Raw genomic sequence first — 56705 nt, forward strand, 5'->3', positions numbered from 1 at the left:
TTTTCCACCTGTCTTCTTGTTTTCAAACAGAAAACCTGCTCTGGCCTGATTGCCAAAGCAGGTTTTTCTACAGGCTGCCACCTTTTTAGGTGTTTTTCTGCGTTTTTAGTCTAATTGTTGCATCTATCCAGGCTGCAAATCAAAATTTCAAATGGAAAGGCTGGTCAAAAATAAGGCAGCATATTATCCCCGTCTCAAAGGGTGGCCGCACTGAAGAAACGAATCTACAGACCCTATGCTGAAAGTGCAACCGTACAAAGAGCAAGAAGATTCTTACGTAAATCATAACCCCACGTTGAACGTGGGGTTTGCAGAACGGCCCTATACCTTTCCGTTTTCCCAGCGGTAAATCTGCCCCTTGTACCACTCGTTGGAAAAGTAGACCCGGCCCAGACCATCTGTTGTAATGCCGCAATGGTATTTGGTGCTCCATCCATCTTCCGGCAGAATCCAGTTTTTCACATCCTGGCAGGTGCCCCGGTCAGTCAGTTCGATCCTTGTAGCGTTGGTGGGATCACCCACCCAGAGAGAATGGTCAGCCCAGCACAGGGTCTGCGGTGGACCGTCATATCCAACGGGGGACGGTTCGGCCCAGTTGAGCGTGCCTGGATTCTTGCTCAGTAATGCTCGGCCAATCGTCCCGCTGCCAGCGGTCCTGGACGCGGCATAGAGTCCATTTTCTGCGGAATAAGTGAGGCACCCAAGATGCGGCAAACTGTGGGCGCGGGTCACCTGGGGCGGACGCTGGCGCAGATCGGCCACACAGCCGTTTTTCCATTCTTCTGCATCCTGGTTTTTCCATTCGCCCGCCGCAAAATCACCCGCCAGGGAGTTGAAGAAATAATCGTACTCATCCTGAAGTATGTACTCCTCGCAGGGCATCAGCTTCCCAGGGTCCTGCTCCTTGGCATGGTCGCCCCATTTTCGCCCTTGCTGTTTCATCAGGTGGCAATATTGCCCCTGCTTTTTGCAGCAGCGTTCCCATTCGCTGCGTTCTTCTTCTGGGATCAAGGCAAACAGATACTCGTCCTCATCGTCCAGGTTATACAACGCCCAGCCGAAGGCAGAGAGTTCCTGCCCCAAGGCCGCCGCTCCTTTTTCATGGGGCAATTTCATATATTGGATGCCGATGGCGTCAAAGCGTTCATCCAGCAGCGCCGGGACCTGTGCGCCCCATTTCCCTCGAAGTTCCGCCAGAGTGTCCTGTACGGCTCCGTCAAATTTCAAAATGTCCAGCGCATCCTCTATGATTTGTTTGAACTCTGCCATAGGTCGTTTCCCCTTTTCCCAGTTCCTGCATCATAGCGACAGCCATGTGGTCATAGCACTGAAAAAATTACCAGTCCCGTTCCCGGATGGCCTCCTCGGTGTCAATGGGAATGTCAAACCACTCCAGAATGTAGGCAACGGTATCTCCAATACAATCCCTCGCCACCGTTTCAATCTCGCTGTCGTTTTCGTAAAATTCATCCTGAAGATCGTTGATGCCGCAGACCGCCTTATCCAGCGTGTTCTGTATCACTTCAGTGTCGGTTTCGCCGCTCTCCAGCAGGTCAATGACTTTTTGAAGTTCATCCTTTACCTTGTCTACCAGAAAAGCAGGATAATAATCATCCTGATACATCTCGTCCAGTAATTTATAATCGGGATCAAAGGTTTTCATATTGTTTCCTCCTATCGAAAAATTTCCTGATACCGCTCTCTCAGTTCCTCCGGAGCTGCTTCCACCACTTTCTGACCACCCTTGGCGCTGGCTTTGCCCCAGATCACATAGCAGACCGTTTCCCATGCGTATTGCAGCACTTCCTCCGGGCTGGCTTCTGTTTCCTCGGTGGGTTTCTCGTCATCATCGTCATCCTCGTCGGAGGAAAAACCGCTTGGAACGATCTCGGACAGGTGGCTTTTGGCCTCCAGCAGAGCGTCCAGGCTTTCTGCATTTGCCATCCACGCGGCATAGTCCTTGGAATACTTCATGTTCTGCATGGACAGCACACCCCGGACAAACACAGGGACGGTATCGGCGGTAAATCCGAACTGTTTCACATACTCCCGGAGGAATTTTTCCTGTAAGTGGGAGTGCTCATCATCACAGAGATCGAGATAATCCCAGATGAGCTGCCGCCACTCTTGCCCCAGCATTCCCAGGGCGAACACGGCAAAACTTCCGGGGAGCGCACACTGCTCATCGCTGAGATTGGTGTACTGCTCATATTGCCGCATGGCAAGCCGGGCGTACCGTTCCATCAGGAAGTGGAGACCGGGGTACTGCACGGCACAGGCAAAGAGCTGGTTTACTCCCTTTTTGGGCAGTCCTGTGATGGGAAGATAGCTCTTTTCCGGCCCTTTGAACTCCACCGCATAGCTGCGGGGAAAGTCCTCCTGCTCCAGAATCTCACACAGGTAGTTCAGCACTTCATGGCAGCATTCCTCCGTGTTGTCCCTGGCAGTAATACGGATAACGGCAAAGGCATCGTTGGCCGATGCGGTGAAGTGCTCTGTTTTCCTCTTTTGCAGAGAGAGCGGCAGCCTGCCGGTCCCGTGTTCCCGGAGCTTTTTCACCATATCAGGACGGACTTTCTCCACCAATCCAAAGAGGTAATTGGCGTCCAGATACTGAAAGTCCAAGCCATACACTTTATAGCTCACCGCCACATAGCAGGCGAAACGCAGCAGCGGCTCCGGGACCTCCTCTGCACGGATGCCTGGTTTCAGGGAATACTCCCGATCCCAGAAACGATCATCTTCATCGCCTGTTGCAACAAAATACTTCTCTTGTAGCTCCCGTTTCAGCATATCAAGTAGATGGTGGTCAATTTCACCCCAGCGGCTCTGGCGGCGCAGGTTTTCGCTGAAGGCGATGGCCTTTTCCGCATCCAGGGTCTCGGCCCGCTGTATTTCTGTCCATGCCCTAAGCAGTTGCCACACATCAAAGGGTGCACCTTGACTGCTGACCACTACCGGCGGCCAGTGGGAATCATCAAGCCGCGTGATTTTCCCGTCAATGGCATCCTGGATACACTGGTCAAAGAGCGGTTGCAGTTCTTCCTGTACCTCGGGCTTCATCCAGTAACAGCGCCCGTCCGCACTATTTCGTTTTGGTAAATTCATATCAGGCACCTCTTTCCGAACAATAAAAAATGCCCTGCGACACCCTGTCACTTGGACAGGCTGACGCAAGGCATAAAAAGGCCGCACAGACCCGAGGCCTGTTTTCCAAGGCCCCGTGCTCAATGATATTCTGCTGTCTTTCGTGTCCGTTTGGACTTAGGAATACACCGCTATACATTTGCTTTCACCTGCCGCGCATCCTCTTTTGCACGCTCCATCTCGTCCACCAGAGCCCTGACCTGAAACTCCACCATATCCTCCGCCACCTCCGGAAACAGGAAGGGCATGGTGTCCGGAATGGCCTTGTGTACCATCATCATGGCCAGAGCCAGATTACCGAACAGCCGGGGGTCAATGCCGTCTGTGGGGAGGCCAAAGATGGAGAGTAGTTTTCCATAAAAACTGACCTGATCCTGTCGGAATGCCTGAAAATTCTCCTCGGAAAGGCAACGGCGTACTTGCTGCTCCTCTTCAATGGACAAAACAGCGACTCCGCTTTTGGCTCCGTAGCAGCAGTTTTTCAGGAAGGTCTCCACGCCCGCCCGCCAACTGAGTGTCGGGTCTTCCATCAGCTGACGGGCGTAGTCCAACAGTCTGGGCTGCTGATATCGCAGGGCGTAGAGCACCAGTTCCTCCTTGGATGAGAAGAAACTGTAGAAGAAGGTCTTGGAGATCCCTACTTTTTTGCAGAGGACATCAATGCTGCTATGGATCAGGCCCCGGTCCGCGATACACTGGATCATGGTGACCATCAGGGCTTCCTTCACCTGCGCCCTCTCATCATCGGAGTACGCCTTTCTTGCCACAAGCTGTCACCTTCTCATATAAAGTATAAAATTAAAAAACAGTCTTTATTTGTATTATAGCGAAACTCTATTGAAATGCAAGACTGATCAAAAAAATAAGTCCCCCAGTGCACCGCACTGAGGGCATAGCAGGCTGTGTTCAAGTATGCCAAAAAGCAGCTATGTGACACCGCTTCCCTCAACACTGTCTCCATACCCCTTTTCCTGTGTTCACAGCGCGGCATCCTGCAAAGCGATGCTTTCGCCCCCCGGTGTTCTGTATTTTAAGTTTCAATTAAGTTTCAGGGAATATGATAATGCTGTTCTCAAGCGAACAATCCACAATGAGAAAGGAACCTTCCCATGAAAAAGCAGCTACTTGCAATGGTTACCGCCGGTGCACTTCTGCTTTCCGCAACCGCCTGCGGCAAAAGCGAAAGTGAACAAAGTGTCACGGTCAGCCTTGCAGAACAGACCTTTACCGGCACGGTCAACGCCATCAGTGCCGATGAAATTTCCTTGACCACAGAAGACTCCGGTACGGTGATCATTCCCCTTTCCCCTGACACCATATTTCAGCAAGGGCAGCCCGGCATGGGCGGTCAGGCTCCCGGTGGCTCTGCTCCCAACGGCGAAGCTCCGCCGGACGCACCGGACGGTGCAATGAGCAATGGCGAAACTCCTCCGGCTGCACCAGACGGCGCAGCCTCCGGCGAGGCGAACGCCCCTGATATCCCGGATGGTGCCGTTTCCGGAGGGGAAGAACCTCCCGCTATGCCGGAGAACGGAACAACTTCCGGGCAGACTCCTCCGGAAATGCCGGAAGGCTCGGCCCCCGCAGACATGGCGCAGCCCTCCCTGAGCTATGAGGATATTTCCCAGGGCGATACGGTAACCGTGGAAGTGGGCGATGATGGTATTGCCACATCGGTCACCCTCTCCGGCGGCGGGCCCGGCGGTGGCGGTATGGGCGGTGGTATGGGCGGCCAGTCCTCTGCACCGGACAGTTATGACGCTGCCAGTGAATATACCGAGGATTCCGAGGTTTCCAACAGCCAGCTGTCCTCCACCGGAACCGATGAAAATGCCGTTCTGCTTGCCACAGAGGGCGTGACCGCTCAGCTGAATAATGTGACCATCACCCGCCAGTCTGACGACAGCACCGGCGGCGACAGCTCCAGCTTTTACGGCGTGGGTGCTGCAGCTCTGGTGACAGACGGAACACTGGTCATCTCCGACAGTACCATCACCACCGATGCCGCAGGCGGCGCAGGCGTCTTTTCCTATGACTACGGCATCGCTTATGTATCCGACACCTCCATCACCACTGCGCAGAACACCTCCGGCGGTATCCATGTGGCTGGTGGCGGCACCCTCTACGCCTGGGATCTGAGCGTGGTGACCGAAGGCGAATCCGCCGCGGCCATTCGTTCCGACCGGGGCAGCGGCACCATGGTGGTGGATGGTGGCAGCTATACCTCCAACGGCACCGGCTCACCCGCTGTTTACAGCACAGCGGACATCACCATCCACAACGCCGCACTGTCCGCCACCGGCTCCGAAGCCATCTGTATTGAAGGACTCAATACCATCCGACTCTTTGACTGCGACCTCTCAGGAAACATGAGCGATCTGGAGCAAAATGACTGCACCTGGAACGTGATCCTCTACCAGAGCATGTCCGGCGACTCTGAGGTCGGCAACAGCACCTTTGAAATGGTGGGCGGCAGCCTTACCGCAGAAAACGGCGGTATGTTCTACACCACCAATACCGAATCCACCTTCGTCCTCTCCGGTGTGGACATCACCAACGCCGCCGACAGTGAATTTCTGCTGCGCTGCACCGGAAACGCCAACGACCGCGGCTGGGGAACCACCGGGGCCAACGGCGCAGACTGTCACTTCACCGGCATCCAACAGACACTGGAGGGTGATATCATCTGGGATTCCATCAGCTGCCTGGACTTTTATCTCACGCAGGGCAGCACGCTCACCGGCGCTGTGCTTCAGGATGAAAGCTATGCCGGCAATGGCGGCGACGGATATGCCACCCTCTATATCGATTCCGACAGCACCTGGGCAGTCACCGGTGACAGCACTCTGACGAATCTTCAGTGCGCAGGAACCATTGTGGATACCGCCGGGAATTCCGTATCAGTCGTGGGAACGGATGGCACCGTCTATGTGACCGGTACCAGTGATTTCACCATTACGGTGGAAACCTATTCCGACAGCGCGGATCTTTCCGGCGCATCCACCGCAGAAACTTGGAGCGACTACGAAGTGTCACAGTTCTGATCCCCCAAGCAGCAGCGTTGTGAACAAAAGAATACCCTGCTTGCAAAAAACTCCCTCCCCTTTCATTCCGCAGGAATGGATCGGGAGGGAGTTTTCTGTTTTGCGTCCTGTTGCTTCTTTCTTTTCTGTGCAGCTGCGTTATGGCTTCATCAACATATATCATCTTGCCTGACCGTATGAACCAAAACGCGGGCAGCATCAATCTTTTTTCAAGAGACAAATTTCAAATGACCGGTTACGAAATATCTCTGGGCAGAGCATAGCGTACGAATTGCAATTTCACCATCGATTCCCCCGCCACTGCCAACGATGAACCGAAAGCCGCCGAACGGGCTCTGAATAAGCAGGTGGCAGGCGAAGGCGCTGTACTGCTGAAACATGCCGACGGTTATCTACCCACACCCTCTTCACAATTTTGCAGCCTGCCAGTGGATGCAGGTTTTTATCCTGTTGGCAATGTATGCCCGGTCCCTTTCGGCATAGAACTTTAGCAGCTCCTCCAGTGCAGCAGTTATTTCGGCAACCGTAAAAGTCCATTGCAATTGGGGACCGTAGAGGGATCTGGCCGCCCGGACCTGTCGTGTGAATGTTGTGTTCAGCGGCTGCGCCCGCAGCAGCTTCATGTGGGAACGAGGTTCAATATCCATGGGATAGTCGCGCACATTGGAAAGAAGTCCCGCACCAAAGTCAAAAATGGGACAGTAGTCGAACTTCTCTCCTCTGCGCAGAACAGCAATATTATTCAGATGGCGATCCTCGTTGCCAAACAGCATATCCACTTCAAACAACAACGTGAGATAGTTTCCAAACTGCTCCAATTCGGTGAGGCGTATCGTTTGTTCTACCATCCAGCGAACCTTCCCGGCGAGGTTAGGCTGTCGGGCTACAACACCTTGCCAGTCTGGTCCAACGCCTTTGCGAAACAAGTCAGCAAGGGTCAGGATGCTTTCTCCGGGCATCAGAAAGTTGGAGCTGGAACAGCCATTCCGAATTCGTTGATGCACTTTCATCCGCTCCATACAGTAAGTCATATAGCGGAAGCCCAGTTCTTCTATGTTAGAGTGCTGCAACAATTGGGATGTTACGGTTTCTGCCAACCCTTCATATCCAAATAGGTCAAGTTTGTACCAACGGTCATTTTCCAGCCACTTTTCCTGATTTCCCTTGGAGGACGTTTCTGCAATGCGATTTCCGGTCACTAATCTGACTGCCATCTTACCCCTCCACAATCTTAATCCAGCAGGAATCTTCTGCCATGCGGCCGGCAGTCTTACGGATGATCTCCATCGGATCGTATTTCTCTATCCCCAGCTGTGCCAGATAGTATTTCAATCCATCCCGCTGCCGCGGAATACAGCGAGATTCCAAAAAGGTCATAAAGTCCTCCCAATTGGGTGTCTGGTTGACCCCAAACGCGGTTGAAAGAATATCGTCCGTCTCATTTTCGATAACCAACCGCCGGGAGGTCCGATCCAGGCAGATTTTGGTGCAAAGAGTCTCCCCATCATAGTAGTGAAGAATCAATAGATCGTGCTTTTTTTCTCTCGTCTCATTGATAAAGGAATGATATTCTCCCGTGCCAGCTCTGCGGATGGTAATACATTCGCCGTCAAATTGCAGAATGACATCACGGCTATTCTCCATAACACCCAGTTGTTTGGCCCATACAGGGGGCAGCACTACACGATAGCTTTTTCCTTCTGGCCCAGCTGTCCCACCAGCCTTGTTGATGAGAATTTTTGCCCGCCGTTCTTCCAGCGTCATACCAGCATCACCTCTTCGAAAACATTATACTTATTGGACACCAACAAATCAATATTTTCCACACTTGTGAGAACAGGAAACGGGAGCTCCCCCTTTTGCAGATAAAGAAAGGCGGGATGCATAACAATGATTTTGTGGTATAATGAAAAGCAGAAGGGAGGGGCCGAGATGGACTGGATTTTGCTGAACAAAGACACTCCCTTTCTGGAATTCTCTACCCAAGAGGATGAATTTGGCGATGTGATGGCTTTAGAAAGGACCTGGTTTTCGTCTTTGCGCCCCATTGGCTATAAATCTCTTCTGAGCTTTTTGGAGGGGCGGCGCGCTCCCAAGCACCGAAAGCATATCGAGCAGCTTCTGGCACAATATGGGTGCCGCACATTGGACGGTTTTCTGCAGGTCAGTCATACGCTTTCACTCAACGATACCTTTTGGGTAAAACAGGCGGATTCCCAGTTGTGCTGGCGAGATGTCTCCCTGTATCAGAATGACTTTGATGAGATCATTGCCGAGGCTGCGTTGAACGGCTCCTTCAGCGAACAAAGCCTTTCCTCCTCCCCCTCACCAGAATTTACCACGGACGGATACTATGCCAAGTGCTGGAAACGAGAATCGGACGGTATTTACCTCTATAAGGCCGGCAGCGCCACCTATGAGCTGGAGCCGCTGTCGGAATATCTGGCTGCTCAAATTTCCAGCATCCTGTGCCCCGATGCAGTTCCATATGATATGCGATTCCATCATGGAAGACTGGTATCTACTTGTCCCCTGTTCACCAGTGAATCCATCGGCCTTGCCAAAACAGCTGTCATGACCCGCGAAGAGCGGTCTTTCTCCGGCTTTCTGGAGTATTTCCGTTCCATCGGCAGCGAAGATGCCTTTCGCCGCATGATGATTCTGGACGCCATTATCCTGAATACAGACCGGCATCTGGGTAACTTTGGTGTTTTGTTTGATACGGATACCATGCAGGTGAAAACCATGGCCCCGGTGTTTGATAACAACCGCAGCTTGCTGTTTGACCTGGACGCCGACCAGTTGAGCCATGCGGAACGTTATATTACTCGGCTGACTCCACGGCTTGGATCTGACTTTATCATCGTTGCGAAAGCCTTGATGACGGATGAGATCCGTAATGACCTGAAAAATCTATATGGTTTCGCGTTTCAGGAGCATCCACAAATCCCAGTGGGGGATAATCGGCTGGAGAAGCTGAGCGGTGTTGTGAACGGACAGATACGGCAGTTGATTTGATACATTGTAAAAGAGGAGCCTGCGCAGCCAATTATGGCTCACCTATTGGCTTCAGATGATCGCTACAAGAAATGGCGGACACAACAATCAGTTTGATACATGTAAAAAAAGAGGAATCTGTGCAAAGTCGGTTATGGCTTTGCGCAGGTTCCTCTTTCGTTTATATAAGATTCTTCATCTCACAAAAAATTCCGGACCAATTCCTTTAGTTCATATTCAAATTGATTCAGAGTCATCTTCCACATATTCCATCAAATCGCCTGGTTGGCACTTTAACACTTGGCAGAGTTTATCAATAGACTTCTCTGTTAATCCGCCTTTTCCATTTTTAATTGCAGTCAACGTACTTTGCCCAAGTAATCCTTCTTTTCGAATCCGATATGTAGTGTATCCACGATCTTTTAATAGGGCAAAAAGTTTGTCATATTTTATCGACATTCGCATACACCTTCTCTCTTAATTATAAATCAAGTATATAAGCGAAACATGCACCATGTCAAGTGCACATTTACGTACAAGAGTCAATTAGCAAAAGAACCAAATGTCCAAGCCGCAATATTCACTTTATTTGGTGCATATTGCAGCTTGTTTCATGCACCGCTTTCGGTGTATAATTAAGTTGTCGGAAGGGAAACACACCCATCCCAATAAAAACAACTGTAAAGGAGGATAAATCGATGATGCTGATTCATTTCTATCATAATTGCTTCATTTATCCAGTCGACAACATCCCGGATCACCGAAGCAGGCAGTTCGGTCATTGTCCCTGCCTGCTGGCCGTGATAAAGTCCCCTGCCCTTCTAACAAAAAAGCCGTATCTGAGCGGCAACTCAGACACGGCAAACGCAAAATGAACCGTACGTCAAAACAATCCAATCTGCCCTCTCATCATAACATGCCGGCCGCAACAAAACAAGCCGGAAAAGGGCAGTGGATCAAACACATTCCTTATAAATAAGAAAGAGAGGATTCAATATGAACAACCAGAACATGAACAACATCACCGCTTGCACCAACGAGAGCCACGAAATCGCCATCAACATCACTCGCAAGGCCTTTGTCGGGCTGGCCCGTCAGGGAATGCTCTTCCATCAGGGTGTCCTCGAGGGGTGCGATGATGCTCTTGCCGCCGCACTGGCGGGCGAAAAGGCTCGGATCTGTGTGGCGCTGGCACCTGATGCGGACAAGAACTATATTCACCTGGCAGTGGCCGACTGGGGCTGTGGCATGGATCTTGCCGCACTCACCAATGCGCTTCAGCTGGGCAGTGCTCCGCTGACCAACAGCCGCCTGAATGAGCACGGATATGGTCTCAACAATGCGCTGGCCTGCCTGTCCGGAGGCACCGGTGACTGGTGCATCTACACCCGCAGCCAGCCCGGCCCTTATTACAAAGTAAGCGGTCCCTTTGACCTGAAGATGACCGTAACCGAGGAAGACGCTCTTCAGCTGCCCGAGGGCCTGAATCTTCAGTGGCCTGATCCCTCCACGGTTATCTATGTACGGGTGCCGATGGCCATTGCCCGCACCCTGCAGCGGCAGGGCAACCGAAAGCTCAGTGATCTGGCCACTCTCCGGCTGTGGCTGATCGAGCATCTGGGCGTTGCCTACCGGGGCTACCTGGAACTGGATCCGGTCACGCTGGAGCCCAGCGCCAAGATCGCGGTAACGGTAGGCCAGAGCAGCATGCTGGTTCCGCCCATCCAGGTTCCCATGATGATGGCGCGCACCGAAAAGCTGGAAGTGGAACTGGGTGGCCAGATTGTACCGGTGATTTATGTCCACGGTACCCTCGATAAATCCAAGCGGGATCATCTGGTACTGGGCGGCAAGGCCCGGTATTACTATCAGGGAACCCAGCCCACGCAGGGCATCGATATCCGGCTGGGCAAGCGGGTGATTGCCACTGCTCAGCTGGGCGAAATCTGGCACAAGGAAGACGGCACGCCCATTTCCCGACACAACAGCTACAACGATTTTGTGGGCGAGCTGATCCTGCCGGAGCTGCCCCGCGGTGTTCTTGCCACCCTGAACAACAAGACCGGTATTGACCGCAACGACCCGGACTGGGACAAGGTCTTTGAAGCGCTGGCAGAGTTCCCGCCGCAGAAAAACGCCGCCACATTCAGCGAGGATGAACTGAAAAAGAAGTGGATGAAAATTCTCAAGGCAGCAAACCCTGAGGATGAGGTGACCAGCGAGATTTGTGTCTGGCCCACCGGTACCCGCGTGGATGTGGTGGACAAAGGGGAAAACGGAAAATGCGATATCTATGAGTTGAAGACTCGGAAGGCGGAACCGAAGGATCTGTACCAGCTGCGGATGTACTGGGACGGTCTGGTGCTGGAGGGAATTCAGCCCACCCGGGGAATCCTGCTGACAAACGGCTATTCTGACAGACTGCAGGAGATGGTGCGTATTTTAAATACCCTGTCCACGCCCAGCTTCCCGGACGGACGGCCCAGTGCGCCCTACAACTTCTCCCTGGCCACCCACAGAGAGAAGCAGCTTCTGTGATAAAGGAGGGAATCCGCATGGTATTGGATGCAATCTACCGGGGAGAGTTGCTTCCCTGTGAAAATAACATGGAAGGAAACGGCCGGCACAAACAGGCAGGCAAGGAGATTGAACAGCTCCTGAAAGACCTGCGGAACAATCTGAGCGAGGAGGATATGGCGCTGGTGGACCAGATGCTGGAACAGACACTGATTATCTGCGATACAGAAAGCAGCGATGCATTTCAATACGGGTTTTCCACCGGACTGCTGCTGATGCAGGAGGTGCAGGAAATTCTCCGCAAGCGGGTTGATACAGCTGCACAGGGCATCTTCTGAAAAAATTTTAGAAGATTGATTGATATCAGCAGATGTAATTCGTATAATACAGGTAAGCAGGAATCCAACGCGAATTTTGAGTAACGAAACTACCCCCTCTAAGTGCGCCCTTTGGAGCTTGCAATATTATGATAAAAAGCCATTCTGTGATTGCGGCGGCATTGCCGGACTGTCATGGAGTGGCTTTTTTATATGACTTTTTAAAAGAAAAGGAGTAAACAATAATGGCAAACAAATGCAGTGTCTCGATGAAAGTGTCTGGTCCCAGCGAAGCGCTGAAAACATTCATTTATGCCACGCTGAAACATCGGACCAATGGACAGAAACAGTCTCAGAAGCTTTGCTTTACATTGGAAGCACTTGTGCCTTGTGATGTGGATGAAGACCCTTACGAATGCTGGGGCTGTTATGGAGATGTGCTGGACGATGTAACATTGCAGGATATGGAGTGGACAGAAGGATGCGAGTCTGTTGTATTTGAATTTCAAACCCTCAATGCCCCTCCGCTGCACTGGTTGTATAAGGTGGCCGCAATGTATCCGCGGCTCACAATTGACATGGGCGCAGTGGAATATTTGCTGGGCATCAACATGAGTGCGCATGCTGAGAATGGAAAAGTAACAGAGGATTGGGCAGATTCGCCTGAATGGGAGGATGTAGAAGCTCCTGATGAGGAAGAAGGACTGGTCTGCGAGATCCGTTCTGTTCCGGATGAGGAATTCCTGTATGAACTTGATGAAATGGATGCAATGGGCTTGTGGGATTTCGAAGCGGAAAAGGAAATGCCTGCTGAAGAAGATTCCGCTGATGCAGCGGATCTGGATTTCTTCCAGCAAGGAATCCGTGATACACCGGATAACCCGGCGCTGGATTGGCACGGTTTCGCAGATAAGCCCGCAGGTGTTTTTGTGTTCCGGAATGGTACTCCCTGCGAGCTTATTGGTTATCGAGCAGCACAGGGTCTTCCTCCTCTTTCGATGATGGAACGAGCAAAGCTTTTATGTGGTATTGGTCCGGATCAGAATCACCTTCTGATCCATGACCGTTACACATCCCTGCAGGACTTTTGGTGTACGAGTTATTGATTCAAAGAAAACACTGTTCACAAATTGAAAGGACGATGCAAGCAGCATAAAGAGGGCCAGCGGGTGTGTAACCTCGCCGGCCCTCTTTTGTTCTGAGCATACCGTTATTGTTTACTCAGAGAACTTACATGTTTGCGTTATCGTCCATGCCAGCACGTTCTATCCAACGCGAATGGTTCAGGCGTTTTTATTTCGTTTTTCCAACAGATCCTGGCGGAAATTCAGGTCTTGCTGCCGTGTTTCTTTATTCCTTAATTTGCATGGAACAGAAGCGGGCCACGATTTTTTATTCCTACTTTTACACAGCTTGAAGGGACGCATGTATCTCATGCGTCCCCCTTTGCTGTTTCTTTTAAAAATTAAGCGGAAACATAATTTTCAGCAGCGCACGCTGCGCATACTGATGGCTATCAAAATTGAAGTAACAAGGTCTTTTTTGAGCATTATACAGTTTAAACTCGGATTCAGCAAAATCAACTGTGTACCCCTGATCCTGCAATGCTGCGTGCAAAGAAAGCTCCCATTCAACACGGTCGTTCAGGTGATTCTGACAAATCAGTTGATAAACCCACTCAAATTCCGCATAATCAAACCGATCTCTCAAAAAACCTGACCACAGCGCTTTCTTCTGATGAAAATCAAGCGCCTGGACACAATCGGAATATTTCAGCTTCTCCAGTATGCCGCCATAACAGAAGCAGCAATTTTGCCAAATGGTTGGAATCTTCTCCTGTTCCAAAAACGCATGATACTCCCATTCCAGCGCTGCAATCCCATTGTTCCAATCCGTTGATTGAAACAAACTTCTTAATGTCCTGGCCTGGTCTGGCGATTCGCAGACAATTCGCAAACAAAGTGCCTGCATCATTTCCGATGCGCGGCCGGAAAGCGTTTTCTGCACACCATACAGCGCTGTGCCCTGTTTTTCCAAGGCAAGCCATACACTTTCCTGCGTTGAATCTGCATTGGTAAACGCATCAATTTTCCATCGCGGCATCAGCACCGCCAGTTCCGGGCCAAATACCTGCCAAAAATCCAGCTCTACAAATGCAACACCGCGAAACAGTGCATAAAGCACATCACTTTCTCTCTGTCCGCCAACAATGATCTGTGGGCTGGCCTTTGTCCATACGCTTATATCATACAGAAACGCAAGAAGATCTTGTGCAACGGGCTTTTCAGGCCCAACCAGAGATGGAATCTCGAGCTGTTTCGCGTTCTGGAACGCATGCATCTCCATCATAATGGGCCGCTCCTTCTTTTTACAGAGTTCCCATGGCCTGCGCGATTTCAATGTTTACCTTCAGCACATTCACCGTTTCCTCACCGAACACGCCAAGTAGTTTTCCCGCCGTATTGCGCTTCACAATTTCCTGCAGGCTTTCTTCGCTTAAACCGGAAGCCTGTGCAATGCGGGGAAGCTGAATCTGAGCGGATGCAGGAGAAATGTGCGGGTCCAGGCCGGAACCGGATGCGGTGAGAAGATCGGTCGGGATATCCTCGCGCTTGATTTCAGGATTTTTCTCAAGAAATGCCTCCATATCGGCTTCCACCCGCTCCACAAGCGCCGGATTGGAAGGCGCATAGTTGTTGGAACCGGAGGCAAGGCCGCCAAACTCTGTGCCGTCGTTATAGTATTTCCTGCCGTCTTCACTCTCGGTATAAACATTGTAGTGATAAGCAGACGGACGGCTCCACATATAGCAGTCCTGCGTGAATTCCTGGCCCACATGTTCCGCTCCAACCGCCATTCCGTTTACGGTAATCAGGCTGCCGCCCGCCTGGTGCGGGAAAATCACCGAAGACAAACCGGTGAGCAGACAGGGAAAAAGCAGACCACAGATCAGCATCAAAACAACTGTAACAAGAACCGCCTGACGCGTGCCGTGTAAAAATTCTTTCATAGGAGTTCGCATCCTTTCTTAGAGCCCAAGACCGATGGCAGTGAGCAGAGGGGCAATCAACGTATCGATGATTTTAATTCCCACAAACGGCGTAATCACGCCACCCAGGCCATAGATCAGCATGTTCCGGGCCAGCATTCTTCCGGAGGACATGGGCCGATACTTTACCCCCTTCATTGCCAAAGGAATCAAACAAGGGATAATGATTGCATTGAAGATCAGCGCAGACAGAATCGCACTGTTCGGTGTAGCCAGATTCATGATATTCAGCACCTTCAGCTGAGGGATGGAGATCATGAACATCGCAGGGATAATCGCAAAATACTTGGCAATATCGTTCGCGATCGAGAAGGTGGTCAGGCTGCCGCGGGTGATCAGCAGCTGCTTGCCGATTTCAACCACTTCCAGAATTTTGGTCGGGTCGCTGTCAAGGTCCACCATATTAGCAGCTTCCTTGGCCGCGGTTGTACCAGAATTCATGGCCAGGCCCACATTTGCCTGCGCCAGTGCGGGAGCATCGTTGGTTCCATCGCCGGTCATGGCAACAATCTTACCTTCCGCCTGCTCCTTTTTGATCACATCGATCTTATCCTCAGGTTTGCACTCGGCAATGAAACCATCAACACCTGCTTCTTTTGCAATGGTAGCCGCGGTAAGTGGATTATCGCCGGTGCACATGATGGTTTTGATACCAATCGCACGCAGCCGTTCAAAGCGCTCGACCATGCCAGGCTTTACTGTATCTTTCAGATAGATTACGCCCAGAATATAGTCATTCTCGCATACCGTCAGCGGCGTACCGCCCAGACTGGAGATCTTGTTCACCTGCTCATGCAGGTCCGAAGGAATCGTGCCGCCCAGAGCTTTCACATACTGCTCGATTGCTTCCGCCGCACCCTTGCGAACCTTCGTGCCATCCGGCAGATTAACACCGCTCATCCGTGTCTGCGCCGTAAACTCGATAAACTCCGAGCCGGCAGTCTCCTGGCTGTTATCCCCCAGGTGCCGGGCCAGCTCCAACGTGGATTTCCCTTCCGGGGTATCATCGTGCAGACTGGTCAGGGCCGCACAGCGGATCAGATCGCTGCGGTTCGCACCGCCTACCGGGAAGAAATCAGCGGCCAGACGGTTGCCATAAGTAATGGTGCCGGTTTTGTCCAGAATCATGGTGTCCACGTCGCCGCAGGCTTCCACTGCCTTGCCGGACATGGCAATCACATTGAACCGGGTAACGCGATCCATACCCGCGATGCCAATGGCGGAGAGCAAACCGCCGATCGTGGTGGGAATCAGGCAAACCGCCAGCGCGATCAGAGTAGAAGTCTGCAGCTGAACGCCGGAATAAATGCCGATGGGATAAAGCGTAACGATAACGATCAGGAAAATGATCGTCAGGGAAACCAGCAAAGTATTCAGCGCAATCTCGTTGGGGGTCTTTTTACGGGAAGCTCCTTCCACCAGTGCGATCATACGATCCAGAAAACTGTTGCCGGCATCCGAAGTGATGCGGATTTTCAGCCAGTCCGACACAATGGTCGTGCCGCCGGTCACCGAGCAGAAGTCGCCGCCAGACTCACGAACCACCGGAGCGGACTCGCCGGTAATGGCGGATTCGTCCACAGACGCAATGCCTTCGATCACTTCGCCATCGCCGGGAATCACTTCACCGGCGCAGACCATGACCACATCACCCTTTTTCAGCTCGCTGGACAGCACCTCTTTTTCGGTGCCGTCCGGCATCAGCAGTCGGGCCTTTGTATCCTTCTGGGTTTTCTTCAGGCTTGCAGCCTGTGCCTTTCCCCGCCCTTCGGCAACAGACTCGGCAAAATTTGCAAACAGAACCGTGATAAACAGCACCACGCAAACGATGATATTATACAGCCGCAGGTTTGTGCCAGTGCTTACATCTCCGAACAGCCCCGGGAAGAAGGACAGCAGCAGCGTGATGAAGCAGCCCACCTCTACCACAAACATGACCGGATTTTTCATCATGTATACGGGATTCAGTTTTGCAAAGGAGCCGATCAGCGCCTGCCGGAATATATCCGGCGTGACCAGCTTCTGATTTTTCTTGCTCATAGGGGTTCCTCCTTATGCCCAAAGGGTCAGATGCTCCGCGATGGGGCCAAGTGCAAGCACCGGGAAAAATGTAAGTGCTGCAAAGATATAGACCACAAACACCAGAATCACTGCAAAGCTCATCGTATCCGTGTGCAGCGTACCGACGGATTCATTGACAAACCGCTTTTTCATCAGAGAGCCTGCGATCGCCAACTGGATCACGATGGACAGATAGCGCCCAAAGAACATTGCCAGACCGGTCGTGATATTCCAGAACAGGGTGTTATCCGCCAGACCTTCAAAACCGGAGCCGTTGTTTGCGGCAGAGGAAGCGTATTCGTACAGCACCTGAGAGAGTCCATGGAAGCCAGGGTTCGTGATTCCCGCCTGACCAGCCTGTGTTCCCACAGCCAGTGCAGAGAACGCAAGAATCAGCAGCGGATGAATGATGATGCACAGAGCGGTAAGTTTCATCTCACGGCCCTCGATCTTTTTGCCCAGATATTCCGGAGTCCGGCCGATCATCAGCCCACAGATAAACACGGCCAGAATCGCGTACAGGATCATGTTCATCAGTCCTACGCCCTTGCCGCCAAATACCACATTCAGCATCATGTGCAGCATCGGGATCATGCCGCCCAGAGGGGTGAGCGTATCATGCATGTTGTTTACCGTGCCGGTGGTGAACGACGTGGTCGTCGTGGTAAACAAGGCGGACTGCGCAATGCCAAAGCGCACTTCTTTGCCCTCCATACTTCCCATGGACTGGCTCAAGCCCGCATCTGCCAGAGCGGGGTTGCCCTGTGATTCCGCCCAGAAGCATACACTCAGACCAATCACAAAAAGGATTCCCATGGCGGCAAAGATGCTGCGGCCTTCCCGTCCATACATCCAAACACTCAGGCTCTTATGTACAGTCTTTTCCGGTTGTTCCTTCAGCTTCTTGCGGTCACGAACCATTTTGCCGAAGGTGATCACACAGGCGCCGGGAAGCAGCATCATCGAATACAGTTCAATCAGGTTGGAAAGGATTGTCGGGTTCTCAATGGGTGTACTGGAGTTGGCGCCCAGGAAACCACCGCCATTGGTTCCCAAATGCTTGATGATCTCCAAGGCAGCAACGGGGCCCATGGCAATGACCTGTTTGGTTTCTTCAATGGTATCCACGACAACATTGCCGGAGAAATTCTGAGGAACGCCCTGCCATACCAGCAAAAGTCCTCCAACGATGGAAAACGGCAGCAGCACACGGGTGATGATTCGCACCAGGTCCACAAAAAAGTTTCCCACATTGTCCTTGGATTTCCCAGCCAGACCACGGATGAACGCGATGCAGGCCGCGTAACCGGTGGCAGCGGAAACAAACATCATGAAGATGATCACCAGCATCTGCGACAGGTACGACAAACCGGATTCACCGGAATAGTGCTGCAGGTTGGTATTGGTCATAAAGCTGATGATGGTATTGAACGAAAGCGACTCCTCCATTCCCCCGATTCCATTGGGGTTGAACAGCGGAATACTCTGAATGCGGAGAACAATATATCCCAGAAGGATCATCACAGCATTGGTTCCCACCAGTGCTGCCGCATAGCGTTTCCAGTTCATCCCGCTGGCGGGATCTACGCCGCTAATTTTGAAGATAACGCCGTCCACACGGTCAAACACCGGATCGGCAAAGGTGTGTTTCCCGGCTGCAATATGATAGACATAAGTACCCACCGGAACTACCATTATCAAATAAAGGATAATGGTCAAGATGATTTGCAGCATACTCAATTCCTCCTGCAAGTATTAAAAATTTTCCGGGTGTACCAGAGCATAGACCAAATAGCAACCCAGGAACACAACAACTACACCAAGAACAATCATGGCTTCACTCCTCCTTACTCGCTCCGGTCTACCTGCTTCTGGCACCAGCCAATCAGCAAATAAATGAGACCCACAGAGCCCGCTAAAACCGCGATCATAATAAGATCCATCATAACGGTATCCTCCTGTTTTCGTTTTTGCAAAATCATTTTACCAACTTCTTTGTGAAATTGGTCTTAGCGTTTCATGCACCGTATAAAGGTTCTGTTAAGACGATCCCGCCGCTTTGTAAAAGCGCTCTCCAGGCCTTTTGAAACAAAAAGGCAACTCTGAAACCAGAGCTGCCTTAAATCAATTTTTTACGATATCATTGCCGGATCATTCGATATCCAACGCCAATATGAGTCTGAATGTATTTGGGATCGGATGGATTTTTCTCAATCTTCTTGCGCAGGGTTGCCATGAACACACGAAGCGAAGGGGTATCGGAAGCCAGCACACTCCCCCACACCTCTTTCAAAATGTAGTTGTGTGTAAGCACTTTTCCCGTATTTTTCGCAAGTACGCACAATAGCTTATATTCAATGGGAGTAAGATGGACTTCGTTTCCTTCCATATATACGCAGCCGGCCGCATAATCGATCACAATTCCGCCATTGCGATATATGCCGCTCTGCGTCTGGGATGCACCTTCCTCTGCACGGCTGCGTCGCAATGCCACCCGCAATCGAGCAAGCAGTTCATCGATGCTGAACGGTTTGGTCAGATAATCGTCCGCCCCGGCATCCAGCGCCTCCACCTTATCCTGGTCCTCACTCCGGGCGCTTACCACGATAATCGGAACCATACTCCAGCCACGCACCTTATGGATGATTTCCACACCATCCATATCCGGCAGACCCAAATCCAGTATGATCACATCCGGATTATAAGAAACCGCATCCAGCAATGCTTCTGCGCCATTTTTCGCTGTATGATATTGATATTCCTGGGTATCCAGAGTGGTTCGAATCAGATTGGTAATGGCTGGATCATCCTCCACTACCAGAATTTTCGGCTTATACACGATCTAAATTCACTTCCTCTAAAGGCAATGTAAAGGAGAATACTGCTCCGTGCGGCTCATTATTCTCCACAAAGATCTCACCACCATGCGCCTCCACAATGGACTGGCACAGGCTGAGCCCCAGGCCCAACCCTCTCCGGCTGTCGGCTTTTCCAATCCCGGCGGTATAGAACATGTCGAACAGATGCACCTTTGCCTCGTCCGAAATGCCCGGTCCATCGTCTGCAATGTGGATGCATACCATTCTGTCTTCTTTTTCAGCGGAAATGCAGATGTGAGACCCCTCCGGAGTATACTTGATGGCGTTATTCACAATGTTGATGATTACCTGAACAATCAGCCGGGCATCCATTTTTGCCATCAGCAAATCATCTTCCAGGTTCACCCGAATGTGATGTCTGGCAGCCTGACGATCAACATGCGCAATTGCTTCCCGCAGTACGTCGTCAATCAGCTCCGCATTCATCTGCAGATGCATCGTGCCGTTTTCTATCCTTGTAATGGACAGGAGATTTTCCGTCAGGTCCACCAGCCACATGGAATCATCGTAAATCGACGCGTAGATTTCCTGCTTTTTCTCTTCCGTCAGCGCGATGCTCTTTTCCATCAAAACGCCTGCGTTTCCGCTGATGCTGGTAAGCGGTGTGCGCAGATCATGGGAAATCGCTCGCAGCAGGTTGGACCGCAGCCTTTCCCGCTGCGTCTCCAGCGCGATTTTCTGTTTTTCATCCCGCAATCTCCTGCGTTCCAGAATAAGGCCGCATTCGTTCAGGATCGAAATCATCAGGTTTTTCTCGAAAACCTCCAGCGGCGGATAATACTTTGCCGGAACGCCAATCACGCCCATTACTTCCTGGTTTCCCCGGACAGAGAGATACAGATTATGCGCGTGCGAGAGCGTATTGGTGGTCGCGCCCGCATGCTTGTTATTCTTTATTACCCAGTCTGCAACCCCTTTTTCTTCCGGCGTCATTGCACTGAGTTGTTTGTTTGCTTCGCTTTGCGGCGATACCTGAAAAGAAAGCTCCTGTCCTTTCATCGCCAAAGCGTAGAGCACCGGCCGATCCAGGAGTGCACTCACCTGCTCTGCCGCAATCTGAATGATTTCCTGCTCATCACGCCCCTGCTGAAGCTTTTGATTGCTGTTGATCAGCAATTCCATATAATATGCCTTCTGGGCAGACTGGCGCGCCTGCTTTTTAACCCGTGTGGCCAGTGTACTGGAAATCACACTGGCCACCAGCATGATCAAAAACGTGACCGGGTAATCCGGATCATTTGCTGCCAATGTGAAGCGTGGTACCGTAAAGAAGAAGTTGAACGAGATAACACTGAGCAGCGATGCCAGCGCGCCATAGAGATGCCCGTTTGTCCAGATGGCCGTCAGCAGAACGCCCAAGATGTATACCGTAATGATATTCGCTTCCCGCAGCCCCAATGTATAGAAGCAAAAACTGATTCCGGTAGCTGCTGCCGTAATCAGAACAACCTTCAGCAAATCCGTCCAGCGAAATTTGTGATCTTCCAGATGAATGAAGGATGCTTTTTTCTTGTAGAGCGGCTGTGTGTCGGGAATGATATACACATCAATGTCACCGGCAAGTTTCGTCAGCTTATCCACCAGTGTTTTGCTTTTCAAAAAGACCGTGGACTTGTGGTTGGTACGGCCCAGAACAATTTTTGTAATGCCGCTGACCTTTGCGTACTCGGCAATCTGTACCGCCGGGTCATCTCCATAAACAGTAGCAATCTGTGCACCAAGCTGCTCTGCCAACCGCAGATTGTCACGCAATCGCTTGAGATTTTCTCCCTTCAGCTCCTTTGTCTCGGTCGTTTCTACAAACAACGCTGTAAAACTGCTATGGAACGCCTCCGCCATCCGTGCCGCTGTACGGATCACCTTTGCATTCGATGGTGAGCTGGACAGGCAGATCAAAATATGCTCGCTTGCCTTCGCCGCAGTCTCGTTTCCTGTCCGCTGCGCATTCCGGCTCAATCGGTCAGCTGTGCGGCGCAGCGCAATCTCACGCAGCGCTACCAAATTGTCCTTTGTAAAGAAGTGATTCAACGCACGGGAGGCCTGGTTCCTCTGGTAAACCTTACCCGTTTGAAGCCGAAGGATCAAATCGTCCGGCTCAATGTCCACCAGCTCCACCTGGTCAGCTGAATCGAACACCGAGTCGAGAATCCGTTCGTTGACGGCAACCTGCGTTATAGAAGCCACCAGATCATTTAACGACTCCAGATGCTGCACATTGACCGTCGTATATACATCGATTCCCGCTCTCAGCAGTTCTTCCACATCCTGGTATCGTTTTGTGTGGCGGCAACCTGCTGCATTGCTATGCGCCAATTCATCCACAAGCAGTAATTGAGGTCGTCTTTTCAATGCTGCATCCAAGTCAAACTCGTTCAGAACGATTCCTTTGTACTCTACTTTCAACGTGGGGAGTTGTTCCAATCCATCCAACAGCGCCAATGTATCCGGGCGGGTATGCTTTTCCACATACCCCACTGCAACATCCACACCCTGATCCTTCGCACGATGAGCGGCTTTCAGCATCGCATAGGTTTTCCCCACACCAGCGGCATAACCAAAAAATATCTTCAAACGGCCTTGCCGCGGTTTATCTGCTTTTTCGTATTCCGACTCGTACCAATTATCCAATCTTCCATCGCCCGCTTCTCATTTTTGTCTTTATTGTACCATACTCTGCCTTGAAATAATGTAAAGAAGGCTCATCAGCGCATTAAGATTCCATTAAGATAACCGTCTTAACAAAATCTTAGCAAGCCAAAAAGTTCCCTAACGGCTTCTTTGACCTCTATGTGCTATAGTATGACCATGAGAAGCGTCGAAAGAGGTGCAGCTATTATGATGCAATCAAGCCATATTGCGGCAGAAAGAATTCATCCAACGCAGGAAAGCCAGCTTACAAAGCATACCATATTTTCTTCTCAAAGCCTCCTGTTTTCTTCTTTCACAAAAGGACTCTCTGTTTATTTCGGGAAACATCCTTTGGCGTTCTGGGCTGCTGCCCTGTGGGGAATGCCCATCGCACTTGTGTGTTTATTGGCAACCGCTGCTTTTTTCTTAAATATCGCACTTGCTAAATTGAATTTTAACTATCTAATCCTCAAAAACCATTGATTTTTCAAGGCTTCACGCCTGTTTTTCATTCAAACCTTATCTGTTTGCCCTTGTTTTTGCCCTTACGAGCCGAAACAAGGGCAACTTTTTATTCCCCGCCGACCACCTTATCCAGCAGCCTTGCGGAAGTGCGCTTCGCTTCCCTTGTAGAGTGAGCGTAGATGTTCATTGTGGTACTGACATCGGAGTGTCCGAGAAGTTCCTGCACATCTTTCGGCTTTGCGCCGCCGGAAAGCAGATTGCTTGTGTAGGTGTGACGGAGCGTGTGGAAATGGAAATCTTCAAGCCCTTTCACTTTCTTCTTTGCCGCCCTGCACATAATCCCTACCGTACTCGGCGCTTCATACGCCCCGTCTGCTCTCAGGCAGACAAAGGAGATTTCCTTGTAATCCTCCGGGACTTCCTCTGTCCTTTGCAGGCTGTAAACCTCATAATAGGTGCGCCCTTTTTCCTTTACTTCTTTGTAGTAGTTCAGGTGATAAAACTCCCCGTAGCGGAAACGGTTTTTGCGCTGTTCTGTTCTCGCCGCCCGCAGGATTGCCGCCAGCGTGTCGCAGAAATCAACGGTGCGGACTTTGCTCCGTTTTGTCGTTCCCACTTCGGTTGTGTGCCTTGTTCCGTTATAGCGCATGCTTCGGCGTACCGTGAGATATTGTTCCTCAAGGTTAATATCCTGCCAAGTCAAGCCGCATACTTCCCCGATACGAAGCCCCGTGTAGTACGCTATCTGCACAGGCAGCAAGGCGGGATTATCTTTTGCCTTGAGAAATTCCTCCAGCTTTTGGAACTGTTCATGGGTGATAGTAGGAATACTGGAAGTATCTTCCTCACTGTCCGAGAAAATATCCGTTTCCTGCTTCCTGCCCCTCAGCTTCACATACTGCATAGGGTTAAAGGTAATCAGTTTTTTCGGGAAAACCGCAAAGCGGAAGGAATTTTGCAACACCGCCGAGAACAGGAGCATATATCCTTTGCTCATGGGCTTTGAAGTTGTCCCGTCCGGGTTTGTCCCACCGTAGCTCAGAAAATCAATGAACGCCTGCAAATGGTCGGCGGTCACGGTTTTCAGCTTGCGTTTGCCAATGGGATATTGCTTGATACGGTTGACCGTTCCCTGATAGGACATGACCGTCCCGTTGCTTAAGTTGCCGGGTTTCAGTTCTTCCTCTACCCACATATCCAGCATATCGCCTACCGTGATGTTTTCCGCTTTCCCGACAAACTGCTTTTCCTCATAGTCCGCTATCGCTTTGCGGAGCATGGCTTCTGTTTCCGCCTTGCTCTCTGTGCCTGCAAACTCTTTCTGCACTTTTCTGCCGCTTTCATCTTCAATATAAAAGCGTCCGTACCACTTTTTGCCTTTCTTTCTTACAGAACCTTTTGCCATAGATAAAAAACTCCTTTCTATCCGTGGCAATCGGGACTGTGACATATGGTGTGCGTAAAGTAATTGTGTCACTTCCGCCAGTGAAAGTCAACTGGCGTCTTTACTTGTCAAGGTGCCACGGAATTTTCTTTTTCGGAAAGCCTTTCTTCGGCTTCCTCCACTATCCCGAAAAGTGCGCCCATCGACATTCTTGTGCGCCCCTCATCGTGGATATGTAAAATCCCGTCTAAAAACCGTTTCATATCCTCAATCGGTACTTCCATCTTCTTGCGGTATACCTGTTCCATGATTGCCCCGGACTCTATGGCGTACCGTCCAAGAGACTCTTTCAGCCCTTTGTCCTCCGCCACACGGTCAACTTCCTCCATAGCATCAGCAAAGTAGCAGGTCATAACCGTATACAGGTCAACCATCTTGCCGAGAAATGTCGTGAGAAGCTGCTGGTGCGGCTCGCCCTTTACTGTATAGGAAACTGTGTCCAGATATTTCCTGATGTGTTCCTCAATATCCCGCTGGCAAAGAGTATAGGTGTCATATTCCTTATCATCGGAAAGACCTGTCAGCCATTCGGGAGTTGTGAGCAACGCTTCCGCAAGACCGTTGATAACCATTGTGCGCTTCGGATCAACTCCGTCCGCTTCATACCGCTGAATGGTGGATTTGTTCACGCCTACACGCCTGCCAAGTTCCGGCATGGTAATGTTTAACTCTGTGCGGCGTTCCTTAATCCTCCTACCGACCTGTTTTGCGGTGAATGTGGTTTCTTTTTTCAAGGTGTTCACCTCCTGACTGGTATCAGTATAACACGCCGATACTTATTTTGCAACCTTTATCTCAATGAAAGTTGTAAACAAACTATGAATGGTTGCAAAATAGGTTGACAAGAGATGGCAGAATAAGTATAATGATAAAACAGTAGTTGCAAAATGAGTATTCTAAAAGGAGGTTGATAGAATGAGCGCAGTCAAAATGGGACTTACCATAGAGGAAGCCGCAGAATGTACGGGTATCGGCAGGAACACCATGCGGAAGCTGGTGGAATGGGGAAAGCTGCCCGTCCTCAAAGTGGGGCGCAAGACCATTATCCGCAGGGACACGCTGGAACGGTTTCTGACGGTCAATCAGGGAAGAAATCTTCTGAAGCCCGATGATGTCCGCAGAGTGGAATGACCATCCATTCTCTTTTCGGAAAGTAACCCTAAGCCCTCGGCGTTTGAGAGCGAAATACACCCCTCGCACAAATCTTCGATTTGTACTCCGGGTATTTCGCCCTTGCAGGGGGCTTCCGTATCAACCGCCTGCGGCGTATGATACGGGGCTGTCACCGCTGCCGCAGCGACAGCCACAACCGTAAACGGTTGCAAAAAAAGGACGCACCTTGACAACAGAAAACGGAGATGATGTATGCCGAGACACAGTTTTATCCAGATGTCAAAACTGCCCAATGTCAAAGGGCGAATATCGTATATTACAAGCCATGCAAGGCAGGAAAATCTCTATGCCACCTACCGCACCGCCGACAGCACCTTTTGGAGCAACCTTGCAAGGGAAAGCCAGCAGGAGTTTCAGCGCAGCGGCACAGAGGGCAAATGTATCGAAGCAAGGGAACTGATTATCGCCTTGCCCGAAATCTATACGCAATACGAGCCGCAGCAGGTACTCACGGACTTTACAGAGGAGTTCCGCAGGCGGTACGGTGTGGAGTGCGTGTCCGCCCTCCACCACAACAAGCGCAAGACAAATTATCATATCCATCTGATTTTCAGCGAGAGGAGGTTGCTCCCCGAACCTGATGTGAAGGTTGCTTCCCGCAGCGTGTTCTTTGACGAGACTGGAAAGCGTGTCCGCACCAAAAAGGAAATCACGGGGGAGGACGGGCAGATACGGAAAGGCTGTACCGTCATCAAAAAAGGCGAGGTATACGAAAGCCATCTGTTTACTACCAAAGATACACGCTTTAAGGGAGAGCCTTTTCTCCGAGAGATAAAGGAAGTGTATACAGAACTTATTAACTGCCATATCTCCGATCCTGAGCAGCACTTAAAGGTATTTGATAAAAACAGCGTCTATCTTCCGGCCAAGAAAATCGGCAAAAATAATCCCAAAGAGGACGAAATCAAAGCCGATAATGCCGCAAGGCAGGAATGGAACAGGACAGCGGATATGGCGTTATTATCAGGTATCTCCGAAGCAAAGATTTTAGAAGTCAAGCAGACAGAGATACACGAAAAGGCGAGCCAGTCTATCAAAAGCAAGGGCTGGCTGCCGGGTCTGTTCCGCAGTATCGTAAACAAGGCTAAGGACTTCCTGCAAAACTTAATCCGTGAACACGATATGCCGCCGAAGCCTGTCCTTGAAATAGATATGGCAGAGTTCCGTACCATGCAAAAGCTGATGATAAAGGCGCAGGATAAGGCGAAAGAAATCCGGCATTTGCAGGATACGGTACTTCCGAAGCTGAAACAACAGCTTGCCGATACAAAAGGGATTTTCAAGGGTAAGGAGCGCAAGGCGCTCACAGAGCAGATACAGCGGACAGAAAAGGAAATCGCTGAAAAGCTGGATAAACTGCCCGATGTTCTGAAAGAGGACGGTTATCCCGATGTGCAGGCGTACATGGCAACCTACCGTAAGGCGGAGGCTGTTGTGGAGCAGTTCAATCGTGACCTTGCCGCATGGGAGCAACAGGTCAGGGAAAAACAGAAACCCGCCAAAAAAGAGCAGGCAAAGCCGCCTGAACGAGAGAGCGTGCTGAAACGCCTGCGTCAGCTTCAGGCGGAGGGTAAGCAGAGAAACCAGCCGAGACAGAGAAAGAAATCCTTTGACAGAGACAGCCGATAGGCACGAAAAACCGCCGCTATGGTATCACCCATGCGGCGGCATACATAAAAATCTTATTTGTGTTCTGCAAGCGTGACTTTCATATCCTGAGCATTGATGCTTGTTTCCTTTTTGCACTTCGGACAGTAGAGAGGGAAGTTTCTTAATTCTGTATCTTCCCGTATCATTGTGCGAGTTTTATTGCCGCAGATAATCATTCTGGTCGAACCAGTACAACAAAGTGGTCGCTTTTTCATTCCAAAAGGATGATTGGGTCTTCACTCAAGCATTGAACACATAACGATCCAATCGTTCCATCGCTTCTTTTACTCGGCTCAAGGGAAGAGCGAGATTCAGTCGAGTCGCACAGGGGCCATGGAAAATACGGCCATCCTGCCAGATTACACCCACCTCAATTCCAGCGCGCTGTACCTCTTCGATGGTTTTCCCATGCTTCTCACACCATTTGGTGCAGTCCAGGAACAGCATGTAGGTTCCATCCGGCTTGGAAACTTCAACGCCGTCGAAGTGATCTCGGATATAATCACAGGCAAAATTCACATTTTCCGTGAGAACCTGATTCAACTCGTCAACCCATTCATAACCTTCCGGTTTGTATGCGCCCAGCAGTGCATGCATGCTCAGCACGTTCATATCGTTATAGTGAGGGAGCGAGGACTCTTTGCGCACTCTATCCCGCAGCCACTTGTTGTAAATGATATGGTAGCTACCCACCAGACCAGCCAGGTTAAAGGTCTTGCTGGGTGCGTACACTGCTACCGTATTCTGACGTGCCCACTCGTTTACCATCTGCGCAGGAATATGCTTGTGTCCGTTCAAAATCAAGTCGCTCCAGATTTCATCGGAAACAACTTTGACATCGTACTTTTCAAACAGTTCCATGGCCTTTTCCAGCTCCCAGCGCTCCCACACACGGCCGGTGGGATTATGCGGAGAGCAGAGTACGGCAGCATGAATGTTTTGGGTGCGCAGTTTCTCTTCCATGTCCTCGAGATCCATGCGCCATACATCATTCTCATCCTTTTTCAAAGGGCTGAGTACCATATCAAAGCCGTTGTTGGTCATGCTGTTGGTAAAACCAATGTAGGTAGGAGAATGCAGCAATACCTTATCGCCCTTAGAGCAGATCACATTCAGCGCGCTGATTACGCCACCCAGAACACCGTTTTCATAACCGATGCACTCTTTGGTCAGACCGGTCACGCCATTGCGTTTTTCGTGCCAGGTGATAATGGACTGAAAGTATTCTTCTGTCGGATTGAAATACCCATAGGCCGGATGCTTTGCACGCTCAATAATGGCTTCGGGAATAGTGGGGACTGTAGGGAAGTTCATGTCCGCCACCCACATAGGAATCACATCGAACCCTTCGCGGATCTTTACGCCATCTCCGCAGAGAAAACCAATCCGAACACCGGCCTCCACATCCATTGCGATAGCATCTTTGCCGTTGCGGTCGATGATCGAGGTAAAATCGTACTTCATTGTTATCCAACTCCTAATTATATATTGCTTCTCAACGGATACCGGAGTTTATTTGCCGACATCCATCGGAGTATGCGATTTAAAATGCTGTCCAGCCGCTCTCTGTGAGCAGATACAAGATCACAAAGGAAAGGGCTATAACCGAAATCATCCAAAAAGTGCCGAATCCCCCGAAATGCTGCGGGAATTCGGCACTTTTGCTTATTTGGAAGAAATCTGCATCGCCTGCTCTGCCATACGTTTTCCGTAAATCCGGAACAGTTCGGCGAAGGAGTCCAGATCCGGACCGATGGCTACCGGTCCCAGATGGATTACAGGCATTCCCTTGGCCTGACCGCTGGAATAGACCATCATGCCGTCCACCATCAGATGAGTGAGGATGCACTGAATGGCCAGATCACCGCCGCCATGAATAAAGGCCGCCGTAGCATAAGCACCACCCAATTTTCCTGCCACATTTAACTTGACCGGAGCAGATTCCAGCCAGGCTTTCATGCGGGCAGTAAGATAGCCGTTATAGGTAGGCGTACCCACGATCAGGGCATCGCTTTCTTTCACATATGCTTCGTCAATGGACTCAATAGAAAATGCTTTGGCCTCAGCTCCAGCAACCTGTGCAACACCTTCAATGATGTATTCAGCCATCTTGGCAGTGTTTCCAGTCTTGCTGTCGTAGACAATTGAGAGTTTCATAGTAATCCCCCTTGATAAATTATCAATACATGGTATGATTTCTGTATCTACTTTCATTATATGGAGAGAAAGCAAATTGACAAGAACGCAGTTTTTTTGTATATGGTATACTTTTTCGTATCTGGGGAGGATTATTGAACTATGAAAAACCAGGTTGAGATTTGCCCGTTGCGGCTAGCGATGGATATTATAGGCGGAAAGTGGCGGCTGAGTATTATCTGCCTGCTGAAGGACGGCCGACCTATGCGCTATAATCAGATCAAACGCGGAGTGCCTGGTATTACCAATGTAATGCTTTCCCAATCTCTGAAGCATCTGGAGGAATATGGGATTCTGCATCGGGAACAATACAATGAAGTTCCAGTTCGGGTAGAATACCAGTTGACAGATAACGGGAAAACCCTGCTCAATGTATTGAGTGGACTCAGCGATTGGGGAAACCAGTACATCGACCGCCATCAGGAGTATCAGTCACACTGTGCAGAATGTCTTTTTCGGGAAGCTGCGGAGTCAAAATAAACTAAAATTCCCAAAGCGTTTCGAAGATGATTTTGACGGATCTCCTTCTTTGGGCAAGAGACACCAAAACAGAACCGATCCGCAACAATCTGACTTCACTGGCTTCTCGCAATTCCCGTCAGGTGTGTTACCACATCCAAAGCTTCGTCCGGCTATTCACCATACGCAATGGTATAACCCCTTTCTCATATGTGCTTATTTCGCAGGTACCGCCTGTGGCCACCGCTTTCACATTAATCACCACTTATGATTGTATCCACATTTTTCTGTACTTTCGGCAATGGACTCATGCTTCTCAAACTTACACCCAATGTGGACAAATTATGTAACGTAGCGGAAGTCGCTGGCGGCAAAATGCCCATTACCCCCAATGCGATAAGTGCACCATTAAATCCAATCACAAAACGATAGTTAGAATGTATCCGCCGCATCAGTTCCATCGCAACATGACGCAGCTCTACCAGCTCCCAAAGACTATCAGCAGCAATGGTAATATCTGCAATTTCTCGGGCCAATGCCGCACCATCGCTGATGGCAATTCCTGCATCCGCCTCGGAAAGCGCGGGAGAATCATTGATTCCATCCCCTACCATTAAAACCGTATGTCCTTCTTTGCGCAAGCGTGCGACAAACTCAGCCTTATCTGCAGGCAATACCTCTGCTCTGAACTCGTCCACACCTAACTGAGATGCTATGGCAGCTGCTGTACGTTGACTGTCGCCGGTAAGCATCACTGTTCGTTTAATTCCCATATTTCGCAATGTACGAAGCACTGCGGTGGCCTCTTCTCGCAGAGGATCAGAGATACAGAGCACAGCCGCCAGTTGCCCGCCTATCGCCAGGAACAGATGGGAGTATTCTTCCGGCAGCATGGCGAATCGTTCCTGCTCTCCTTCTGGAATTTTGCATTTCTCATCTTCAAAAACGAAATGTGCACTACCGATCAATACACGCTTACCATCCACTGTACTCACAATGCCGTGAGCCACCAGATATTCCACTTTTGAATGGAATTCCTCATGGGTCAGCCCCTGTCGTTTTGCCTCTTCCACTACTGCATTCGCCATGGAATGCGGGAAATGCTCTTCCAGACAGGCTGCAAGACGAAGCATGTCGGTTTCTTTGTTCTCTCCAAAGGGAATGACCTTTGCTACCCGGGGACAAGCATGTGTAAGGGTACCTGTTTTATCGAAAACAACGGTATCTGCCGCAGCTACCGCCTCCAGGAATTTTCCTCCTTTAACTGTAACATGAGCCCTGCCAGCCTCTCGCATAGCAGAGAGAACCGCCAAAGGCATTGCCAGCTTTAGCGCACAGGAAAAGTCCACCATCAAAACCGACAAAGCACGCGCTACATTGCGCGTTAAGGCAAAACTCAACAGACTGCCGAAAAAAGTGTAAGGAACCAACTTATCCGCCAGATGAGTCGCCTTGCTTTCAGCTGCCGATTTCATCTGCTCGGATTGTTCAATCATATGTACAATCTGATCGTAGCGACTTTGTCCGGATGCTTGTTTTACTTCCAGAACGCATTCGCCTTCCTCCACCACAGTGCCCGCATAAACAGCACTCTCGGCTCGTTTGGCAACCGGTATGGACTCTCCGGTAAGCGAAGCCTGATTAACAGTTGCTTCCCCTTCCAGAACAATACCGTCCATAGGGATGACGCTTCCTGCGCGCACAACAATTGCATCTCCCGGCCGCACTTGAGACACTGGAACCAGTACTTCTCCCTGCGCCGTACGAAGCCAAACCCGATCAACATTGAGTGACATACACCGGGCCAGATCCTCCATGGATTTTTTTCGGGTCCATTCCTCGAGCAACTCTCCCACTTCAAGCAGAAACATCACCGCTCCGGCAGTACCAAAATCTCCTCGGAAAGCAGAAATCGAAATCGACAGAGCATCCAATAAATCCACTTTGATTCGCCGCTGTAATAGGCAGCGCAAACCACGTCGCACAAAAGGAATCATATGCCAGAGAATTCGAGCAATTCGTAATGGGGACGGCAAAAACAACGTGCAGGCTGCCTTCATCACAATTTTGCCCACTAATTTTTCTTCAAATTCCCGGTTCAAGGCACGACTGCTGTGAACTGGCAAACTCACATTCTTTTCTGCATCTTTCCAGGAAAAACGACGAATATCGTCCAAAACCGCCTGCCTGTCTCCACTATAATACGCAATTACAGAGCAGGTGCGTTCATGGACAGTGATCCTCTTTGCCCAGCCCCTACTCTGCAGCCAGGCTTCCAACTGATCTGCCTGTTCCGGAGTCATTCGCCTTTGCTGCAGTCTGATACGGATTCGGCCACGACTCTCGTACAAGATTGTTGCATTCATGAGTTATCCTCCTTCATGAAAAAAGGGAGCCGCGTGGGGGCGGCTCCCTCTGCTGATGTCAGGCTTCCACGTCTTCCACTTTGGCTGCTGCATTCTCTTCAGCTTCCTTAGCGGCGCGCTCTTCATTGAGATCTTTGGCAGAGGCAAGAATGTCGGCTGCATTCTCCTGCACATTAGTAACCGTTTCCATTACGGAATCTTTCATGCGCAATCCTGCAGCAGTTGCATGCACATATACGTTTTTCGCATCTTTGCTCGCCAGAAGCTTGACTCCGAAAGAGCCAAACAGAGCACCGCCCACAAAGCACGCCAGTTTAGAGTACATTCCCATTTTAGTTCTTCCTTTCTATCATTTCCGCTTGTAGCCCGTGACCATAACCATGATCATGCAAATTACTGCACCCCAGGCCCAGAAACGATGTTGTTTCACTGAGATCACTCCTTTTGCATCAAGATGGTGTTGAGTGTCCAATTATTATACATGGGCCTTCTCTGCCTGTCATTATTGAAACGGACACCTTGTTATGGTTTTTGACATTTTTTTAAATTGTCCCGGCGTAACGCCATAATGCTTTTTAAAAACCGTACTGAATTGACTCATACCCTCGTATCCGACTTCTTGTGCAATTTGGTAAATAGGCTGATCCGTACAGCAAATCAATTCTTCGGCTCTCCGCATACGTAATTCCATCAGCCAGCGGTGAATAGACATTCCGTGTATGCGACGAAATTCCGCCTTCAAATAGGTAGGCGAAACAGAAAGCATTCTGCTTAATTGAATTATGGTGATCTTCTCAGATAAGTGCTCCTCCATATATCGTTTGGCATCCAATACACTTCGGCACATACGCCTACTTTCTTCAGCCCGATCATTACCGCTTTCTCCGCAATTCCTTGCAGACAGAACATACAACAGTTCCAAAGATTTCAAAAAGCAATACTTTCCGGCCGCTTCCTCAGGCATAAAGTCCAAGAGCTCAAACAGGGACTGTGTCCAGCTATTGTTAACGATTATTATACTCTCGGGCCACTCCCTCATTTCAGATTTTAATTGTTCCAGGTCTAATTTTAAAATATCGCAGAGAGAAAAAAATTGTTTACTAATTCGGCAGTTATCGATTGCTACCAGAATTCCTTGCATGTTTTTGCTGATATTGATCGAAGTATACTCTGTCATATTAGTCAAAAGCAGAACATTTCCTTTTACCGCCCTGTACGGAATATCGTTCGCACGCTGTATGATGATTTCGCCTTCCGTGCAAAAGAGAGCTTCAACAAACCCTGGAGTTTCCTCCATAGGAAAAGGGAGTACAATTTTATCGGATATTCCTGCCCCTTTAAACCGACAGATGTAAATCCCTGGTATATCATCGAGCCGGACTGCACTTGCCTGTATATCCTTCTTCAGACATTCAATTAACATACCCCGTCCTCATTTCCAAATAAGTGCAAAACACTCAGTCACTTAATCAGGATCTCTGACCAGCGATTGCAAAGCCAAAAAACTCTCTTCTCCAAGCCCATGCTCCATTTTGCATGCATCTCTGGAAGCGATTTCTTCATCAACTCCAACCATAACCAACAACTCATATAGTACTCGATGCTTGGCCTCCACTTTTTGCGCCAATTTTATCCCCTTCTCGGTCAGATAAATATTTTTGAGGTCATCCTGATATACCAGCCCCTCTTCCGAAAGAATTCTAATCGACATCAATGCCGTAGGCCGGGACACAGACAAACACTTAGCTATCTGACAACAACGAACCTTTCCCTTTTGTGACAGCTGGTAAATAGTTTTTACATAGTCTTCTGTGGCACGTTTGCTTTTCACAAAACCTCCCGTCCTTCTCCTCTTTAATTTATAGCCGCAGGATTCATCAGAAGCCCATGCGGTTAGTTCAAACTAACATCAAGGTAAAAGCAATAGTTAGTATCGGCTAACTATTGCCATGGTATCATTTCTCCATATGACTGTCAAAGCGAAAGCTAGTCTTTTATATTAAGATACAGATATGTTTTCTCTTCGGGTTCTTGTTGTGATCTTTCTAAGAAAAGCTGCGGCTCCCCCTATTGGAGAACCGCAGCTTTTTGTCCTGTATTACTTATGTTTATGCGCACCGCAGCTGCAATGGGAACCATTCTTTTTTGCATTGCATGCCGAACAGCCATCCGGACACCCAATACATTTCTTTCCGCTTTTTTTTGCTTTGTAAACATAAAAAGCTGCTGCTGCAACAATCACCAAAATGATTGCGATTAAAATGTAATCAATCATTACGCATTTGCTCCACTCAGCGCATATTCACGCTTCAGGTCCTTCTCAGTCTTCGTGCACAGATAAACCAGTACAGCAGCAAAAGCAACCACTGCAACCAAACCAGGGATAAAGCCTGCGCCCACCGAACCAGTGGTAATCAGGGTACCGATTTGGTATACGAGATAGCCCACAGTATAACCGGTACCCAGCTGCAGACCGATGCCAGCCCAAAGCCACTTGGCGCTCTTCATCTCAGAATTCATGGCACCAATGGCGGCAAAGCAGGGAGGCGTGTACAGATTGAACATCAGATAGGCCAGAGCAGCCACCTTGGTAATGGCGATAACACCCGCCACCTCAGCGCCGGCGCCTTCCATCATTTCCAGCGCATCGGTGTCAATGAGGTTCTCAAGACCCACAAAGCAGACAGCCAGAGTACCCACCACGTTTTCCTTGGCGATGAAGCCGGTGACAGCGGCGGCGGCCAGCTGCCAGCTGAGGACGCCAACAATGGGAATCAGCAGATAGGCAAAGGGGTGGGCAATGGAGGCCAAAATAGAGCTATCGGCAGTTTCGGCCACAGCAAAACTCCAGTTGAAGGTCTGCATGATCTGCACAGCGGTGTTGCACAGCAGAATGATGGTGGCGGCCTTTACGATGTAGGCCCAGCCCCGGGCACACATAGCTTTCAGGGCAAAGAGCAGAGAGGGAACTTTATACTCGGGCAGCTCGATGATGAAGAAAGACTTGCGGTTCTTGTAACCGGCAATTTTGTTGACCAGCAGAGCACCCAGGAAAATCAGAACGATGCCGGTGAAGTACATGGTAAAACTCACCCAGCCCGCATCGTCAAAGAATGCGCCGGCAAAAAGGGCGATCACGGGGATCTTTGCGCCGCAGGGCATGAAAGGAGTCAGCATAGCGGTAGCACGGCGCTCACGCTCGTTGCGGATGGTACGGCTGGCCATAACGCCGGGGATGGCACAACCAGTACCGATAACAAAGGGAATGACCGATTTGCCGGAAAGACCTACCTTTTTGAAGATGGGGTCCAGAACCACCGAAACGCGGGACATATAGCCGCAGTCCTCCAGCAGCGCGATCAGGAAATACATGATCATAACCAGAGGCAGGAAGCCCACGACAGCGCCCACACCGCCGATGATGCCGTCGGCCAGCAGCGCGGTCAGCAGAGGATTGGCGTCAGCCAGCAGCACCTCGCCGACGTAGCCCTGGAAGGTCTCGATCCAGGCCACCAGCGTGTCCGCAATCAGCGGACCCACCCAGACCTGCGAGATCTGAAACACCAGGAACATGACCACGGCAAAGATGGGAATGCCCAGGAACTTGTTGGTCAGCACGGCGTCAATGGCGTCCCCCGTGCCCTTGTCCTTGGTGAGGACCTTCCGCTTCTCCACCTGGGAGACCAGGGAATTGACAAACGCGAAACGCTTACGGTCGGCTTCCTCCACAACCTTCTTGTCAGTCAGATCAATGTCGCCCTGGACATAAGGAGCTCTTTGGATTTTACCGCTTTGTGCAACAGCGGCATCCACTACGGCCTTCAGCCCTTCCGCGGCGGTGGAGACGGTCTCTACCACGGGACAGCCCAGTTTGGCGGAGAGAGACGCTACATCAATGACGGTCTGCTTTTTTGCATTGATATCGCTCTTGTTCAGGGCGACCACCACGGGGATGCCCAATTCCAGCAGCTGAGTCGTGAAAAACAGGCTGCGGCTCAAGTTCGTGGCATCCACAATATTGATAATAACATCCGGATGCTCGTTCCGCACATAAGAACTGGTAATACTCTCTTCAGAAGTAAAGGGTGACATGGAGTAGGCACCGGGCAGATCCACCGCAATCAGTTCTTCGGTACCGCTGAAATACGCTTTCTTAATGGGATGTTCCTTCTTTTCTACCGTAACACCAGCCCAGTTGCCCACCTTTTCATTTCGCCCAGTCAGAGCGTTGTACATGGTGGTCTTGCCGGAGTTCGGGTTGCCGGTCAAGGCAATACGCATGGTAAGTTCCTCCTCTATTATGTTTTCGCTATTTTTTATCACAACACACGGCGGTTGTCTTATGCTAACCGACATGTGCAGCAACCTATGCCTTCTATGGACTGGGCGAGGCAATATCAGATTAGAATTGCCTCGGCCAGTTGATTATCGATATTGTAGCGCCCGTCTTTAATAGAAACAACGCAGCCACCTTTCAAGTGGGAGATCACCGTAATCGGCTCTCCTTCATAGCACCCAAGAGAAAATAAAAACGCGTTCAATTCCTCATCATCCGTATTAATTTGCCGGACGAAATACTCTTTTCCTTCCAAGGCATCTTTCAAAGTCATTCTTCTCACCTGTCATCAAAATATCAGTTAGCATAAAGCAACCAGTGTACGATAAAAAATGGTTAGCATCTTCTAACCGGTCTCCCAAATAATACATCATCCTTCTTACGTTGTCAAGGTGAAATCAAAACAAATTTCGATGAATCAAAACAACATGAATTTCGATGAATCAAAACAACATGAATCAATTTGAATCTTGATGGCTGTTTGTGGTATAATAAAAAAATTTGATCAACACACAGACAGGGGGGGGTCCCTATGGCGATTCATGAATCCGGTCAAATGTATCTGGAAACGATTTATATTCTCTCAAAAACAAAAAGCCTTGTGCGCGCCATTGATGTTGGGGAGCATTTGGAATACTCGAAACCCAGCGTCAGCAGAGCTCTGTCCATTCTGAAGAAAGACGGATATGTTCTGGTGGATTCAGATGGTGCAATCAAATTGACGAAAACCGGTCTGGAGATTGCGCAAACGATGTACACGCGTCATACCGTCCTTTCTGAGATGCTGATGCGCTTAGGTGTAGATGAAAAAACAGCAACGGAAGATGCATGTCGAATCGAACATGTGATCAGTGCAGCATCCTTTTCTGCAATTCAGCAACACGTGAAGCAGTCTTTGGAAAAAAAGGCGAAGGAATAGCCCATGAACATCACTCATTCCTTTTTACGTGAAAATATGATGGGCCCAAACGCCTGGGCACTCGCCGAGGAACTCACGTGCAATTTGCCCATAAAAAAGGAATGCGAATTCTGGATTTAGGATGTGGCCGAGGTCTTTCCTCCATATTTTTAGCCCAAAAATATGAAGCCGAAGTCTTTGCCGTCGATTTATGGATTTCATCCAGCGATAATTATGTCAGATTCCAGAAAAAAGGCGTAGCGCAACGGACGATTCCGTTGCAACTCGATGCCACCAAACTTCCATTTGCGGAAAACTTTTTTGACGCAGTGGTCAGTATAGATTCCTACCATTATTTCGGTAACAACAATACTTATTTTGAAAAGATACTGAAGCCCACTTTAAAAAAGGGAGCTATGGTAGCATTCGCTTTTCCCGGCATAAAAAAAGAACTCCATGAGAATATTCCAGAAGAAATGAAGCTACTATGGGATAACGACGCATTACAAATGTGGCATTCCATTGACTGGTGGAAGCCTAAATTTGAAGCACACCTCGAAAACTTTAATATCAGCGAAATGGATTGTTTTTCCTGTGCATGGAATGACTGGCTTACCTGTGACAACCCATACGCCGCTGAGGACCGTTTAATGCTTGAAGCTGATCGCGGTCGATTTATGAATTTAATAAAACTCACCGGTACCATTCGTTAAAATAGTCAAAACCACCGGCTGAGCCGGTGGCTTGAGTAAGCCCTAGAAGGGCATAATACTAGCAAAGCCCCTTAAGGGGCCACGAATGGGTCTGCCAACTGCATTCCTGTCTCGTGGCAGGCCCCTCAAGGGGCCCTTTTATTTACGCCTTAGTTTCCTTGCTACCCGTAAACGGGTCCACGAACTCCTTAAGGCTCAACTGATCGGCAATCTGGTCCTGTTGCAGTTGATTTTTAATGTACTCTTGGATTTTCTTTTTGTTCTTTCCTACCGTATCCACGAAGTATCCCCTGGCCCAGAAATGCCGATTTCCATACTTGTACTTTAAATTCGCATGTCTGTCGAAAATCATGAGGCTGCTCTTTCCCTTGAGATATCCCATAACGTAAGAAATGCTGTACTTCGGCGAAAAACTTATCAGCATATGGATATGGTCCGGGCAGGCCTCTGCTTCAATTATTTCAATATCCTTTTGCTCGCATAGTTTGCGAAGTATCTGACCAATATCTTTTTTGATTTGGCCATAAATCACCATTCTCCGATATTTCGGTGCAAACACTACATGGTATTGACATCTCCATGTCGTATGGCTTAAACTATCTACGTCTTTGATATTTTTCATTTCAAAGATAAACCTCTCTGTTCCTAGAATGTGGTTGGCAAACCCACACTCTATTCTACGGGGAGGTTTCTCTTTGTCTAGGGCTAAAGCCGTTTTTATTCCACCAGCTTAGCTGGTGGTTGTCGCTCGCTCAAGCTACCCAAAGCAATAAAAGAAGTCGGACAGCATAACCGCCGTCCGACTTCTTTTATTGTATTCTCTCAGGTAACAACTCATCCATTCGCTATCTCTCTGGCTGCAAGAGACAAACCGCTCGATATTTCGTCACGTATCTTCCCTCTCACAATCCAGAGCCGATAATTTCAGAACACTTTACTAGCAGACAGTCTCTTTTTATTAAGATTTCTTCCATCGAAGCAGTAATGCAGAATTGGCAATCACAACAACAGATCCAGCATTGTGAACCAATGCACCGACAACCGGCCCTAGTATACCAGTAATAGCCAGGGTAATTGCCAGAAAGTTTAACCCCATAGAGAAGGCAAGATTCAATTTGATTGTTTTCATCATCTTCTTGGACAGTGCCAGTAAATGAGGAAGCTCTTTTATCTCGTCATCCACCAACGCGATATCTGCGGCATCCACTGCAATATCGCTTCCTATTCCTCCCATGGCAATTCCCACATTGGCCTTTTTGAGTGCCGGCGCATCATTGATGCCATCCCCAATCATGCACACGTCATTTCCGGCCGCTTGAAACTCTCCGATCTGTTTCAATTTGTCCTCCGGCAAACAATTTGCGTGGATTTCCTGAATCCCCACCTGTCTGCCGATTACATTGGCTGCATTTGGATGGTCTCCAGTAAGAAGCACAGGCTGAATACCCAATTCACAAATTTCACGAACCATACTGGCGCATTCCTGTCGCACCGTATCAGACAATACAATGTAACCCGCCAGGATTTCGTCAACGGAAACATAAATAACTGTCCCGCCTTCCAGAAGATATTTTCCCACCGCTGCAGCGACAAAATGAGAAATCGGAACATCCTTCAGCAACTTTAGATTACCAGCTTTTACAGTCTTTCCATTTACGAGTGCTGTCACTCCTTCGCCAGGGAGCATAGTAAATTGCTCCGCCAGTGCTATAACAGCATTCGATTGCTTCTTATAGCAGGAAGCAATCGCTTTCCCCAGGGGATGCTCGGAAAGCTGTTCAGCGGCGGCAGCATAAGCATAAACTTCCTGCTGGGTAAAATCCGAAACACTATCCACTGCCGTAACCTTCGGAGTTCCACATGTCAGGGTTCCGGTTTTGTCAAAGGTGATCTTAGATACGTTGGCAAGGCGTTCCAAAGCATCTCCTTCCCGCACCAAAAATCCATGCTTCGTGGCATTGCCGATGGAAGCCATAATCGCTGTAGGCGTAGCCAGTACTAGCGCGCACGGACAGAACACAACCAAAATAGTTACCGCACGAATAATTTCTCCAGTAAAGAACCAGGTCAGTGCAGCGGCACTCAGTGCAATGACAACAATCCAAGTCGCCCATCGATCTGCCAGCCCAACAATTTTGGCTTTCTCCGCATCCGCCGACTGTACCAATCGGATCATTCTCTGAATGGAGCTGTCATCACCAACCTTGGTCGCTTTCATTTCAAACGCTCCAAACTGATTAACAGTACCGGAAGAAACCTCATCGCCAATAACTTTATCAACAGGCAGGGATTCTCCTGTCATAATCGCCTGATTAATAGAGGTCTGCCCAGACACGATTACACCGTCCACAGGAATCGTTTCTCCTGGTAAAACACGAATTCTATCACCGACCACTACCCGTTCGGCCGGGATTATCTTCGCCCCGTTCTCAGTTAGGACTCTTGCTGTCCGTGGAGTAAGATGAATCAGTTTCTCAATCCCTGCTCTGGCTTTGGAAACCGTTAACTCTTCCAGCAATGCGCCCAACTGCATGATAAAGGCAACCTCGCCAGCCGCAAAATTTTCCCCAATCAAAACAGATGCAACAAGAGCAAGGGATACAAGAACATCTGCTTTGATATCAAAGGCGGTAACAAGTCCGATAATAGCCTCCAAAATAATAGGAAGCCCACACAGGATGATTGCTATCCAGGCTGCATCAAAAGGAAGGGGTATAAGATCAAAAATGCTGACAACCAGAGAGGCCCCGCCAAGCAGCAAACAGATAATATCTTTAGTGATTCCTCCCCACTCCAGAAATCCTTCCAGTTTTTCTATCAACGCCTTCATAGTATACCTTCTTTCCATACCTACCGGGGTATAACGCCATTATACGTATAGGGGTATAGGTTTGTCAAGGGAAAATAAAAATAGCGACCTATGACGGCCGCTGTCTAATTTTATCTCATATTAGCAAAACGCTCGACTGCTTTTGTGAAGTTTTCGATTGTTTTATCTGCGTCACCGTGCTCAATGCCATCTCGAACACAATGCTTGATATGTCCCTCCAGAACGACTTGGCCAACTCGATGCAAAGCGGATTTCGCCGCATTGATCTGGGAGAGAATATCCTCGCAGGCCACATCTTCATCGACCATTCTGTCAATTGCCTGAACTTGCCCGATAATTTTCTTTAAGCGACGGTGTAAGTTTTCTGCGTCCATACATTGTCTCATAGATACACCTCCATACCATTAGGGGTATATGCAATATGATATGTCATCTTCATTTCATTGTCAATAAAATCGCTCTGTGAATTTCATCTGATAGAGTCTTTTATGCTGAGACCACCTTGTTCTTATCCTGCAAAGGAACAGATAAGATCGCAAATACATTTAAACATATCCCGTTTTGTAAATGTCAACCATTGACATGCTATATTCAAAGTGATAAAATCAAGTTAGTTAGTCATGCCTAACCAGCTTGAAGGAGGTATTCTTTGGATCATACCGTTTTACTCGCCCTTTTTCTTACGCTGCTAGCTGGACTTAGTACCGGAATCGGCAGCTGCATCGCATTCCTCAGCCGACACACCAATCGCAAGTTCTTGTCGATTTCTCTGGGCTTCTCTGCTGGTGTCATGATTTACGTCTCATTGATCGAGATATTTTTCAAAGCACAGGATGCACTGATCACCGAGATGGGCACTCGACTAGGCAGCTGGATAACGGTTGCAGCTTTTTTTGGCGGTATGCTGGTGATTGCGATAATCGACAAACTGATTCCAGCTGCAGAAAATCCACACGAAGTAAGACTCATGGAGGACTCGGAGACGGGTTCCATACAGCCTGAGCGTTTGATGCGTATGGGTGTTTTCACTGCGCTTGCAATCGCTATACACAACTTCCCGGAAGGCCTTGCCACATTCGTTTCGGCTTTGCAGGAACCAAAAGTAGCCATCCCCATTGTTGTAGCCATTGCAATTCATAATATTCCGGAGGGAATCGCAGTGTCCGTTCCCATTTATCAGGCCACAGGTTCACGGCAAAAGGCCTTTTATTATTCTTTCCTTTCAGGACTCGCAGAGCCCTTAGGCGCTCTTCTTGGCTGGCTGGTTCTGTGCCCCGTTATGAGTGCCTCTGTATTTGGGATCCTGTTTGCCGGCGTAGCAGGTATCATGGTGTTTATTTCCTTTGATGAACTTCTTCCGGCTGCCCGGGAATATGGCGAGCACCATCTATCTCTCTACGGTCTTATTTCAGGCATGGTCGTTATGGCGATCAGTCTATTACTGTTTTTGTAAAAGTCCTACCGTGAAGCATACAGTTTTACAAATTATGTGCTTGATCCAATAACAGCTATCCTTTATCTAAGCTCAAGCATAACTTTAGTTTCAGAGCAAAAATACTATGAGTTATAAGTAAGGAGTGTTTATATGTTTGAATACAAAGGTATCCCCATGGTCAATATTCCGGTTCCTGCGGAAAAAGTGGATTTGTTTCATTTTGACCCCTTTAATCCTGATGGTCACTGCCGCTGTGGGCACGATGGAAATCACGGTTGCCGAAAGTGTTGTCATAAGCATGAAAGCAACGCGAACGAAGCGTCCCAATGATTCTACATCGTTTGGAGACTGCTGTGAATAAAATGCTTTCCTGACAAATTGCTTTTCTGCTGTGTTCAGGGCTATAAAACAATAACTTTAACGCAAATACAGAAGCGCAGACATTGTCCCCCTAATGCCTGCGCTTCTGTATTTTCACACCAATGATATCGTATTTTCCTCATAGGAATGTTCATGTCTCTGGCTTTTTCCAATGGCTCAACTTCGACAGCCGCTCTTCTAAATAGACTCTGACCTGGTCCGGTGACCATGTCTCATTGGACATATGACTCTCCAGGAAATTCAGTAGTTCGTTAAGGCTTGTGTAAACAAATTTTCCGTCTGCATAGCACCACTTACAGTATGTTTCATTGAAGGAACCATCCGGCTCCCGACTAATGTTGGTGTCCTCCAGCGGCATGCCGCAGCATTGACAGACCAACTGTCGAGGCGAGCCCAACAGCGTATTAATGGACACATCAAACAGCCTGGAAAGCAGCTTCAGAGTTTCTGTATTGGGCACTGTTTCGCCAGTCTCCCAACGGGAAACCGCCTGTCGGGTCACATGGACCTGCTGCGCCAGCTGCTCTTGGGAGAGTCCGTGGTTAGTGCGTAGTTCCAGAAGAATTTCTTTTGTATCCATGTCAATCACCACCTTACCTGGATTGTACCACAGCAGGAGCCAAAAGCAAAGCAACCATCCGTTGCTCTACCCCTGTTCCCACAAACGAACTAACAAGACATATGTATACTTTAAGTTGGATTTGACGACTTCTGTCGTTGCGGTCACAGCGAAATCGGAAAAAACGCACCCAAACCACTCACTGCGATGAATTTATTGAAAATTACTGGACAGATACCATCCGTTTTATAATAAAAATATCCGGTGGTGAGCGACAGCAGTCATCCATTACAAAGGCCCCTGTCGAAAAAATCCCCACTTGTTCTTGGTGACAAAAACTCAACAAAGCGATTGATTGCAACGCAAGAATGCAGTATAGTAAAATCAGTTAGCAATGGGCAACCACCAGTTGAAGATGTCGCGGTACTATACAGGGATACGGAGGCGGTAATATGCATGCGTATTATCAAAAAAGCAAGAATAAACTTCAGCGGGAAATGAACAATTATCTGAAACTTATCAAGCCTGAACTGGAGGAGATTTTCCGAAAGCCTTATCCCCAGATTTTCGCTGAGGTTTGGGAGTATTACGAGCAGGAGATGCTGGAGCATTTTCCTTTTATCGGCGGCGACAGAAGCAGCGGCACCAAAAATCTAACTGGCTGTATGTTCTTTATTGCCATTGGTGTTGTGGGAAAACGATACGGTCTCTCCATCCAAGACTGGGGACGTTTGTCCACCACCCTCTATGAGCGGTACTTTGACAGAGTTCCCCGACCGTTGCGCCGGCTGATTGGCGGAGTGTTCAACCATTGCCCCGGTCTTGTCAACAATGCCTTGCGTCGAAAAGACAGAAAGAATGCGGAAAACGCCGCAAGAAATCCAGGAGGCTTTGTAACACAGACCATGACCCCCACAGAAGAGTACCCCGTCATCTATCACAACCAGGTTTGCCCCATCTATGAGTTTTGCAAAGCGAGAGGCTACATGGAGTATCTTCCTTACATGTGCAATCTGGACTATGTAATGTTCCATGCCTTTGGTGTTGCTCTATGGCAGCTTACTTTAACCTGCTTGCCGGGTTGACAGCACTGTATTGTCCCAGGCTGATGTTCCCTTGTTATCCCCCCGCCATCATCAAGGCGGCGAAAGAGCCGCCTACCGCGACAGAAAAACGTTCTTACTGGCTTTGGATCTGTTTCGGAGAACTTCTGCCCCTTCTTATTTATGGTGCGATTAGTACTTTGGATGGCGGGACAACAGGATTCTGGCATCTGACCCTGACCGGGTATATCCAGTGGATGATGGTCAATTTCTGTGATCTGCTCTTCCTGGATTTCTGGCTGATCCAAAAGAAGGCAAAACACCGGTTTGTCATTCCCGGTACGGAGGGACATCCTGATTATACATTCAAAAACTGGATGAGGAATTACGCTCTGCCGGAGCACCTTCTTCAATGGCCGTTTTTGATGTGTCCCATCCTGGCAGTGGCTCAAGCGGGACTGGGGCTGCTTCTCAATATATTTTGGTGAACTGTAAGAATTGAGGCGCACAAGATATCCGGATGTACTGTTTTTTGACACCGTTCGGGAGGTCTTGGGCTTTTGCCGACGAGCGGCAATGATCATTCTGAAGATGGAAATGGAGATGATTCAAATACTACTGATCGAAGGCGTTTTCCTGTGTATCGTGTTTTGGGGCGTTTGCTGGCTTGGTACCGGGAGCGATGAGAAAAACATCCGTAATTTCTCGTCTTATCCGCGTGCAGTGCAGAAGATTGTATCCACCCGTCCGGAGCTGGCAAAAAAAATTCTGCAACGGAGTCCTGTGGCCGTCTTCACAAACAATCTGCTGCTGTTTAGCTTTCTACTGTTTGCGCTGGGAATTTTTACTCGCCAGGAAAACTTTGCAGGAAACTTTTTAAACGCCTTGCTTTTGGGGCAGGCGCTGAATCTGTTTGATTTATTAGTAATCGACCTAATCTGGTGGCGACACACCCAGCGAGTGCGGTTCACCGGCACGGAAAATCAGCCGGAGCTGTACGCTGATCCGGGAAAGCACATTTCATCTTTTCTGCGTGGAATTGTGATGTTTCTGCTTGTTGCGCTCATCGATGGCTGTTTGCTCTCTTTGTTTTGAGAGGAAAATCTTTATGATGCTTACAGCACTCGTTGGCTCTGTTCCACAGTAACTTTTACGGTCAAGAGTGGTACCACCTTCTCTCCGGCTTACAAAGCGTAATCAGGTTGATCTGTCGCCTAATTCACGGCGGTGATGGACCGGACCGGCGGGCATTTGGCGCGGACGGATGAATATTCAAATTAATTACAGAATTCATCAAAACTTAAACAGGAGGATAACCATGTCTAAGTTGGGTATTGTTGAGGACACACTGTTTGTCCCTATGCTGGGAAGAATCTATGCCAGTGAGCATTGCCAGCAGATCTTATTCGACCAAAAGGCGCTGGAGCTGAAGGAAAAGCTGCCGTCCAGCCTGCTGAAGGCTGGACGGCAGAGCCAGTATACCTTGCTGGCCTCCGCCGTCCGATCCTCCAATATGGATCGAACCGTTCAGGCCTTTCTGGAGCGCAGTCCGGACGGCGCGATTGTTCAACTCGGCTGCGGCCTGGAGACAGCTTATTATCGCTGTGACAACGGGCATACACACTGGTATGCTGTGGATCTGCCTCATGTGATGGAATATCGACGGAAGCTGCTGCCGGAGCCGGAGAGGGAAACCTACCTTGCCGGAGACGCCTTTGCAGAGGACTGGATCAGACAAGTTCGCGCCGATGTACCAAATGCGCCGATTCTGGTCACTGCCGGGGGGCTGTTCCATTATTTTGAGGAGGCCAAGGTTGTATGCCTGTTGCAAACACTGCAGCAATATGGAGAGATAACGCTTATTTTTGATACTGTAAACAAAAGCGGCATGGCTATGATGCAAAAAAAATACATGAAGCAGTTGGGCCATGCCGATGCGCAGATGTTTTTCTATGTAGATTCGGCAACGGAGCTGACCAAAAAAATCGGCGGTAAAGTCAAGGTTCTTGCGGAGGAACCATACTATTACCACATCCCCAGGAATGGTCTGAAATTGTCTACAAAAATCAGCATGACAGTTTCTGATGCTTTGCGCATGGTGAAAATGATACAGCTGAAATTGTTAAAGTGAGGAAGCAACAATGAATATCACAGAATTTCGTCAAAAATATCCGGCAGATATATTTGTATTGCCTATTAGCATGAAGGCACTTGTCTTCAACTACCAGTTTGACTTCATTTAGACCTCGGCCACGCACCCACTGGAAGAAATCGGATCCAGCCGGCCTTGTCATCTCTCTCTCGGCTGCGCAAGAATCTCGCGATAGCCATCCTAGTTTACCCCCATGCCTACATTTTCAAACTCTCCGCCCCAGTTGCGGCCCAGGTAGATCCCATACACATAGACATGGGACAACGTCCGCTTTGCAGAGTATGGTTCCTCTCGTTCCTCAACATAGACGTACACTTTCTTGTTCAGTTTTCTGATAGTCTAAGCGATACTTCGCTTGTCCATAGGGCCTCGGTAATATCTCTCCACATGCCGCATAGATACTCCTGCCAGATACATTGCAATGAGAACTTCTTGAACGCTGCTTTCACAACGGCGATACCGCTCAATGATTGTGGTCTCACTTTACCGTATCCATTAGCATAAAGTGATACGACACCGCAATGGAACGAGATTTGTTAAGGGTATTTTTTCCCAATATCATCATTTAGAGTCAAAACCACCGGCTGAGCCGGTGGCTTGAGTAAGCCCTAGAAGGGCATAATACTAGCAAAGCCCCTTAAGGGGCCACGAATGGGTCTGCCAACTGCATTCCTGTCTCGTGGCAGGCCCCTCAAGGGGCCCTTTTATTTACGCCTTAGTTTCCTTGCTACCCGTAAACGGGTCCACGAACTCCTTAAGGCTCAACTGATCGGCAATCTGGTCCTGTTGCAGTTGATTTTTAATGTACTCTTGGATTTTCTTTTTGTTCTTTCCTAGTCTTTGCTATTTTTCATTTCAAAGATAAACCTCTCTGTTCCTAGAATGTGGTTGGCAAACCCACACTCTATTCTACGGGGAGGTTTCTCTTTGTCTAGGGCTAAAGCCGTTTTTATTCCACCAGCTTAGCTGGTGGTTGTCGCTCGCTCAAGCTACCCAACACAAAAACGCTGCTCATGAAACCTATTCTATGAGCAGCGTTTATATGATTTTTGAAGCAAAAGAGAATGGCGTCAGTCCTGCAAAAAAGCACTTTGTCACGAATTCTTGGCATATTTTTTAAGCAGTAAAGAAATTTCATTTCCTACATCTGACGAAGACAAAGACGCCCGTTATACCTATCCATATAGGAAAAGCAAAGATAACGCAGAACGATACCGAGAAGATCAATTAAGGTGCGTGATAGAATCACAAGGGATGCAAGCTCCTTCATTTCTACCAGATTATTCTGCAACACAGATTATACGATTATCGAGATTGTTGTTGAAATTGGCTCGCAAAAGCTCGGCCGCGTTTGCAAATATATTTAAATCTGACGTGGCATTACGCCTAGTCATTTCCGTAATCAGTTGTCAGAGAACACATGATGTCTTCCTTTTGGAAGAATCATTGGCGCATGAGATACAGGATCACTGATTACTTCGCAATCCAAACCGTATACATTTTTCATCAACTTAGGGGTAATGATTTCAGATGGAATGCCATGAGCTATAAGTTGACCATTTTTCATGGCAAACAAATGGTCTGCATAGCGTGCCGACAAATTGATATCATGTAATACCATGACAATGGTGGTTTGATGCCTTCGATTAAGATCGGTTAGCATATCCAGAATTTCGACCTGATAGGCGATATCCAGAAAAGTGGTTGGTTCATCCAGCAACAAGATATCCGTTTGTTGAGCCAATGACAATGCAATCCACACCCGTTGCCGTTGACCGCCGGATAATTCGTCTACGGCTCTATCTGCGAGGTCTGTGATTCCCATAATTTCCATTGCTTCGTTCACAGAATTAAAGTCTTCTTTTGTCATACTTTTTAAAAACTGGCGATATGGGAAACGCCCCCGACATATAAGGTCCATCACCTGAATACCTTCCGGGACTATTGGTGATTGCGGCAAAAGCCCCAGCGTTTTTGCCAATTGTCTGGGTGGAATTTTTGATATGGATTTCCCGTCCAATATAATTTGCCCTTTTTGAGGCATTAAAAGTCTGGAAATAGTTTTCAGAAGAGTTGACTTTCCACACCCGTTTGCGCCAAGAATGACGCTGATTTTATTTTGAGGAATGGCCAGGCTTACATTGGAAATAATCGTTTTATCGGAATATCCAACATCCAAATGTTCGACCATCAATGTATGAGACTTCATCTTGTAAGACTCCTATTTTTGCAAATATCCGATTCGTTTGTTAAAAACAGCGTTTCTTAAATGTCTTTTCTATTTATGCGAACAAGAAGGCAAATCAGGTATGGGGCACCGAGAATTCCTGTAATAACGCCTACAGGATAACGAGAGGGAAAGGCATATTGCCCGATCATGTCCGAAATCATAACAAGAATCGCCCCAATCAATGCTGAAGTAATGAGATTGTTCTTTCCTCTACACATTTTGGATGCGATTGGTCCCGATAGAAATGCTACGGATGCAATCGGTCCCGTTACAGAAGTGGCAAATGCAATCAAAAGCAGCGAACATAAAATCAATCCAAGCCGCACCGCTGTGATGTTCAACCCCAACACTTTTGCATGGGAGTCTCCCAGTTGCAGGATTTCCAAATGCCGATTCAAAAGTAACATGGCCCCAAATGCGATGCACACCACCACTGCAAGTGGTGGAATTTGCTCTAAAGTTACTCCGTTCAAACTCCCGCTAAGCCACCTTAATGCGCTAGACACATCATATTCGGACGCTTTCAGCAACATCCATGAAATGAGAGCATTTAAAAAAGCTTGTATCCCGATTCCAGTAAGGATCAATTTTTCGTTGGAGAAACGGTTGTCGTGTGCTAAAAAATAGATAGTAGAAGCAACGAGCAATCCCGATATAACCGCTAAAACTGATACAATACTACTATTCAATTTTAATACGAGGATACCGAATACCGCAGCAACGCTTGCCCCAGAAGTGATACCAATGATATCCGGGCTGGCAAGGGGATTTCCAAGCAGTTTCTGAAAGGTATTGCCAGCCAGGCCAAAAGATATTCCGCAAAAGAGAGCTGCAAACATACGGGGTAACCGAAGCGTTTTTATGGTGAATGCGGCCCCTTTTGTTTCGTTGCTTTTTAGCACTTCCAAAACTATTTGGGGGGAATATATTGTGTTTCCATAAATCATCATCGTACAGGCAAGCATAAGTACCAATATAAGCAACACGAACACCGTGATGTAGTATCGTTTTTTTCTTTTATAGTATCCAATCACAGGTATGCTTTTATCGGTCATAAAGAACGCACCTTTACCCTTCGAATAATTGCAACAAAAACAGGGGCACCAATCAAGGATGTGATGATCCCGGATTCCAGTTCACCGGGCTTTCCGGCAATTCTCCCGAGAACATCAGACAATAAGAGTACACAAGCCCCACAAAGCATTGATAACGGCATAATCCTTTTTAGGTCAGGGCCAGCAAGCATACGAACCAAATGCGGGACCATAAGACCAACAAAGCTGATAGGCCCTGCAAGTGCTGTGACCGATGCACATAGAAGTACACCGCTAAACGCCGCCAGTGCACGAACCAATGCAACATTCACGCCAAGTCCGGTAGCCATGTCATCGCCCAGCGCCATAGCGTTTAACGATGGCACAAGTAAAAACGCCAACAAAAATCCTCCTATCAGATAGGGCAACACCACCCGGATATCCTCAAAAGATGCACCTCCAATGCTGCCAACCTGCCAAAAGCGGAACTGATCCATAACCTGTGAGTTCGGTAACATGACTGTATTGACAAGGGACTGTAGCGCTGTTGAGGCAGCGGCACCGGCCAAAGCCAGCCGGATAGGCGTTGCCCCCCCGCAACCAATGGAGGCAAGCCCGTACACAACAAGTGCTGCAAGTGAAGCTCCACTGAATGCTAACCAAATGTAGTGGTTTGCATTGTTGATATGCAGATAAGCGATGCCACATACAACAAAAAGAGATGCACCAGTATTTACGCCCAATATACTTGGGTCAGCAATGGGATTTCGGGTAATCGACTGCATCAGCAGCCCTGAAACACCAAGTGCTGCACCAGCAAGGATGCCGAATATTGTTCTTGGTATGCGAGCGCTGACAATATTGACCTCTAATAATGGGGCATCATTTGAAAAAAATGCGCCTATAACGCTGCGAATGCCTACGGATTTTACTCCGTAGGCAAGCGATACGATCGCACAAAAAAGCAAAAGGACTATCATCATGAATAAAATAACCGGGCTTTTTCTTTTACTCATTTCACTTTCTCACAAGCTTGTGCCAAAACAGCAAGATATTCGTCAATGGTTGCCGGAATAGACAAAATGGTCGGTGTTGTGGATGCTGCAAGACGGGAAGAACTATCTATGAGCACTACAGCGCCATTTTTAATAGCAGGAATTTCCGACATCAAGGCATCTTCCTGCAACGCCTGCAATAAAGCCTCGTCACCGTACATAACCATCAAGTCAATATCCGAGAGAGTTTCTACATTTTCTCGGCTGAGTACAATCGAAAACTCCGAACTGCCGTTTGCTAACTCCTTGATGCTGTTGGGCAGTTGAAACCCAAGATCCTGCAGATATGAGGCTCTGGGGTCTGCGGGAAGATAAGCGTAAAAGGTGCTGAAGTCGTTTGCATCAATCCAGAAGAATCCGGCGTTGATTCCCGAAAATTCGGGGTGTTCGCTGATTTTTTTTGCAATCAATTCTTCAACATCGGCAACCAATGCCTCGCCTTCCGCCTTCATGCCCATACCCTCTGCGTTCTGCAGGGTCTGTTCTCTCCAGTTGGTTTTCCATGCTACTTCTTTGAAAGGAACAACTGGTGCAATAGCAGAAAGCGTTTCGTATTCCTCTTCGGTCATGCCGGAATATGCTGCAAGAATCACATCGGGTGCAGCATCGCTGATTGCTTCGTAGTCAAATCCGTCAGTGTCATCAAAGACATTGGGGGAGTTTTCGCCCAGTTTAGCAAATGCCTGGTCGGTCCACTCATGAAGGTGATGCTCTGTTATATAGCCGTAATTAGCTGCCGAAACACCGACTGGCACGACTCCAAGCGCCAAAACAGTATCCTGATTGCCCCATTCCAAAGTTACGATGTTCTCTGGTTTGCTTTCAATCACGGTTTCTCCGTAGGCGTGAGAAATTGTGATTGGATATGCGCCTTCGGCATCCGGGGTGGAGTTTTCGGTGATGCTTGACGCTTGCTGGCTGCTGTCTGCCTGTGTGATGGTAGATGTGGAATTTGCACATCCGGAAAAAATCCCTGCTAAGGTTGCAACACCAAGTACAATGGATAGTACTTTCTTTTTCATTTATAAATCCTCCATAAATATAATCATATCCCCAGCAGGTTAGCATACGCTAACCTGCTGGCACAAATTCTATCATTCGTCTTTATCAACTGTCAAGGAATTCTTTTAAATTAGTTAAACTATTAAAAAGTTTTGTCTGTATTTTTTAACACAGTTCAATTGACGCTACCACTGAATCATTCCATCACGCTTATGTTGATAGTGCTAAGTACCATGCCATATAATTGTATCAAAATTGACTGCCTTGAAAAGCGAACCCCTTTTTGGTACTTCACCGATATATCCGCCATCCTTGCGCAAAATGGTAATGTTCCTGCTCCTCCCCTTGATGACTGACTGTTCACCTGGATCTAAAAGAAATATTTCCATAGCACTTGCAGAATGTTTTCGGTCGTCTTGACAGCATATTAAAAGAGATGTATTATAGCAGTGTTACATAACGGTGTTATAAGGAGAATATTATGGAAGAAAAATCAACTGGCACTCTTGAGAGCATCCAGGAGGCTGCTATGCAAGAATTTCTAGAAAAAGGCTTTCAAGGTGCCTCCCTGCGCCAGATTGTGAAAAACGCCGGTGTAACCACTGGTGCTTTCTATGGATATTTCTCCAGCAAAGAAGCTCTTTTCAACGCCCTTGTAGAGCCCCACGCCGTTGCCCTTATGGGAAAGTTTATGGAAGCCCAGTCCTCTTTTGCCGAGTTGCCTGAAGAAGAACAGGCTACTTGCATGGGGAATGCGTCTGGAGCCTGTGTAAGGTGGATGGTGGATTATATCTGTCAGCATCGGGAACCGGTTAAACTGCTGCTCTGCAGATCGGAGGGAACCAGTTATGAACACTTTGTCCACAACATGGTAGAAGTGGAGGTGGAGTATACGCTCCGCTACATGGATGTTCTCCGACGTTTGGGGCAAACTCTTCCGGAACTGAGTCAGTCTCTCTGCCATATCATCGCCAGCGGAATGTTCAATGGACTTTTTGAGATCGTCGTACATGATATGCCGAAAGAACAGGCTCTGCGGGATGTAGAACAGTTCCGCACTTTCTACACGGGTGGATGGCTGAAATTGATGGGGGGATGACCCCTATCTTTTTTGGATATTAGTTAGTTATTGCTAACTTGCAGAAGGAGGTTTTTTCATGAAGCAGAAGAAAAAGAGTGATGTTGCGGTCCTGCTGGACTACGCAGGCAGTCACAAGGGGCTGACCTTCCTGGGGCTGACCCTGTCGGCGGTGTCCATGCTGTTGAGCATGGCACCCTACATCTGCATCTGGCTGGTGGCTCGGGATCTGATCGCCGTAGCGCCGGACTGGACCCGGGCGCAGGACATCGCACAATACGGCTGGCTGGCGTTTGCCTTTGCGGTGGCCGGCATCGTCCTGTACTTTGCAGGATTGATGTGTACCCATCTGGCGGCCTTCCGCACAGCAGCCAACATCCGCAAGCGAGGCGTTGCCCATGTGATGAAAGCCCCGCTGGGCTTCTTCGACTCCAATGCCTCCGGCCTCATCCGGGGACGGCTGGATGCGGCGGCGGCCGATACGGAGACCTTGCTTGCCCACAATCTGGCGGACATCGTAGGCACCATCACCCTGTTCGTGTCCATGCTGGTGCTGATGTTCGTCTTTGATTGGCGGATGGGCGCGGCCTGCCTGCTGGCGGCGGTGATTTCCATGATTGCCATGTTCTCCATGATGGGCGGCAAAAACGCCAAACTGATGGCAGAGTATCAGGCAGCCCAGGATCGCATGACCAAGGCAGGCACCGAGTATGTCCGGGGCATTCCGGTGGTCAAGATTTTCCAGCAGACCGTTTATTCCTTCAAAGCCTTTCAGGAGGCCATTGAGGATTACAGTTCCAAAGCGGAGCACTATCAGGGCGATGTGTGCCGTGTGCCCCAGTCCATCAATCTGACCTTTACCGAGGGCGCTTTTGTGTTCCTGGTGCCTGCGGCTCTTTTCCTGGCTCCCGGAGCTCTGGCCGGCGGTGACTTTGCGGGATTTATTGCAAACTTCGCCTTTTACGCAGTGTTCTCCGCCATCATTTCCACCGCGCTTGCCAAAATCATGTTTGCCGCATCCGGTATGATGCTGGCCAGTACTGCGCTGGGGCGCATTGACCAGGTCATGTGCGCTCCTGAACTGAAAGTGCCTGAACACCCCCAATCCCCCGGAAGCAGCCGTGTAGAATTTGAAGATGTGAGCTTTACTTACGACGGGGCCCAGACCTCCGCCCTCTCCCATGTGTCCTTCACAGCGGAGCCGGGACAGACCGTAGCCCTGGTAGGACCCTCCGGCGGCGGCAAGACCACCGCTGCCAGCCTGATCCCCCGCTTCTGGGACGCCACCTCTGGCGTAGTGAAGGTGGGCGGCGTGGATGTGCGGCAGATCGATCCCCATGTGCTCATGGATCAAATCGCCTTTGTGTTCCAGAACAGCCGCCTATTCAAAGCCTCCATTTTGGAGAATGTCCGGGCTGCCCGTCCCAACGCCACCCGGGAGCAGGTGCTCTCGGCGTTGAAGGCCGCCCAGTGTGAGGACATTCTGGAGAAACTGCCCCAGGGCATGGACACCCTGATCGGCTCCGAGGGGACTTATCTTTCCGGCGGCGAGCAGCAGCGCATCGCCCTGGCCCGGGCCATCCTGAAGGATGCACCCATCGTGGTTCTCGATGAAGCCACCGCCTTTGCTGACCCTGAGAACGAGGCGTTAATCCAAAAGGCGTTTACCGAGTTGACCCGTGGCCGCACCGTTATCATGATTGCCCACCGTCTGTCTACTGTGGTCGGTGCGGACAAGATTCTGGTGCTGGAGGAGGGACGCATCGTGGAGCAGGGCTCCCATCAGGAGCTGACTGCCGCCGGCGGCCTCTATGCTCGGATGTGGGCGGATTACAACCAGGCGGTCCAGTGGAAAATCACCAGCGAACAGTGAGAGAGGGGTGAAGAATATGTTCAGCAAAAAGGTTCAGAGGAAATACGCCCTCACCGACCAGGGCGTAAAAAATGTCAAAAAGGGCGCATTCTGGACGGTCATCGTCAACCTTGTCGTCATGGGCGGCATGAGCATCCTGTATCTGCTGATGTACGGCCTGATGGGAACCTTCACAGACGACCAGCCGCTGCCCAACGCAGCCCTCCCGCTCGGGCTGGTGGCTGTGTTCCTGATTCTTTCCTTTGTGACTCATCTGCAGCAGTACTACGCCACCTATGGACTGGTCTATAACGAGGTGAAATCCACCCGTCTCAGTCTGGCGGAGCGGCTGCGCAAACTGCCTTTGGGCTACTTCGGCAAGCGTGATCTCGCAGATCTGACCGAGACCATTATGGGCGATGTAAACCGCATGGAGCATGTCTGGTCCCATGTGCTGGGCTATCTGTACGGGGCCTATCTCTCCACGGCGATTATCGCGGTGTGCCTGCTGGTGTATGACTGGCGGCTGGCCATCGCCTGCCTGTGGGGTGTGCCGGTGGCCTTCGGTCTGTTGTTCGGCACCCGGAGGATTTCCGCCCGGACCTCCGAGCGGACGAAAAAAGCCGCGATCCGTGTCTCCGACGGAATTCAGGAAGCCCTGGAAAATGTCCGCGAGATCCGCGCCACCAATCAGGAGGAGCGCTATCTGGCCGGGCTCAATCAGAAGATCGACGGCCATGAGAAGGTCACCATCCAGGGTGAGCTGGGAACCGGCATCTTCGTCAATGCGGCCAGCGTCATCATGCGTCTAGGGGTAGCCACCACCATCCTGGTGGGAGCCAGCCTGATTCTTTCCGGGCAAATCGACTTCATGCTGCTGTTTTTGTTCCTGCTGGTTATCACCCGCGTGTATGCGCCTTTTGACCAGAGCCTGGCTCTCATCGCTGAAATGTTTGTGTCCCAAGTATCCGCCGACCGCATGAACGAGATCTACGACACCCCCACGGCTGAGGGTGCAGAGGTGTTTCAGCCCAAGGGCCACGATATTGAGTTCGACCACGTGGGCTTTGCCTATGACAAGAAAAAAGTGCTGGATGGGGTGAGTTTTACCGCTCGGGAGGGCGAAGTGACCGCCTTGGTAGGTCCCTCCGGATCCGGTAAAAGTACCTGTGCCCGACTGGCCGCCCGACTGTGGGATGTAACAGAAGGAAACATCAAAGTAGGCGGCGTGGACATTTCTACGGTGGATCCGGAAGCATTGCTGACCGATTACTCTATGGTGTTCCAGGACGTGGTGCTCTTTGACGACACAGTGATGGAAAACATTCGTTTGGGCAAGCGAGGTGCCTCCGACGAAGAAGTACGGGCCGCAGCCGCAGCCGCAAACTGTGAAGAATTCATCTGTCGCCTGCCCCAGGGGTATGATACTCCCATCGGGGAAAATGGTACAAAACTCTCTGGCGGAGAGCGGCAGCGCATCTCCATTGCCCGAGCTCTTTTGAAGAATGCTCCCATCGTCCTACTGGATGAGGCTACCGCCAGCCTGGATGTAGAAAACGAGACAAAGGTGCAGAGTGCACTCTCCCGCCTTTTGGCAGGAAAAACAGTTTTGGTTATTGCCCACCGAATGCGAACTGTGGCAGGGGCCGATCACATTGTAGTTCTGGAAAACGGCCATGTAGCTGAGCAAGGTACACCTGCAGAGCTGCTAAAGC

56 protein-coding genes and 2 pseudogenes (1 of these 58 running past the window's edge) are annotated in these 56705 nt (G+C 49.3%); 22 read left to right on the forward strand and 36 right to left on the reverse strand.

The annotated features are described in order from the left end of the window. Positions 1 to 89 precede the first annotated feature (89 nt). Entirely contained in the window at positions 90 to 242 is a 153-nt protein-coding gene (locus ACESYO_RS09615) for an HNH endonuclease (RefSeq protein ID WP_082669600.1), read from the forward strand. Positions 243 to 321: 79 nt separating this feature from the next. On the opposite strand, the gene ACESYO_RS09620 is transcribed toward ACESYO_RS09615, so the two are convergent. From ACESYO_RS09620 to ACESYO_RS09635, 4 genes are all read right to left on the reverse strand, one after another. Beyond that, on the reverse strand, positions 322 to 1269 hold the full coding sequence (locus ACESYO_RS09620) for a hypothetical protein (protein ID WP_373209910.1): 948 nt from the start codon (positions 1267 to 1269) through the stop codon (positions 322 to 324). Positions 1270 to 1336: 67 nt separating this feature from the next. Further along, positions 1337 to 1663 (reverse strand): DUF5713 family protein, encoded by a 327-nt coding sequence (locus ACESYO_RS09625; protein WP_087182431.1) that lies wholly within the window; start codon positions 1661 to 1663, stop codon positions 1337 to 1339. Positions 1664 to 1674: 11 nt separating this feature from the next. Then, positions 1675 to 3108, reverse strand: a complete 1434-nt coding sequence (locus tag ACESYO_RS09630; RefSeq protein WP_373209909.1) for a DUF6138 family protein — start codon at positions 3106 to 3108, stop codon at positions 1675 to 1677. A 170-nt stretch (positions 3109 to 3278) separates the two neighbouring features. Continuing rightward, complete coding sequence (locus ACESYO_RS09635; RefSeq protein ID WP_373209908.1) at positions 3279 to 3914, reverse strand: TetR/AcrR family transcriptional regulator; 636 nt, start codon at positions 3912 to 3914, stop codon at positions 3279 to 3281. A gap of 342 nt (positions 3915 to 4256) precedes the next feature. Between ACESYO_RS09635 and ACESYO_RS09640 the strand changes: the two genes are divergently transcribed. Further along, complete coding sequence (locus ACESYO_RS09640) at positions 4257 to 6191, forward strand: hypothetical protein (RefSeq protein ID WP_373209907.1); 1935 nt, start codon at positions 4257 to 4259, stop codon at positions 6189 to 6191. A 407-nt stretch (positions 6192 to 6598) separates the two neighbouring features. On the opposite strand, the gene ACESYO_RS09645 is transcribed toward ACESYO_RS09640, so the two are convergent. After that, positions 6599 to 7405: a hypothetical protein gene (locus tag ACESYO_RS09645; protein ID WP_373209906.1), complete on the reverse strand. Its 807-nt coding sequence runs from the start codon at positions 7403 to 7405 to the stop codon at positions 6599 to 6601. A 1-nt stretch (position 7406) separates the two neighbouring features. Then, on the reverse strand, positions 7407 to 7955 hold the full coding sequence (locus ACESYO_RS09650) for an AbrB/MazE/SpoVT family DNA-binding domain-containing protein (protein WP_087296260.1): 549 nt from the start codon (positions 7953 to 7955) through the stop codon (positions 7407 to 7409). Between the two features lie 168 nt (positions 7956 to 8123). On the opposite strand from ACESYO_RS09650, the gene ACESYO_RS09655 reads away from it, so the two are divergent. Then, positions 8124 to 9209 (forward strand): HipA domain-containing protein, encoded by a 1086-nt coding sequence (locus tag ACESYO_RS09655; protein ID WP_373209905.1) that lies wholly within the window; start codon positions 8124 to 8126, stop codon positions 9207 to 9209. A 216-nt stretch (positions 9210 to 9425) separates the two neighbouring features. Here the strand turns inward: ACESYO_RS09655 and ACESYO_RS09660 are convergent, their stop codons facing one another. Continuing rightward, positions 9426 to 9647 (reverse strand): helix-turn-helix domain-containing protein, encoded by a 222-nt coding sequence (locus ACESYO_RS09660; protein ID WP_373209904.1) that lies wholly within the window; start codon positions 9645 to 9647, stop codon positions 9426 to 9428. A gap of 239 nt (positions 9648 to 9886) precedes the next feature. On the opposite strand from ACESYO_RS09660, the gene ACESYO_RS09665 reads away from it, so the two are divergent. The 4 genes from ACESYO_RS09665 (at position 9887) to ACESYO_RS09680 (ending at position 13128) form a co-directional block, all read left to right on the forward strand. Continuing rightward, on the forward strand, positions 9887 to 10063 hold the full coding sequence (locus tag ACESYO_RS09665; protein ID WP_373209903.1) for a hypothetical protein: 177 nt from the start codon (positions 9887 to 9889) through the stop codon (positions 10061 to 10063). A 121-nt stretch (positions 10064 to 10184) separates the two neighbouring features. Beyond that, positions 10185 to 11726 carry a PDDEXK family nuclease gene (locus ACESYO_RS09670; protein WP_373209902.1) on the forward strand — a complete coding sequence of 514 codons (1542 nt, stop codon included), beginning with the start codon at positions 10185 to 10187 and terminating at the stop codon, positions 11724 to 11726. A gap of 17 nt (positions 11727 to 11743) precedes the next feature. Beyond that, positions 11744 to 12043, forward strand: a complete 300-nt coding sequence (locus ACESYO_RS09675) for a DUF6809 family protein (RefSeq protein ID WP_373209901.1) — start codon at positions 11744 to 11746, stop codon at positions 12041 to 12043. Positions 12044 to 12267: 224 nt separating this feature from the next. Beyond that, the gene (locus ACESYO_RS09680; protein WP_373209900.1) at positions 12268 to 13128 is read left to right on the forward strand and encodes a hypothetical protein; all 861 of its coding nucleotides are present in this window, start codon (positions 12268 to 12270) and stop codon (positions 13126 to 13128) included. Between the two features lie 352 nt (positions 13129 to 13480). Here the strand turns inward: ACESYO_RS09680 and ACESYO_RS09685 are convergent, their stop codons facing one another. The 7 genes from ACESYO_RS09685 to ACESYO_RS09715 form a co-directional block, all read right to left on the reverse strand. Then, positions 13481 to 14371 (reverse strand): hypothetical protein, encoded by an 891-nt coding sequence (locus ACESYO_RS09685; RefSeq protein ID WP_373209899.1) that lies wholly within the window; start codon positions 14369 to 14371, stop codon positions 13481 to 13483. A 19-nt stretch (positions 14372 to 14390) separates the two neighbouring features. Then, positions 14391 to 15032, reverse strand: coding sequence for a potassium-transporting ATPase subunit KdpC (gene kdpC / locus ACESYO_RS09690; protein WP_283128981.1), 642 nt, complete (start codon positions 15030 to 15032; stop codon positions 14391 to 14393). Between the two features lie 18 nt (positions 15033 to 15050). Further along, complete coding sequence (gene kdpB / locus ACESYO_RS09695) at positions 15051 to 17111, reverse strand: potassium-transporting ATPase subunit KdpB (protein WP_373209898.1); 2061 nt, start codon at positions 17109 to 17111, stop codon at positions 15051 to 15053. Positions 17112 to 17123: 12 nt separating this feature from the next. Further along, complete coding sequence (locus ACESYO_RS09700; RefSeq protein ID WP_373209897.1) at positions 17124 to 18866, reverse strand: potassium-transporting ATPase subunit KdpA; 1743 nt, start codon at positions 18864 to 18866, stop codon at positions 17124 to 17126. 21 nt (positions 18867 to 18887) lie between these two features. Further along, a complete protein-coding gene (gene kdpF, locus ACESYO_RS09705) occupies positions 18888 to 18965 on the reverse strand; it encodes a K(+)-transporting ATPase subunit F (RefSeq protein WP_143424560.1) in 78 nt (25 codons plus the stop codon). Between the two features lie 307 nt (positions 18966 to 19272). Continuing rightward, complete coding sequence (locus ACESYO_RS09710; RefSeq protein WP_373209896.1) at positions 19273 to 19971, reverse strand: response regulator; 699 nt, start codon at positions 19969 to 19971, stop codon at positions 19273 to 19275. Further along, positions 19964 to 22639 (reverse strand): DUF4118 domain-containing protein, encoded by a 2676-nt coding sequence (locus tag ACESYO_RS09715; protein WP_373209895.1) that lies wholly within the window; start codon positions 22637 to 22639, stop codon positions 19964 to 19966. The genes ACESYO_RS09710 and ACESYO_RS09715 overlap by 8 nt, the downstream gene beginning before the upstream one ends. A 207-nt stretch (positions 22640 to 22846) precedes the next feature. Between ACESYO_RS09715 and ACESYO_RS09720 the strand changes: the two genes are divergently transcribed. After that, positions 22847 to 23122 (forward strand): hypothetical protein, encoded by a 276-nt coding sequence (locus ACESYO_RS09720; RefSeq protein ID WP_373209894.1) that lies wholly within the window; start codon positions 22847 to 22849, stop codon positions 23120 to 23122. 88 nt (positions 23123 to 23210) lie between these two features. Here the strand turns inward: ACESYO_RS09720 and ACESYO_RS09725 are convergent, their stop codons facing one another. Both ACESYO_RS09725 and ACESYO_RS09730 read right to left on the reverse strand, forming a co-directional pair. After that, the gene (locus ACESYO_RS09725) at positions 23211 to 24509 is read right to left on the reverse strand and encodes a tyrosine-type recombinase/integrase (protein WP_002586625.1); all 1299 of its coding nucleotides are present in this window, start codon (positions 24507 to 24509) and stop codon (positions 23211 to 23213) included. A 107-nt stretch (positions 24510 to 24616) separates the two neighbouring features. After that, positions 24617 to 25291 carry a helix-turn-helix domain-containing protein gene (locus ACESYO_RS09730; protein WP_225363674.1) on the reverse strand — a complete coding sequence of 225 codons (675 nt, stop codon included), beginning with the start codon at positions 25289 to 25291 and terminating at the stop codon, positions 24617 to 24619. A 172-nt stretch (positions 25292 to 25463) separates the two neighbouring features. Between ACESYO_RS09730 and ACESYO_RS09735 the strand changes: the two genes are divergently transcribed. Together ACESYO_RS09735 and ACESYO_RS09740 are read left to right on the forward strand one after the other, a co-directional pair. Then, positions 25464 to 25679 carry a helix-turn-helix domain-containing protein gene (locus ACESYO_RS09735; RefSeq protein ID WP_002586623.1) on the forward strand — a complete coding sequence of 72 codons (216 nt, stop codon included), beginning with the start codon at positions 25464 to 25466 and terminating at the stop codon, positions 25677 to 25679. 258 nt (positions 25680 to 25937) lie between these two features. Then, on the forward strand, positions 25938 to 27350 hold the full coding sequence (locus ACESYO_RS09740; protein WP_225363507.1) for a MobA/MobL family protein: 1413 nt from the start codon (positions 25938 to 25940) through the stop codon (positions 27348 to 27350). A gap of 53 nt (positions 27351 to 27403) precedes the next feature. On the opposite strand, the gene ACESYO_RS09745 is transcribed toward ACESYO_RS09740, so the two are convergent. The 3 genes from ACESYO_RS09745 to ACESYO_RS09755 all read right to left on the reverse strand — a co-directional run bounded on the left by ACESYO_RS09745 (position 27404) and on the right by ACESYO_RS09755 (position 29528). Further along, positions 27404 to 27547 (reverse strand): cysteine-rich KTR domain-containing protein, encoded by a 144-nt coding sequence (locus ACESYO_RS09745; RefSeq protein WP_373209893.1) that lies wholly within the window; start codon positions 27545 to 27547, stop codon positions 27404 to 27406. 64 nt (positions 27548 to 27611) lie between these two features. Continuing rightward, positions 27612 to 28835 carry a MalY/PatB family protein gene (locus ACESYO_RS09750; protein ID WP_373209892.1) on the reverse strand — a complete coding sequence of 408 codons (1224 nt, stop codon included), beginning with the start codon at positions 28833 to 28835 and terminating at the stop codon, positions 27612 to 27614. Positions 28836 to 29036: 201 nt separating this feature from the next. Further along, complete coding sequence (locus ACESYO_RS09755) at positions 29037 to 29528, reverse strand: flavodoxin family protein (protein ID WP_058964338.1); 492 nt, start codon at positions 29526 to 29528, stop codon at positions 29037 to 29039. A 141-nt stretch (positions 29529 to 29669) separates the two neighbouring features. Between ACESYO_RS09755 and ACESYO_RS09760 the strand changes: the two genes are divergently transcribed. Continuing rightward, positions 29670 to 30047: a winged helix-turn-helix transcriptional regulator gene (locus ACESYO_RS09760; protein WP_058964339.1), complete on the forward strand. Its 378-nt coding sequence runs from the start codon at positions 29670 to 29672 to the stop codon at positions 30045 to 30047. Between the two features lie 233 nt (positions 30048 to 30280). Here the strand turns inward: ACESYO_RS09760 and ACESYO_RS09765 are convergent, their stop codons facing one another. The 7 genes from ACESYO_RS09765 to ACESYO_RS09795 form a co-directional block, all read right to left on the reverse strand. Beyond that, entirely contained in the window at positions 30281 to 32392 is a 2112-nt protein-coding gene (locus tag ACESYO_RS09765) for a heavy metal translocating P-type ATPase (protein ID WP_373209891.1), read from the reverse strand. A gap of 58 nt (positions 32393 to 32450) precedes the next feature. Next, complete coding sequence (locus ACESYO_RS09770; protein ID WP_058964341.1) at positions 32451 to 32723, reverse strand: DUF6110 family protein; 273 nt, start codon at positions 32721 to 32723, stop codon at positions 32451 to 32453. 171 nt (positions 32724 to 32894) lie between these two features. After that, on the reverse strand, positions 32895 to 33815 hold the full coding sequence (locus tag ACESYO_RS09775) for a helix-turn-helix domain-containing protein (protein WP_373209890.1): 921 nt from the start codon (positions 33813 to 33815) through the stop codon (positions 32895 to 32897). A 42-nt stretch (positions 33816 to 33857) separates the two neighbouring features. Beyond that, positions 33858 to 34223: a metal-dependent transcriptional regulator gene (locus ACESYO_RS09780; protein WP_058964343.1), complete on the reverse strand. Its 366-nt coding sequence runs from the start codon at positions 34221 to 34223 to the stop codon at positions 33858 to 33860. 267 nt (positions 34224 to 34490) lie between these two features. Beyond that, positions 34491 to 34667: a FeoB-associated Cys-rich membrane protein gene (locus ACESYO_RS09785; protein ID WP_132587392.1), complete on the reverse strand. Its 177-nt coding sequence runs from the start codon at positions 34665 to 34667 to the stop codon at positions 34491 to 34493. Beyond that, a complete protein-coding gene (feoB, locus tag ACESYO_RS09790; RefSeq protein ID WP_373209889.1) occupies positions 34667 to 36673 on the reverse strand; it encodes a ferrous iron transporter B in 2007 nt (668 codons plus the stop codon). The genes ACESYO_RS09785 and feoB overlap by 1 nt, the downstream gene beginning before the upstream one ends. Before the next feature lie 116 nt (positions 36674 to 36789). Then, positions 36790 to 37002 (reverse strand): FeoA family protein, encoded by a 213-nt coding sequence (locus tag ACESYO_RS09795; RefSeq protein WP_058964345.1) that lies wholly within the window; start codon positions 37000 to 37002, stop codon positions 36790 to 36792. A gap of 258 nt (positions 37003 to 37260) precedes the next feature. On the opposite strand from ACESYO_RS09795, the gene ACESYO_RS09800 reads away from it, so the two are divergent. After that, positions 37261 to 37647 carry a metal-dependent transcriptional regulator gene (locus ACESYO_RS09800; protein ID WP_058964346.1) on the forward strand — a complete coding sequence of 129 codons (387 nt, stop codon included), beginning with the start codon at positions 37261 to 37263 and terminating at the stop codon, positions 37645 to 37647. A gap of 101 nt (positions 37648 to 37748) precedes the next feature. Next, positions 37749 to 38339: an SAM-dependent methyltransferase gene (locus ACESYO_RS09805; protein ID WP_373209888.1), complete on the forward strand. Its 591-nt coding sequence runs from the start codon at positions 37749 to 37751 to the stop codon at positions 38337 to 38339. Between the two features lie 142 nt (positions 38340 to 38481). Here ACESYO_RS09805 and tnpA read toward each other — a convergent pair whose 3' ends face one another. From tnpA to ACESYO_RS09820, 3 genes are all read right to left on the reverse strand, one after another. Further along, positions 38482 to 38961, reverse strand: coding sequence for an IS200/IS605 family transposase (gene tnpA / locus ACESYO_RS09810; protein WP_058966558.1), 480 nt, complete (start codon positions 38959 to 38961; stop codon positions 38482 to 38484). A gap of 336 nt (positions 38962 to 39297) precedes the next feature. Next, the gene (locus ACESYO_RS09815; protein WP_373209887.1) at positions 39298 to 41169 is read right to left on the reverse strand and encodes a heavy metal translocating P-type ATPase; all 1872 of its coding nucleotides are present in this window, start codon (positions 41167 to 41169) and stop codon (positions 39298 to 39300) included. 110 nt (positions 41170 to 41279) lie between these two features. Then, on the reverse strand, positions 41280 to 41555 hold the full coding sequence (locus ACESYO_RS09820) for a metal-sensing transcriptional repressor (RefSeq protein ID WP_058964350.1): 276 nt from the start codon (positions 41553 to 41555) through the stop codon (positions 41280 to 41282). Positions 41556 to 41818: 263 nt separating this feature from the next. On the opposite strand from ACESYO_RS09820, the gene zupT reads away from it, so the two are divergent. Together zupT and ACESYO_RS09830 are read left to right on the forward strand one after the other, a co-directional pair. After that, positions 41819 to 42622: a zinc transporter ZupT gene (zupT, locus tag ACESYO_RS09825; protein WP_058964351.1), complete on the forward strand. Its 804-nt coding sequence runs from the start codon at positions 41819 to 41821 to the stop codon at positions 42620 to 42622. Between the two features lie 132 nt (positions 42623 to 42754). Continuing rightward, complete coding sequence (locus tag ACESYO_RS09830) at positions 42755 to 42934, forward strand: hypothetical protein (protein ID WP_132587393.1); 180 nt, start codon at positions 42755 to 42757, stop codon at positions 42932 to 42934. Between the two features lie 181 nt (positions 42935 to 43115). Here the strand turns inward: ACESYO_RS09830 and ACESYO_RS09835 are convergent, their stop codons facing one another. Further along, positions 43116 to 43565, reverse strand: a complete 450-nt coding sequence (locus tag ACESYO_RS09835) for a zinc ribbon domain-containing protein (protein ID WP_087181181.1) — start codon at positions 43563 to 43565, stop codon at positions 43116 to 43118. Between the two features lie 431 nt (positions 43566 to 43996). Here ACESYO_RS09835 and ACESYO_RS09840 point away from each other — a divergent pair, with 431 nt between their 5' ends. The 4 genes from ACESYO_RS09840 to ACESYO_RS09855 all read left to right on the forward strand — a co-directional run bounded on the left by ACESYO_RS09840 (position 43997) and on the right by ACESYO_RS09855 (position 46718). Next, positions 43997 to 44629, forward strand: a complete 633-nt coding sequence (locus tag ACESYO_RS09840; RefSeq protein WP_373209886.1) for an L-2-amino-thiazoline-4-carboxylic acid hydrolase — start codon at positions 43997 to 43999, stop codon at positions 44627 to 44629. Beyond that, entirely contained in the window at positions 44596 to 45075 is a 480-nt protein-coding gene (locus tag ACESYO_RS09845) for a hypothetical protein (RefSeq protein WP_373209885.1), read from the forward strand. The genes ACESYO_RS09840 and ACESYO_RS09845 overlap by 34 nt, the downstream gene beginning before the upstream one ends. Positions 45076 to 45163: 88 nt before the next feature. Then, a complete protein-coding gene (locus ACESYO_RS09850) occupies positions 45164 to 45682 on the forward strand; it encodes an ABC transporter permease (protein WP_242868386.1) in 519 nt (172 codons plus the stop codon). Between the two features lie 223 nt (positions 45683 to 45905). Next, entirely contained in the window at positions 45906 to 46718 is an 813-nt protein-coding gene (locus ACESYO_RS09855) for a class I SAM-dependent methyltransferase (protein WP_373209884.1), read from the forward strand. Positions 46719 to 46791: 73 nt separating this feature from the next. Here ACESYO_RS09855 and ACESYO_RS09860 read toward each other — a convergent pair. The 6 genes and pseudogenes from ACESYO_RS09860 to ACESYO_RS09885 form a co-directional block, all read right to left on the reverse strand. Further along, positions 46792 to 47219, reverse strand: a pseudogene (locus ACESYO_RS09860) (transposase); the annotation flags it as partial. Positions 47220 to 47447: 228 nt separating this feature from the next. Next, positions 47448 to 47576 (reverse strand): annotated as a pseudogene (locus ACESYO_RS09865) (IS200/IS605 family transposase); the annotation flags it as partial. A 565-nt stretch (positions 47577 to 48141) separates the two neighbouring features. Continuing rightward, positions 48142 to 48948, reverse strand: a complete 807-nt coding sequence (locus ACESYO_RS09870) for an ABC transporter ATP-binding protein (protein ID WP_373209883.1) — start codon at positions 48946 to 48948, stop codon at positions 48142 to 48144. Between the two features lie 56 nt (positions 48949 to 49004). Next, the gene (locus ACESYO_RS09875; protein ID WP_373209882.1) at positions 49005 to 50024 is read right to left on the reverse strand and encodes a FecCD family ABC transporter permease; all 1020 of its coding nucleotides are present in this window, start codon (positions 50022 to 50024) and stop codon (positions 49005 to 49007) included. Next, complete coding sequence (locus ACESYO_RS09880; protein WP_373209881.1) at positions 50021 to 51019, reverse strand: FecCD family ABC transporter permease; 999 nt, start codon at positions 51017 to 51019, stop codon at positions 50021 to 50023. The genes ACESYO_RS09875 and ACESYO_RS09880 overlap by 4 nt, the downstream gene beginning before the upstream one ends. Continuing rightward, positions 51016 to 52080, reverse strand: a complete 1065-nt coding sequence (locus ACESYO_RS09885; protein ID WP_373209880.1) for an iron-siderophore ABC transporter substrate-binding protein — start codon at positions 52078 to 52080, stop codon at positions 51016 to 51018. Before ACESYO_RS09885 ends, ACESYO_RS09880 begins: the two co-directional genes overlap by 4 nt. 461 nt (positions 52081 to 52541) lie before the next feature. Between ACESYO_RS09885 and ACESYO_RS09890 the strand changes: the two genes are divergently transcribed. The 3 genes in view from ACESYO_RS09890 to ACESYO_RS09900 are tightly spaced (at most 58 nt apart) and all read left to right on the forward strand, a layout consistent with a single transcriptional unit that may run on beyond the window. Beyond that, entirely contained in the window at positions 52542 to 53159 is a 618-nt protein-coding gene (locus tag ACESYO_RS09890; RefSeq protein ID WP_058964366.1) for a TetR/AcrR family transcriptional regulator, read from the forward strand. Positions 53160 to 53217: 58 nt separating this feature from the next. Next, a complete protein-coding gene (locus ACESYO_RS09895) occupies positions 53218 to 55011 on the forward strand; it encodes an ABC transporter ATP-binding protein (protein ID WP_058964367.1) in 1794 nt (597 codons plus the stop codon). Between the two features lie 16 nt (positions 55012 to 55027). Beyond that, positions 55028 to 56705 carry the 5' portion of an ABC transporter ATP-binding protein gene (locus ACESYO_RS09900; protein ID WP_291243388.1) on the forward strand. 65 nt of this gene lie beyond the right edge of the window, so 1678 of the gene's 1743 nt are visible here — the first part of the coding sequence; the start codon lies at positions 55028 to 55030; its stop codon lies beyond the right edge, outside the window.

It is taken from the genome of Allofournierella massiliensis (assembly GCF_964241245.1).
Classification (GTDB): domain Bacteria; phylum Bacillota; class Clostridia; order Oscillospirales; family Ruminococcaceae; genus Allofournierella; species Allofournierella massiliensis.

Coding starts and splice junctions, on each gene's coding strand:
- ACESYO_RS09620 (WP_373209910.1), bottom strand. CDS start 1,269: ATGGCAGAGTTCAAACAAATCATAGAGGATGCGCTGGACATTTTGAAA.
- ACESYO_RS09625 (WP_087182431.1), bottom strand. CDS start 1,663: ATGAAAACCTTTGATCCCGATTATAAATTACTGGACGAGATGTATCAG.
- ACESYO_RS09630 (WP_373209909.1), bottom strand. CDS start 3,108: ATGAATTTACCAAAACGAAATAGTGCGGACGGGCGCTGTTACTGGATG.
- ACESYO_RS09640 (WP_373209907.1), top strand. CDS start 4,257: ATGAAAAAGCAGCTACTTGCAATGGTTACCGCCGGTGCACTTCTGCTT.
- ACESYO_RS09645 (WP_373209906.1), bottom strand. CDS start 7,405: ATGGCAGTCAGATTAGTGACCGGAAATCGCATTGCAGAAACGTCCTCC.
- ACESYO_RS09650 (WP_087296260.1), bottom strand. CDS start 7,955: ATGACGCTGGAAGAACGGCGGGCAAAAATTCTCATCAACAAGGCTGGT.
- ACESYO_RS09655 (WP_373209905.1), top strand. CDS start 8,124: ATGGACTGGATTTTGCTGAACAAAGACACTCCCTTTCTGGAATTCTCT.
- ACESYO_RS09660 (WP_373209904.1), bottom strand. CDS start 9,647: ATGTCGATAAAATATGACAAACTTTTTGCCCTATTAAAAGATCGTGGA.
- ACESYO_RS09665 (WP_373209903.1), top strand. CDS start 9,887: ATGATGCTGATTCATTTCTATCATAATTGCTTCATTTATCCAGTCGAC.
- ACESYO_RS09670 (WP_373209902.1), top strand. CDS start 10,185: ATGAACAACCAGAACATGAACAACATCACCGCTTGCACCAACGAGAGC.
- ACESYO_RS09675 (WP_373209901.1), top strand. CDS start 11,744: ATGGTATTGGATGCAATCTACCGGGGAGAGTTGCTTCCCTGTGAAAAT.
- ACESYO_RS09680 (WP_373209900.1), top strand. CDS start 12,268: ATGGCAAACAAATGCAGTGTCTCGATGAAAGTGTCTGGTCCCAGCGAA.
- ACESYO_RS09685 (WP_373209899.1), bottom strand. CDS start 14,371: ATGATGGAGATGCATGCGTTCCAGAACGCGAAACAGCTCGAGATTCCA.
- kdpC (WP_283128981.1), bottom strand. CDS start 15,032: ATGAAAGAATTTTTACACGGCACGCGTCAGGCGGTTCTTGTTACAGTT.
- kdpB (WP_373209898.1), bottom strand. CDS start 17,111: ATGAGCAAGAAAAATCAGAAGCTGGTCACGCCGGATATATTCCGGCAG.
- ACESYO_RS09700 (WP_373209897.1), bottom strand. CDS start 18,866: ATGCTGCAAATCATCTTGACCATTATCCTTTATTTGATAATGGTAGTT.
- kdpF (WP_143424560.1), bottom strand. CDS start 18,965: ATGATTGTTCTTGGTGTAGTTGTTGTGTTCCTGGGTTGCTATTTGGTC.
- ACESYO_RS09720 (WP_373209894.1), top strand. CDS start 22,847: ATGATGCAATCAAGCCATATTGCGGCAGAAAGAATTCATCCAACGCAG.
- ACESYO_RS09725 (WP_002586625.1), bottom strand. CDS start 24,509: ATGGCAAAAGGTTCTGTAAGAAAGAAAGGCAAAAAGTGGTACGGACGC.
- ACESYO_RS09735 (WP_002586623.1), top strand. CDS start 25,464: ATGAGCGCAGTCAAAATGGGACTTACCATAGAGGAAGCCGCAGAATGT.
- ACESYO_RS09740 (WP_225363507.1), top strand. CDS start 25,938: ATGTCAAAACTGCCCAATGTCAAAGGGCGAATATCGTATATTACAAGC.
- ACESYO_RS09745 (WP_373209893.1), bottom strand. CDS start 27,547: ATGATTATCTGCGGCAATAAAACTCGCACAATGATACGGGAAGATACA.
- ACESYO_RS09750 (WP_373209892.1), bottom strand. CDS start 28,835: ATGAAGTACGATTTTACCTCGATCATCGACCGCAACGGCAAAGATGCT.
- ACESYO_RS09755 (WP_058964338.1), bottom strand. CDS start 29,528: ATGAAACTCTCAATTGTCTACGACAGCAAGACTGGAAACACTGCCAAG.
- ACESYO_RS09760 (WP_058964339.1), top strand. CDS start 29,670: ATGAAAAACCAGGTTGAGATTTGCCCGTTGCGGCTAGCGATGGATATT.
- ACESYO_RS09765 (WP_373209891.1), bottom strand. CDS start 32,392: ATGAATGCAACAATCTTGTACGAGAGTCGTGGCCGAATCCGTATCAGA.
- ACESYO_RS09770 (WP_058964341.1), bottom strand. CDS start 32,723: ATGGGAATGTACTCTAAACTGGCGTGCTTTGTGGGCGGTGCTCTGTTT.
- ACESYO_RS09775 (WP_373209890.1), bottom strand. CDS start 33,815: ATGTTAATTGAATGTCTGAAGAAGGATATACAGGCAAGTGCAGTCCGG.
- ACESYO_RS09785 (WP_132587392.1), bottom strand. CDS start 34,667: ATGATTGATTACATTTTAATCGCAATCATTTTGGTGATTGTTGCAGCA.
- feoB (WP_373209889.1), bottom strand. CDS start 36,673: ATGCGTATTGCCTTGACCGGCAACCCGAACTCCGGCAAGACCACCATG.
- ACESYO_RS09795 (WP_058964345.1), bottom strand. CDS start 37,002: ATGACTTTGAAAGATGCCTTGGAAGGAAAAGAGTATTTCGTCCGGCAA.
- ACESYO_RS09800 (WP_058964346.1), top strand. CDS start 37,261: ATGGCGATTCATGAATCCGGTCAAATGTATCTGGAAACGATTTATATT.
- ACESYO_RS09805 (WP_373209888.1), top strand. CDS start 37,749: ATGCGAATTCTGGATTTAGGATGTGGCCGAGGTCTTTCCTCCATATTT.
- tnpA (WP_058966558.1), bottom strand. CDS start 38,961: ATGAAAAATATCAAAGACGTAGATAGTTTAAGCCATACGACATGGAGA.
- ACESYO_RS09815 (WP_373209887.1), bottom strand. CDS start 41,169: ATGAAGGCGTTGATAGAAAAACTGGAAGGATTTCTGGAGTGGGGAGGA.
- ACESYO_RS09820 (WP_058964350.1), bottom strand. CDS start 41,555: ATGAGACAATGTATGGACGCAGAAAACTTACACCGTCGCTTAAAGAAA.
- ACESYO_RS09830 (WP_132587393.1), top strand. CDS start 42,755: ATGTTTGAATACAAAGGTATCCCCATGGTCAATATTCCGGTTCCTGCG.
- ACESYO_RS09835 (WP_087181181.1), bottom strand. CDS start 43,565: ATGGATACAAAAGAAATTCTTCTGGAACTACGCACTAACCACGGACTC.
- ACESYO_RS09840 (WP_373209886.1), top strand. CDS start 43,997: ATGCATGCGTATTATCAAAAAAGCAAGAATAAACTTCAGCGGGAAATG.
- ACESYO_RS09845 (WP_373209885.1), top strand. CDS start 44,596: ATGGCAGCTTACTTTAACCTGCTTGCCGGGTTGACAGCACTGTATTGT.
- ACESYO_RS09850 (WP_242868386.1), top strand. CDS start 45,164: ATGATCATTCTGAAGATGGAAATGGAGATGATTCAAATACTACTGATC.
- ACESYO_RS09855 (WP_373209884.1), top strand. CDS start 45,906: ATGTCTAAGTTGGGTATTGTTGAGGACACACTGTTTGTCCCTATGCTG.
- ACESYO_RS09870 (WP_373209883.1), bottom strand. CDS start 48,948: ATGAAGTCTCATACATTGATGGTCGAACATTTGGATGTTGGATATTCC.
- ACESYO_RS09875 (WP_373209882.1), bottom strand. CDS start 50,024: ATGACCGATAAAAGCATACCTGTGATTGGATACTATAAAAGAAAAAAA.
- ACESYO_RS09880 (WP_373209881.1), bottom strand. CDS start 51,019: ATGAGTAAAAGAAAAAGCCCGGTTATTTTATTCATGATGATAGTCCTT.
- ACESYO_RS09885 (WP_373209880.1), bottom strand. CDS start 52,080: ATGAAAAAGAAAGTACTATCCATTGTACTTGGTGTTGCAACCTTAGCA.
- ACESYO_RS09890 (WP_058964366.1), top strand. CDS start 52,542: ATGGAAGAAAAATCAACTGGCACTCTTGAGAGCATCCAGGAGGCTGCT.
- ACESYO_RS09895 (WP_058964367.1), top strand. CDS start 53,218: ATGAAGCAGAAGAAAAAGAGTGATGTTGCGGTCCTGCTGGACTACGCA.